Raw genomic sequence first — 54,727 nt, 5'->3', positions numbered from 1 at the left:
AGTCGCCCGAGTTCCGCGCGCGCATGGCCGAGATCGGTGCCGAGCCGATCGGCGACAGCAGCGCCGAGATGGCCCGCCGCATCGCGGGCGAGACCGAGAAGTTCGGCAAGCTGGTGAAAGAGGCGAAGGTGGTGATCGAGTGACTCAGGCCCGGCCCAGCGAGAGCAAGCGGCCGGCGAGTTGCCCGAATTCCTGCTGAGAGACCTCGCCATCGGCGCGGCCCAGGCTGTCGGCCAGGCGCAGCAGGATCTGGCTGTTCGGGTCGGCAGGGTCCTTGCCCGCGCCGGCGATGCCCTTCAGCAGTTCCTCGCGCGAGAGCGCGGCGTCGCCGCCGCTGTCCAGGCCTTGCGCAAGCGAGCGGGCTTCCTCCGCGCTCGCGCCGAGTTCCGCCAGCAGGGCTTCGAGCCGTCCCTGTCCCACCGGCACGAACGCTTGAGCGGGGCCACCCGAAGCGGGTGAACCGGCACCGGGGCCCAGGGGGCGGTCGAGCCGGTGCGCCGTCATGGCCAGGCCCTTCTCGGCGAAGCGCGCGAGCGTCTTCGCGCCTTCGCTGAGCGTGACGGTGGCGCTGGGAGCCGGGCCCGGCGCCGAGGCCGGCGCTGCGGTGGCGGCGGGCCGGCTCGCGGCGTCCTGTCCCAGGCCCCACAGCAGGGCTTGTCCCGTGCGATCGATGTTCATGCGTGCCGCTCCCCTCAGGTGTTGGTGTGCGCGGATGCTAAGAAAAGCGGACGCAAGGCATGGCCGGAACTGGCGGGCGATCGCCGCCCATTTCCGCGCCGTGCCCCGGTCTGGAGGATCAGGCAAACATTTCGCAGCCCTGTGCTAACACCCCCGGGGGGTAGGTCGGAAACACTCTCGGGCATGCCGGGGCTACCCGCTTCGGCGTGCCCGATTCCGTTTTCCATCCCACTCCTACCCCACCGGGAGACCCCATGACCACCCTTCAAGTCAATGGCCGCAACCACACCGTCGATGTGGACCCCGGCACCCCCGTGCTCTGGGCCCTGCGCGACAACCTGGGCCTGACCGGCACCAAGTTCGGCTGCGGCGCGGCGCTGTGCGGCGCCTGCACCGTGCACGTCGACGGCCAGGCCATCCGCTCCTGCATCACGCCTGTGGGCAGCGTCGAAGGCCGCGCCATCACCACCATCGAGGCCGTCACGCAAGGCGAGGACCGCGTGGGCCGCGCCGTGCACGAGGCCTGGGTCAGGCACGACGTGGCGCAGTGCGGCTACTGCCAGAGCGGGCAGATCATGAGCGCCACGGCCTTCCTCAAGTCGCTGCCCAAGGGCCAGAAGCCCAGCGCCGCCGACATCGACGCCGCCATGGCCGGCAACGTGTGCCGCTGCGGCACCTACGAGCGCATCCGCGCCGCCGTGGCCGACGCCGCGCGCGCCATCGCCTGAAGGAGCCACGCACATGCTGCCTTCCACCGTCACCCATGAAATGCCGCGCGCGCTGCAACTGATGCTGGCGCGCGACCAGACCGCCCACGACGGCGTGGCCGAATTGCCGCGCCGCGGCTTCCTCAAGCTCGCCGTGGCCAGTGGCTTCGCGCTGGGCTTCGCACCACTGGCCGCGCAAGCACAAGGCGCGGGCGCTGCCGACGCCGCGCTCAAGCCCACGCAACTGCCCGCTGCCTTCGTCGCCATCGCCACCGACGGCACGGTCACCGTGACCGTGAACCGTCTGGAGTTCGGCCAGGGCGTGCAGACCGCGCTGCCGATGGTCCTGGCCGAGGAGCTGGACGCCGACTGGTCCAAGGTGCGCAGCCAGCTGGGCACCAACGACCCGGCCTACGCCGACCCGCTGTGGGGCATGCACCTCACGGGCGGCTCCACCGCCATCAAGAACAGCTTCACGCAGTACCGCGAGCTGGGCGCGCGCACGCGCGCCATGCTGGTGGGCGCCGCCGCCGCGCGCTGGAAAGCCGACCCGGCCGCGCTGCGCACCGAGGCCGGCCACGTCATCGGCGCCGGTGGCCGCCGCGCGAGCTACGGCGAACTGGCCGAGGCCGCCATGCAGCAGCCCGTGCCCGAGAAGGTGGTGTTGAAGGACCCGAAGCGCTTCAAGCTCATCGGCCAGCCGACCACGCGCCTGGACGCGCGCGACAAGAGCAGCGGCCGGCAGAACTTCGGCATCGACGTGCGCCGCCCGGGCCAGCTCACCGCCGTGGTCGCGCGCCCGCCGGTGTTCGGTGCGACGCTGCGCTCGGTGGACGACAGCGCCGCGCGCGCCGTGAAAGGCGTGAAGGCCGTGCTGCGCGTGCCGCTGGACCGTGGTGCCGAGGGCGTGGCCGTGGTGGCCGATGGCTACTGGCCTGCCAAGATGGGCCGTGATGCGCTCAAGCTCGACTGGGCCTCCGATGCGGTCGAGAAAGTGGACAGCGAGCGCCAGCTCGCGCAGTACCGCGAACTCGCGGGGCAGCCGGGCGCGAAGCACTTCGACGCGGACATGGGGCCGCTGGCCTCGGCGCCGAAGCGCATCGAAGCGGAGTTCGTGTTTCCCTACCTCGCGCACGCGCCGATGGAGCCGCTCAACTGCACGGTGGAGCTGTCCGACGCGGGCGCCACGCTGTGGGTCGGCTCGCAGATGCCCGGCCTGGACGGCGTGGCCGCGGCGAAGGTGCTGGGCCTCAAGCCCGAGCAGGTGCGCGTGAACGTGCAGTCGGCGGGCGGCGGCTTCGGCCGGCGCGCCATTCCCAGCAGCGAGTACGTGGTGGAGGCCTGCACCATCGCCAAGGCGGCGCAGGCCGCGGGCGTGCGCGCGCCGGTGCGCACCGTGTGGAGCCGCGAGGACGACGTGAAGGGCGGCTACTACCGCCCCATGCACCTGCACCGCGCGCGCATCGGTTTCGACGAGCGCGGCCGCGTGCTGGCCTGGGACCACGTCATCGTGGGCCAGTCCATCATGGCCGGCACCTTCTTCGAACAGAACATGATGAAGAACGGCGTGGACCAGACCGCCGTGGAAGGCATGCGCGCGCCGTACCCCGTGCCCATGCGCCTGACGGTGCACCACCCCAAGGTGAATGTGCCGGTGCTGTGGTGGCGCAGCGTGGGTTCCACGCACACGGCCTTCGCCATGGAGACGCTGATCGACCAGATCGCCCGCGAGACCAAGCAGGACCCGGTGGCCTACCGCCTGGCGATGTTCGGCAAGGACCACCCGCGCCACCGCGACGCGCTCAAGCTCGCGGTGGAGAAGAGCGGCTATGGCAAACGCCAGCTGCCCGAAGGCCGCGCCTGGGGCGTGGCGGTGCACGAGAGCTTCGAGTCGGTGGTGGCCTACGTGGTCGAGGCCTCGGTGAAGGACGGCGAGCCCGTGTTGCACCAGGTGACGGCGGGCGTGCACTGCAACCTCGTGGTCAACCCGCGCACGGTGGAGGCGCAGGTGCAGGGCGCGGCGCTCATGGGCCTGGGCATGTGCCTGCCCGGCGCGGCCATCACGCTCAAGGACGGTGTGGTGGAGCAGAGCAACTTCGGCGACTACCGCGTCGCGCGCATCACCGAGATGCCCAAGGTGGTGGTGCACACCGTGCCCAGCGCGGACCCGCCCACGGGCATGGGCGAGCCGGGTTTGCCGCCGCTGGCACCGGCCTTCGCGAACGCCTTGGCGCGCATCACGGGCAAACCGCTGCGCGAATTGCCCTTCAAGCTGGCCTGACCTCAGGCCTGTGCATCGGCCAGGGCCACATAGCCCAGGCCGGTGCCGCGCGCGCTTTCCACGTCGCGCAGCGGCGACAGCCCGAACTGGCGGCTGTACTCGCGGCTGAACTGCGAGGCGCTCTGGTAGCCCACGCGGTAGCCGGCGCTGCCCACGTCCAGGCAGTCCACCAGCATCAGGCGGCGCGCCTCCTGCAGGCGCAGGCGCTTCTGGTACTGCAGCGGCGTCATCGCCGTGACCTGGCTGAAGTGGTGGTGCAGTGACGAGGGGCTCATGCCCACGTGCTGGGCCAGGGCGTCGATGCGCAGCGGTTGCGCGTAGTGCTGGCGCAGCCAGGCGATGGCGCGGGCGATCTTGTTGCCGGGGCTGTTGGCCGAGGCGATGCGCAGCAGCGTGGGCCCGTGCGGGCCGGTGAGCAGACGGTAGAGGATTTCCTGCTCGATCAGCGGCGCCATGGCCGCGATGTCCTGCGGGCGTTCCAGCAGGCGCACCAGGCGCAGCATGGCGTCCAGCAGCTCCAGCGGCGCCTTGTGCACGGCCACGCCGCGCAGGGTGTCGCAGCGCAAGGCCTCGGGCGGCAGGCTCACGCGCGAGAGCACCTCCTGCAGGCGCGCGCTGTCGATGGCCATGCCCAGGCTCAGCTTGGGCCGCTCGGGCGTGGCCTCGACGATGCACGACACCACGGGCAGATCCAGCGTCACCAGCAGGCAATCGCCCACGCCGTAGTGGAAGACCTCGTCGCCGAGCGTGAGGCGCTTGGCGCCCTGGGTGACCAGCGCGAAACAGGGCCACTGCGCCAGGTGCATGGGCAGCGAGGGCGAGCTCTGGCGGCCGAAGAACAGGTGGTCCACCGCGGTCGGCGTAAGGCCGTCGCTTTCGGTGGATCGGGCAATGACGGCGTTGATCTCGCCGAGGTAATCGTCGGGCTTGAGCACGGGGTATCGAGGTCGTGGGGAGGCGCCGGAATGATCCCGCATGTGGCCCGGTCCTCCGCGGCAGTGGGGTTTTGGGCGGGCCCACTTTGCAGGATCGGGCAAGCTTGGCGGAGGATCGTGACAACCGCCCGTCCGGTGCCCGCTCGCCGTCGTCACAATGGCGGCCCCCCATCCGTCTTGCGGGTCATGAACGATCACACCCTGGACAGCTTCGTGCGCCTGCGGCCCCGGCTGCGGGGCATCGCCTACCGCATGCTCGGCTCGGCCGCCGACGCCGACGAGGTGGTGCAGGACGCCTGGCTGCGCTGGCACGAGACCGAGCACGCGGCGGTGGCCAATCCCGAGGCCTGGCTGGTCTCGATCACCACGCGCCTGGCCATCGACCGCCTGCGCGCGGCCAAGGCGCGGCGCGAGGACTACGTGGGCACCTGGCTGCCCGAGCCCATCCTCACCGAAGCCGACGCACCGCACACGCCCGAGCAGATGCTGGAGCGCGCCGACCAGCTCTCGGTGGCCTTCCTCGCGGTGCTGGAACGCCTGGGGCCCGAGGCGCGCGCGGCCTTCCTGCTGCGCGAGATCTTCGACGCCGACTACGCCGAGGTGGCCATGGCCCTGGGCAAGAGCGAGGCCGCCTGCCGCCAACTGGTGCACCGCGCGCGCACCCTGTTGAAAGACGGGCGCGCGGCGCGCCAGGCCGTGGCGCCCGCCGACCAGCAGCGCCTGCTGCGCGCCTTCGCCGAGGCGGCGTCGCGCGGCGACATCGCCGGCCTGAAGGCCGCGCTGGCCGAGGACGCCCAGCTCATCAGCGATGGCGGCGGCAAGGTGCCCAGCTTCGGCGTGCCCCTGCTCGGCGGCATGCGCATCGCGCAGCTCTACATGGCCACCAGCCTGCGCTTCGCGGGCCGCGTGCACTACGAGCTGGTCTCGCTCAACGGCGAGTGGGGCCTGCTGCGCTTCATCGACGGCGGGCTCGAATCGGCGCAGGCCCTGGCGGTGGAGGATGGCCGCATCACCGGCATCCACGTGCAGCGCAACCCCGACAAGCTGCTGGGCATTGCGCAGGCGCGCGGGCACGCGCTGGTGGATCCCGCGGTGACGCGGTACGAAAGGGGCGACGCCGCGCCGCCTTGAGGCTGGCGTGCGCGCAGGCGCTCACTCCAGCCGGATGCCCTGCGCCGAGATGATGCGCCGCATGCTCTCGGCCTCCTGCTCGACGCGGGCCTTCATGCCGGCCGGCGTGGAGCCCACGGCCATCCAGCCCTGGTCGAACAGCTTCTGCCGCACCTCGGCGCTCTGCACGATGCGCGGCAGCGTCTCGGCCAGGCGGTCTTTCGCCGCCTGTGACAGGTTCGCCGGGCCGACGAGCGCGGTCCAGACCTCGAGCACGAAGTCGCGCACACCGGCGTCGGCCAGCGAGGGCACGTCGGGAACGAGCGCGCTGTGGCCGGTGGTGACGCCGACGGCGCGCAGCTTGCCCGCGCGCACCTGCGGCATGGCCACGCCGGGCGGCACCAGCGAGAGCTGGATGTCGCCCTGGATCAGGCTGGTGATCACCTCGGGGTTGCCCTTGAAGGGGATGTGCACCGGCGCCAGGCCGTCCACCCGCGTCTTCAGCAGCTCCATGCCCAGGTGGCCGACCGAGCCCACGCCCACCGAGCCGTAGGACCAGCGGTCGCCGCCGGCCTTGGCGGCGGCGAAGAAGGCCGCGCCCGCCGGCTTGTCCGCCGGCGCCACCAGCACCAGGGGCGCGGTCGCCAGCAGCGACAGGTGGCTGAAGTCCTTCGCGGGGTCGAAGGACAGCTTGGGGTTGAGCATCTTCGCGGAGGTGAGGTTGCCGTTGATCACGGCGCCCAGCGTGTGGTCGTCGCGCGCCTTGGCCACCTGGTCGGCCGCGATGTTGCCGGACGCGCCCGCGCGGTTTTCCACCACCACCGGCTGGCCGAGCGCCTTGGCCAGCGGCTCGGCGACGATGCGCACCGCGATGTCGGGCGTGGAGCCGCCGGGGAAGCCGACGAGGATGCGCACCGGGCGCGTGGGCCAGGCGTCGGCGCCCGACTGCGCGTGGACCACGGGCGTCGCGGCGGTGATGGCGGCGAGGGCTGCGGCGATGAGGAAGCGTCGTTGCATGTCTTGTCTCCTGTCGGGAAAGGGAAGGGGGTCAGGCCGCGGCGGTCGCGTCCTGGCCGAGGAAGGCGCCATCGGCCATCAGCCGGGCCTGCAGGCCGGCGACGGGCAGGGCGCGGGGCGCGCAGCCGGCCTCGATGGCCAGCGCGGCCGCCGTGCCGGCGGCCTGGCCCATGACGAAGCAGGCGCCCGAGACGCGCGCGGCGGACTGCCCGCCGTGCGTCATCGACGCGCAGCGCCCGGCCACCAGCAGGTTGTCCACGCCGCGCGGCAGCAGCATGCGGTAGGGCAGGTGGTTGAAGCCGCGGCAGTTCGGGATGTCCTGCCACTTGAAGCGGATGTTGCCGGCCACGTGCTCTTCCACCATCCAGCCGTTCACGCCGATGCTGTCGTCGAAGCTCGCGCAACCCAGCACGTCGTCCTCGGTGAGCTGGTACTCGCCCACGATGCGGCGCGTCTCGCGCACGCCGACCTGGGGGGCGATCTCGAGCAGGTAGGCGTTCTCGAAGCCGGGGGCGCTCTCACGCAGAAACTGGAAGAAGTCGACGATCTGGCGGCGGCCCTGCACCTCGGCCGCGCTGAGCTGCCGCGCGTCCGTGGCGTCCACGGGGCTGCCGTCCGGGTTGGACAACTGGGTCACGTTGGCGCGCCACTCGCCGGGGTTCTTCTGCGGGCGGATGATGGGCGTCTTGCGCGGAAAGCGGCGGCCCTTGGCCTCGGCCGCTGCCATCAAGCGGTCGAAGACGCCGTAGTCGCTGCCCACGCGCGCGGCGTCCACGCCGCTGACGCGAAACATGGTGGAGGGGTACATCATGTCGTGCCCCCCTGTGCCCTTCTCGAAGGGCGCGCCCGCGTGCGCGGCCAGGTCACCGTCGCCGGTGCAATCGATGAAGGTCTTGGCCAGCACCGCGCAGCGGCCCGATCGCGTCTCGATGAGGGCGGCGCGGATGGACGAGGGACCGTCCATGACGAGGCCGACGACCCGGGTGTGGAACAGCAGTTGAGCGCCGCTGCCCAGCACCAGATCGTCCGCGGCCACCTTGAACGCGGCGTTGTCGTAAGCCTGCGCGGCGATCTTGCCGCCGAACAGCGCGTGCGGTTCCTTGAGCCCGCCGAGGCGCTCCATGCGGTCGAGCAGGTCGTCCGCCACGCCATGCACCACGCGCTGGATGCTGCCGTGCACGTTGGCGTGCAGGCCGCAGAAGTTGGTGACCCCCGCGGCGGTGCCCATGCCGCCGAGGAAACCATAGGACTCGATCAGCAGGGTCTGGCGCCCGGCGCGCGCGGCCGAGGTGGCGGCGGCGATGCCGGCGGGGCCGCCACCCACCACGACCACCTCGAACTCGCCCCAGATGGGGGTCTGCCGGCTCGGTTCGGTGAGGCTGGGTGCCGTCGGGGATGGGGTCTTGCTCATTCGGGGTCGTCCTCAAGGTGCCAAGGGCGGCATCCTAGGCGGCGACCACTATGCAATCAATGCAATGAACCGAATACGCCCCAGCGGAAAACACCATAGTGGGGTGCGCGGGCTATTCGAGGTACAGCTCCGCCACCAGGCCGCGCAGCCAGCGGTTGCCCGGGTCGTGGTGAAAGCGCTCGTGCCAGTGCTGCTTGATGGCGATGGTTGGCGTGTCGAACGGCGGCGCGAGCAACTTGACGGCCGCGATGCGCGCGAGGGTCTGTGCGACGCGCTGCGGCAAGGTGGCGACCAGCTCCGTCTGCGCCAGCAGATTGCCCAGGCCCGGCAGCGTCTGCAGGGACAGCGCCACCCGCCGCTCGATGCGCAGGCGGCGCAACTGGCGCTCCAGCAACTCGTTGCCCGTGCCGGGGGTGGTCACCACCACGTGCCGCTCGCGCTGGAACATCGCCGGCGTGAGCCGCTGGCGGATGCGCGGGTGCTCACGCGCCACCACGCAGGCGAACCCCTGCTCCATCAGCTTCTGCTGGTAGAAGCCCGACTCCAGCTCGGGCATGTGCCCCACCGCCAGGTCCGATTCGCCGGCCGCGAGCCGGGCGGCCATGTCGGGCGCGATGCGCAGCACCTCGATGAGCACGCCCGGCGCGAGCGACTCGGCGCGGTGCACCAAGCCGGGCAGGAAGTCCAGGTGGCTGACGTCGGTCATGCTGATGCGGAAGTGCCGCGTGGAGCTGGCGGGGTCGAACACGACGGCCTGCTCCGTGGCCGCGCGCAGCAGGGCCAGCGCCTGCTGAAGCGGTCGGTGCAACTGCTGGGCGCGTGGCGTGGGCTCCATGCCGCGCGCGGTGCGAACGAACAGCGGGTCCTGGAACTGTCGGCGCAGGCGCGCCAGCGCCAGGCTCACCGAGGTCTGCGCCATGCCGAGCTGTTCGGCCGCGCGGGACACGCTGCCGCTCGAGTAGACGCCGTCGAAAACGGCCAGCAGCTTCATGTCCAGGTTCGTGCCCGGGTGGGTGGGCGTGGTCGTGGCGGGCGCGCGTCGCATCAGTGGGCCTCCGGTGCGATGCCGCGCGCGTCCGCCAGCAGGATCTCGGCCAGCCGCTGCGCCGCCGGGCCCGCCCCTTCGCGGTCGCCGAACACCAGGTACAGGTCGCCGAAGCGCTCGCCGCCGCGCCGCATGGGCAGGGGTGCGAGCGTGCCGGCCTCCAGATCGCGGCGGATCAGTTCCTCGGGCAGCCAGGCGAAACCGTGGCCGCCGCGCGCCGCCTCGATCGAGGTGGACATGTGGCTCACCGTCCAGCGGCGCGGCGTCTGCACGGCGGGCTCGTGCGCGCGCTGCGGGCTGGTCTCGCGCACCACCAGGTGGCGGTGCTGGCGCAGGTCGCGCAGGGTGATGGCGCGGCCCAGTTGGTGCAGCGGGTGTTCGGGGTGCGCCACCAGCAGGAAGCGCACGCGCATCAGGTGCTCACCTTCGTAGCCCGTGGGCACGGTGCCGTAGATGGCGATGTCGATCGCGCCCTCTTCGAGCAGCGAACTGCGGTGCCCCAGCACCGCTTCCACCACCTCCACGCGCGTGTGCTCCGCGCTCTGGCCGAAACGTTCCAGGCAGGCGAAGAGGCGGCGGTTGGGGTAGATGACTTCCACTGCCAACCGGAGCTCGGCCTCCCAGCCCAGGGATAGGCAGGTGGAGGCCACCTCCATCGACGCGGCCTCGGCCACCAGGTAGCGCGCGCGCTGGTAGAGCTGCTCGCCCGTGGGCGTGAGGCGCGCCTTGCGGCCGTCGAGTTCGAACACCTGCACGCCCAGTTGCGCCTGAATCTGCTGCACCGCGTAGGTGACGGAGGACTGGCTGCGGCTGAGCTGCTCGGCCGCGCGCGCGTAGCCGCCGGCTTCCACCACGGCCACCAGGGCATTCCATTGGTCGAGGGTGACGCGGGGGTGGGCCATGGGCTTTGAATGATCGAATGGATAGATGGGTTTGAACGGAATTTTGCGCTTTTTCATTCAATGAGTCGATGTTTCAATGATGCATCGCCACAAGGAACCCCGCCATGAAAACCCTGCTCCTCATCCGCTCCAGCCTGTTGCTCGGCAACAGCCAATCCAACCGCCTGGCCGACCGCTACGTCGCCGCCTGGCAAGCCGCCCATCCCGAGGGCCGCGTGGTCGTGCGCGACCTGGCGCAGAACCCCGTGCCACACCTGGACCTGGCGCGCGTCGGCGCCTTCTCCACGCCGGCCGAGCAACGCACGCCCGAGCAGCAGGCCCTGGTGGCCGAGTCGGACGCGCTGATCGATGAGCTGCAGAGCGCCGACGTCGTTGCGCTCGGCCTGCCGCTCTACAACTTCGGCATCCCTTCCACGCTGAAGGCCTACTTCGATCACATCGCCCGTGCGGGTGTGACCTTCCGCTACACCGCCTCCGGCCCCGAGGGCCTGGTCAAGGGCAAACAGGTCGTGGTGTTCGCCGCGCGCGGCGGCCTCTACCAGGGCCAGCCGCACGACACGCAGACGCCTTACGTGCGCAACTTCCTCGGTTTCCTGGGCATGACGGACGTGCGCTTCGTCTTCGCCGAAGGCTTGAACATGGGTGACGAGCCGCGCGCCCAAGGCCTGCGCAGCGCCGAGTCGGCCATCGACTCGCTGCTGGAGCCGGTGACGGCCTGAACGCGCCCATCGCGCGATCCGCTCAAGCGGCGCCGGAGACCGACCGGTCCAGGTGCTGCGTGAGCGCCTGCAAGAGCGGCGCGGCGGCGGGCGTGAGCACCGCGCCGCGCCGCGCGATCGAGAAGAATTCCATCGCCACCACCGGCTGGCCCATGCGGTGCACGTCCACCGCGTAGCGACGGCAGGTGCTGGCCACGAAGGCCGGCAGCACCGCCACGCCCACCCCGGCCTCGGCCATGGCGATCAGCGTGTGCAGGTTCGCGAAGACCGGGCGGTGCTCGCGCGGTGGCGCGGGCGCCAGCCGCTCGTCCACGAGCTGCTGGATGGCGTTGTCCGGGGGCAGAGCGAGCAGGGGCAGCGCGCGCAGCGCGGACCAGCTCACGGTGCCGCGCGCATTGAGCGACGCTGCCAGCGCACCACGCGCGCCCACGGCCACCAGCGGCAGACGCAGCAGCAGCTCGCGCGTGGTGGCGGGTGATTCGCGCAGCAGCACGCCCACCCCCACGTCCACCTCGCCGCGCTCCACCATCGCCTGGATCTGGCGGCGGTCCACGTCCTTCACCACCACGCGGATGTCGGGGTGGGTGCGCGCCAGCTCGCGGCACACCTGCGGCAGCACGTCGGCCGCCACCAGCGGCGTGGCGGCCACGCTCACGGTGCGCGCGGCCTCGGCCGAGAGTTGGCCCAGCTGGCCCGCCACCTCGGTGAAGTCGCGCAGCGTGCGCTCCGCCAGCGGCAGCAGGCGCGCGCCGCCCTCCGTCAGCGAGACGGACCGCGTGGTGCGCTCGAACAGCCGGCAGTCGAGCTGGGCCTCCATGTCGCGCAGCATCAGGCTCAGGCCGGCCTGGGTGATGTGGATCTGATCCGCCGCGCGCGTGAGGTTGCGCCAGCGTGCGATGGCAACGAAGGCTTCCAGCTGGCGCAGGCTCAGATTCATAAGCCATGCATATTAGTTGATGAGATAGTCAAACTTCACTTGTCGAATGCCTTTCGCTCCAATGGCGCCCTGTTCAAGGAAAGGCGCGCATGGCGAAGGCAACAAAGGTGGCGGTGGTCGGTGCAGGCATCGGCGGTCTGACGGCGGCGCTGGCGCTGCTGCGCGCGGGCGTCGACGTCGAGGTGTTCGAGCAGGCCACGCGATTCGGCGAGGTGGGCGCGGGCATCCAGATGAGCGCCAACGGCACGCGCTGCCTGTTCGAGCTCGGCCTGGAGGCGCCCTTGCGCGCGGTGGCCAGCGTGCCGGCGGGCAAGCAGATCCGCCTGTGGAGCACGGGCCAGCGCTGGACCCTGTTCGACCTCGGCGAACGCTCGGTCGAGCGCTACGGGTTTCCCTACCTGATGCTGCACCGCGCCGACCTGCATGGCGTGCTGGCGCAGGCCGTGCGCGCGCTCAAGCCCGAGGCCATCCGCTTGGGGACGGCGGTGCGGGGGCACCACGAACGCGACGAGCGCGTGTGGCTGGGGTTCGAGGGCGCGGAGCCGCTGGCGTTCGATGCGCTGATCGGCGCCGACGGCATCCACTCGGCCTGCCGCGCGCGCATGTTCGGTGCCGGCACGCCCTGGTTCACGGGCTGCATGGCCTGGCGCGGCCTGGTGTCGGCCAAGGACCTGCCCGAGCACCTGTCGGCGCCCGTGGGCACCAACTGGGTCGGGCCGGGCGCGCACGTCATCACCTACCCCGTGCGCCGCGGTGAACTCATCAACTTCGTCGGCGTGGTCGAGCGCAGCGACTGGACGCACGAATCCTGGAACAGCCGGGGGCGGGTCGAGGACTGCCTGAAGGACTTCGCGGGCTGGCACGAGGACGTGCAGCGCATCATCCGCGCCATCGACCAGCCCTACCAGTGGGCGCTGCTGGGCCGCGAGCCCATGCCGGTGTGGAGCAAGGGCCGCGCCACGCTGCTGGGCGACGCCTGCCACCCCACGCTGCCTTTCCTCGCGCAGGGAGCGATGATGGCCATCGAGGACGGCGTGGTGCTGGCGCACTGCCTCGCCGCCTCGGTACACGACCCGGCGAGTGCCTTCCGGCGTTACGAATCGCTGCGCCAGGAGCGCACCGCGCGCATCGTGCGTGGCTCGGCCGACAACGCGAGGCGCTTCCACAACCCCGAACTCGCCCACGCCGAAGGCGCCGCCGCCTACGTGGATCGCGAGTGGACGCCGGAGCAGGTGAACCGGCGCTACGACTGGCTGTTCTCCTACGACGCCGCTCGCGCGTGTGCTCCTGCCGGTTCGATCTGTCAATAGGGGAATCGACATGTTGCAACGTCAACGTTGCAGTAGGAACATAAATCCAGAAAAGCAATGACCCGGCAGGGGATGTGCGGCGCCCGCTGCACCCACGACAGCCCGTTCAGACAACAGGAGACAGACATGATCCAGCGACGCAGCCTTCTCAAGACCGGTGCCGCCGTGGCGGTGGCCGGCCCCATGCTCAACAGCTTCGCCCAGCAGGCCGTGAGCCTGCGCTTCCACACCTTCATGGCGCCCACGTCCAACGTCTGGACGATCATGCTGAAGCCGTGGATGGAGAAGGTGGAGAAGGAATCGGGCGGCCGAATCAAGTTCGAGGGCTATCCGGCCATGCAACTCGGCGGCACGCCGCCCCAGCTCTACGACCAGGCGCGCGACGGCGTGGCCGACATCGTCTGGACCTTGCCGGGCTACACGCCGGGCCGCTTCGTGCGGGGCGAGGTGTTCGAGCTGCCCTTCATGATGACCGAGGCCGGCGCCACCTCGCGCGCCTACTGGGAGTACATCCAGACCCAGGCGCCCGACGAGTTCAAGGACACCAAGGTGCTGGCGCTGCACGTGCACGGCCGCGGCTCCTTCCACTCCACGCAGCAGATCAAGACCGTCGCCGACCTCAAGGGCATGAAGCTGCGCGCGCCCACGCGGCTGATCACGCGCCAGCTCGCCATTTACGGGGCGGTGCCGGTGGGCATGCCGCTGCCGGGCATTCCCGACGCGCTCTCCAAGGGAACGATCCAGGGGGTGGCCACGGCCTGGGACGTGGTGCCCTCGGTGAAGGTGCATGAGCTCACCAAGTTCTCCACCGAGTTCGCCGACGACGTGCCGGCCTTCTACACCGGCACCTTCGTCATGGCCATGAACCGCGCCAAGTACGAGTCGCTGCCGCCGGACCTGAAGAAGGTGATCGACAACAACTCGGGCATCGACACCTCGGCCCAGTTCGGAACCGTCACGCAGTCGAGCGACGCGATTGGCCGCAAGGCCGTGATGGACCGCGGCAACCCCATCTACACGATTCCCAAAGCCGAGGCCGAGGAGTTCATCAAGCTCGCGGGCCCGGTGAAGGACGAGTGGGTGGCCGACATGAACCGGCGTGGCTACGACGGCCAGAAGCTGCTGGCCACGGCCAGGTCGCTGATCGCGAAGTACTCCAAGACCTGACGGACAGACGAGAGAAAGGAACCCCCATGTTCATCCTGAACACCTGGTACATCGCCGCCTGGGGCAGCGAAGTCACCGACAAACCCTTCGCCCGGCGCATCTGCAACCAGCCCGTGGTGCTGTTCCGTGACCAGCAGACGAAGAAGATCGCCGCGCTGGAGGACAAGTGCTGCCACCGCGCCGCGCCGCTTTCCATGGGCGTGGTGGTGCAGGCCGGCCTGCAGTGCGGCTACCACGGCGTGGTGCACGACTGCGCGGGCCGCTGCGTGCACATCCCGGGGCAGGACAAGATTCCCGCGCGCGCCAAGGTGCGCGCCTACCCGGTGGTGGAGAAGAACGAGTTCATCTGGATCTGGATGGGCGACCCCGAACTCGCCGACGAGTCGCTGATCGTCGACTACCCGTTCAACGACGACCACGCGCACTGGCCCCACCACCAGGGCTTCTATCACATCAAGGCGGGCTACATGCTCATGGTGGACAACCTGATGGACCTGACCCACCTGGGCTATGTGCACGGCTCCACCATCGGCGGCAACCCGCTCACGCACGTCGAGGCGCTGATGGACGTGACCAAGACGGACGACAGCATCAAGTACGTTCGATGGATGCTCGACTCGGTGCCGCCACCCACCTACCTGGCGGCCGTGCCGTTCAAAGGCCGCGTGGACCGCTGGCAGGAGTTCGAGTTCTCGCCGCCGAGCAACGTGCTGCAGTGGAGCGGCGCGGTGGACGCCGGCACCGGTGCGCGCGAGAACGGCAACCGCAGCGGCGGCTTCTCGCTGCGCATCTTCCACGGCCTCACGCCCGAGACCGAGAACACCTGCTTCTACTTCTACGCTCCGGCCAATGGCTACCGGCCCGAGGACGAGGCCGCCACGGCCGCGCTGATGGACCACATCTCCGAGGCCTTCCTGGAAGACAAGCTGATCTGCGAAGGCCAGCAGGCGCGGCTCGACGAGCTGGGTGACGGCGGTCTGGTGGACATCGTCTCCGATGCGACGCGCGTGCAGCTGCGGCGCATCGTGCGGCGCATGGCCGAGGCCGAGGCGCGCCAGAACGAGGCACGCGCGCTGGAGAAGGCCCAGGGCTCGGCGCTTGCCCAGGTCTGAGGGCGTGAGCGGCAACGGCATGCAGGCCCTGCAGTTGCGCGTGGCGCGCAAATCGATGGAAGCCGGGGGCGTGGCCGCCTTCGAGTTGCGCTCACCCGATGGCGCGGAGCTGCCCGCCTTCACGGCCGGCGCGCACGTGGACGTCTTCCTGCGCGATGGCCTGGTGCGCCAGTACTCGCTGTGCAACGCGCCGCACGAGCGCGACCGCTACGTGCTGGGCGTGCAACGCAAGGCCGACTCGCGCGGCGGCTCCATCGCCATGCACGACGAAGTGCACGAAGGCAGCGTCGTCGGCATCGGCCTGCCGCGCAACCTGTTCCCCATGGTGCCGGCGCGGCGTTCGCTGCTGTTCGGCGCGGGCATCGGCATCACGCCGCTGCTGTCCATGGCCGAGGCGCTGCACGCGCGCGGCGAAGCCTTCGAACTGCACTACAGCGCGCGCTCGCCCGAGCAGGCGGCGTTTCGCGCGCAGCTCGCCGCCGCGGCGTACGCCGACCGCGTGCGCTTCCACTTCAGCGCGGGGCCCGGCGCGAATCGGCTGGAGCTGCCTCCGCTGCTGGCCACGCCCGATCCCGAGGCGCGCCTGTACGTCTGCGGCCCCACGGGCTACATCGACGACATCACGGCCTTCGCGTCCGCGCATGGCTGGCGCGGCGACCAGGTGTGCGTGGAGCGGTTCGCTGCCGCACCGGTGGCCAGCGTCGACGGCGAACAGGCCTTCGACGTGGTGCTGGCCCGCAGCGGCCGGCGCTTCACCATCACCCCGGGCCAGGCCATTCACGAGGTGCTGCTTGACGCTGGCGTGGACGTTCCGCTGTCTTGCGAGCAGGGCGTGTGCGGCACCTGTCTCACGCCCGTGCTGGCCGGGGTGCCGGACCACCGAGACAGCTTCCTGGACGCGAGCGAACACGCCCGCAACGACTGCATGACCCTGTGCTGCTCGCGCGCGAAGTCGCCCGAGCTGGTGCTGGACCTCTGACCCCCATCCGATGACCGAAACCGACCTCGACATCCCCACCGCCGACGGCGCGATGAACACCCGCGTGGTGTCGCCCGGCGGCAGCGGCCCCCACCCCGTGGTGCTGTTCTACATGGACGCCTTCGGCGTGCGCGAGGAGTTGCACGAGATGGCGCGCCGCCTCGCGGCCAAAGGCTACCTGGTGCTGCTGCCCAACCTCTACTACCGCGAGACGCGGCGCTTCGTCATGAAGGCGGGTGAGGAGGGCATGAACGAGATGCGCGCCATGATGGGACGCCTGCGCATCGATCTCGTCAACCGGGACACACGGGCGATGCTCGACTTCCTGGACACGCACCCCACCGCCGATGCGCGCCGCGTGGGTGCGCTGGGCTATTGCATGAGCGGGCCTTTCGTGTTCGCCGCCGCCACCGAATTCCCGGAGCGGATCGCCGCCATCGCCTCCATCCATGGGGCCAACATGGTGACGGAGCGCACCGATTCGCCGCACCGCGCCGCCGCGCGTTTGCGCTGCGAGGCCTACGTGGCCTGCGCCGAGGTGGACAAGTGGGCGTCCACCGCGGACATGGCCGTGCTGGAGCGTGAGCTGCAGGCCAGCGGCGCGCCGTTCCAGCTGGAGTGGTACCCGGGCGCGCAGCACGGCTTCGTGTTTCCGTCGCGCAGCGGCGCCTACGAGCACGCGAGTGCCGAACGCCATTGGCAACGCCTGTTCGATCTCTTCGGGCGCCGCCTCTGAGAAGGGCGGGCGACAGGCGCCCGCCGCTTCGTTCAGCCCACGCGCTGAACCGCCGGCCGCGCGGCCACGGCCTTGAGCCAGCGATCGATCGCCGGTGTGTCGCCGAGCTGGCCGCCCGACAACTGCTTCACACGCTGCAACCAGCCCGCCGCCGAACAGAAGGTGGGAATGTCCGCGATCGAGTAGTCGCCACAGATGTACTCGTTCTTCTGCAGGCGCCGCTCCAGCACCTTGAACAGGCGCACCGCCTCGGTGGCGAAACGCTCCACCGTGCCGGGCACCTTCTCGGGCAGGTCCGCGTAGTGGTGCAGTTGCGGCAGCGTGCCGCCCACCGAGCCCGTGCCCCACACCAGCCAGGCCAGCACGTCGGCCCGCTTCGCGCCGGAGGCGGGCAGCAGCTTGCCGCTTTTCTCGGCCAGGTAGACAAGGATGGCGGCGGTCTCGAACACCGGCACGTCGCCTTGCGGCGTGTGGTCCACGATGGCGGGGATCTTGTTGTTCGGCGAGATCGCGAGGAAGGCCGGGTCGAACTGCTCGCCCTTGGCGATGTCGATCTTGCGCGTGTCGTAGGCCTCGCCGGATTCCTCCAGCATGATCTGCGCCTTGCGGCTGTTGGGGCCGGGGTAGGTGTAGAAGGTGATCACGCCCGCTCCTCAGCCCGCCACGGTCTTGGAATCGATGAGCTCGATCTTGTAGCCGTCCGGGTCCTGCACGAAGGCCAGGTGCAGGGTGTCGTTCTTCATCGGCCCGGCTTCACGAATGATGTTCGCGCCCTTGGCCTTGAGGTCCGCGCAGGTGGCGTAGATGTCGTCCACCGCGATGGCGATGTGGCCGTAGCCGCCTCCCAATTCATAGGGCTTGTCCTGGTCCCAGTTGTGGGTGAGCTCGATCACGGCATGGTCGATCTCGGCGCCATAGCCCACGAAGGCCAGCGAGAAACGGCCCTCGGGGTAGTCCTTGCGGCGCAGCAGCTTCATGCCCATGAGGCGTGTGTAGAAGTCCAGCGAAGCGTCCATGTCCTTCACGCGGATCATGGTGTGCATCACGCGGTGGTTGGGCTGGTGGCCCTGAGTGGTTCCGGTCTGGCTCATGCGTGTCTCCTGTCTGGGTGGAACGGCCTTGAAGGCGCCTTCCACGTGGTGGGGTTGAACCTCTATTGTGTTGCAATGCCAACGTTGAGGTGGCAACATTATGCGAAGAAATTCGCCAACCGCCAACACCTTGATCAGGAGACATGAATGGCCGAAGCCGTCCCGTTCCAGCACCGCACCGACGAACACACGCTCAGCCGCATCGCACACCAGGTGGCCGAGTACCGCTGGCCGCGCACGCCCGAAGGCGCCGGCTGGGCGCTGGGCGCCGACCCCGAGACGATGCGCTACCTGGTGCAACGCTGGCGCGACGGCTTCAACTGGCGCCTGGAAGAGGCGAAGCTCAACGAGCGCCCGCACTTCCAGGCGCGCGTGGGCGATCTGCGCCTGCACTTCGTTCACCAGCGTGCCGCCCAGAGCAACGAGCGCCTGCCCGTGTTGCTGATGCACGGCTGGCCGGGCTGTTACCTCGAGTACCTCGAGGTGGCCGATCGCCTTGTGGCGGCCGGTCACGACGTGGTGATTGCCTCCTTGCCCGGGGCGGGGCATTCCGACACGCCCGCGAAGCTGATGGGCCCGCGCGCCATGGCCGGCCTGATGCACGCGCTGATGACCGAGGTGCTGGCGTATCCGCGCTACCTCGCGCACGGCGCCGACTGGGGCTCCATCCTCGCGGGCTGGCTCGGCTTCGATCACCCGCAGGCCTGCGCCGGCGTGCACATGACCATGGTGAGCCCACGCTTCGTGGCGGGCGCTGCCAGCGCCCCCGAGGAGCAGCAGTGGCTGGGCGCCTTCCGCGAGCGCTTCGAGGACGACGGCGCCTACTTCCGCCTGCAGACCTCGCGCCCCCTGACCGCCGGCTACCTGCTCAACGACAACCCCGTGGGCCTGCTGGCCTGGATGCTGGAGAAGTTCGCCGCCTGGGGTGACCCGGCCGAGGCCGACAAGTCGGCGGTCTTCCAGGCACCCGCGCGCGCCGACCAGTTGCTGCGCAACGTGATGCTCTACCTCGTCACCGGCACGGCGGCCACGGCCACGTGGATCTACCGTGGCCTGGCGACCGAAGGCCCGCCGGGCTACCCCGGTGGCCAGCGCGTGGAGGTGCCGGTGGCGCTGGCGGCCACGCGCGACCCGATGTTCGTTCTGCCGCCGCGCAGCCTGGTGGAGAAGGCCTACCGCGTCACGCGCTGGACCGAGCTGCCGCGCGGGGGGCACTTCCCTGGCTACGAGGCGCCCGATCTGCTGAGCGAGGACATCCGCGCGTTCGCGGACAGCCTGGGAGTGCACAGCGAGGCGGGGCGCAGCTTGTACAGTACGCCCCTGTCGCATCCAAGCTAGGGACCATTGAATGGCAACGTCGGGGAAAAAGGCCGCCGCGGAACAGGGCCGGAAGAAGCGCGAGGTGCTCAACCTCGCGCACTACGTCACCTACTTCTATACGGTCCTGGCGAACAAGCTGTCCAGCGGCGCGTCGCGGCTGTACCTCAAGCGCTTCGGCATCGGCATCATCGAATGGCGCGTGATGGCCATGGTGGCGATCGAACCCGACATCACGCCGGCGCGCATCACGCAGGTCATCGGCCTGGACAAGGCCTCGGTGAGCCGCGAGTCGCGCCGGCTGGAGGAGAAGGGCTACCTGGCCGTGGCCGAGGACCCGAGCAACCAGCGCCGCAAGCTGCTGAGCCTCACGCCCCTGGGCTATGAGATGCACGACCGCATCATCCAGGTGGCGCTGGAGCGCGAGCGCCGCCTGCTGTCGGACCTGAGCGCCGACGAAGTGGAAACCCTGGTGGACCTGCTGCAGCGGACCACCGCGAAGATTCCTTACGTCAACGAGTTCGACCCGGGATCCACGGCGGCGGCCACCACCAAGGCCCGCAGCCGCAGCAAGAACACCCTGTTGCGCTGAACAGGCGCCGCGCTTACAGCGTGCGCGCCAGGGCCTGCGCCGCATGCGCCAGGCGCGGCAGGAACTGCGGCAGCCGCGCCAGCGGCACGCGCGCCGACGGCGCCTGCAGCGCGAGCGCGCAACGCAACTCGCGATCACCCGGCGTGCGCACCGGCACCGCGATGCACACCAGTCCATCGACGAACTCCTCCGCGTCGAAGGCATGGCCCTGGCGGCGAATGGTGGCGAGCTCGGTCTCCAGCGCCTCGCGCCGCGTGAGCGTGGTCGCGGTGTGCCGGCTCAGCGTCAGCCCGTCGAGCAATGCCTGGCGCCGCGCCGCGCCCAGGTGCGCCAGGAACAGCTTGCCGCTGGCCGAGCAGTGCAGCGGCACGCGCGTGCCCGGGCGCAGCTCCAGCCGCAAGGGAAACGCCGACTCCACGCGGTCCAGGTAGACCACCTCGGCGCCCGACAGGGCGGTGAGGTTGCAGCTCTCGCCGAGTTCGCTCACCAGCTGGCGCAGCACCGCGTGGCGCACGCCGTGTTGCGTGCTCGCGCCCAGCGCGCCTTCGCCCAGGCGCAACAGGCGCGGCGCCAATGCGTAGCGACGGCCATCGGGCTCGCGTTGCAGCCAATCGCCTTGCTCCAGTTGCTGCAGCATGCGGTGCACCGTGGGCTTGGGCCAGCCGGTGCTGGCCACCACCTCGGGCAGGGCCAGGGGCCGGCCTTCGCGCACCAGGTGCTCGATCAGGTCCATCAGGCGCAGGCCCGGGCTGCTGGGAGAGGTGGGATCGTCCATGTCTCGAATTCCGAGACAAATCAATAAAAGATTTCGAGACGAAGTGTAGGCGCCACCTACAGTCGCCGGCAACACACCAGAGGAGACCCGGGTCTTGCGATTCCACAACGCCGTGCTCACCGGCGCCTGCGGCGGCTTCGGCCAGGCGCTGGCGCGCCGGCTCATCGCGGGCGGCGCGCGCGTGGCCCTGGTGGGCCTGAACCGCGCGGTGCTCGACGAGCTCGCCGCGCTCGCGCCTGGCCGCTGCGTCGCCTACACGCCCGACGTGAGCGAGGCCGAGGCGATGGCCGCCATCGGCCGCGACTGGCTCGCGCGCTTCGGCGCACCGGACCTCGTCGTCGCCAACGCGGGCGTGGCCGGCGGCTTCGACACCGCCGAGCCCGACGACCTGCGCGTCATGCGCCGCATGCTGGAGATCAACCTGCTCGGCGTGGCCACCACCTTCTCGCCCTTCCTGCCGGCCATGAAGGCCGCCGGCCGCCCCGCCGCGCTGGTGGGCGTGGCCAGCATCGCGGGCTGGCGCGGCCTGCCGGGCAACGGCGCGTACTGCGCCAGCAAGGCCGGCCTCATCACCTACCTGCAGAGCCTGCGCGCCGAACTGCGGCACTCGTCCATCACCGTGCACACGGTGAGCCCGGGCTACCTGCGCACCGCACTCACCGCCGGCAACCGCTTCACCATGCCGGGCCTGCTGGAGCCCGACGAGGCCGCGCGCCGCTTGCTCGCGGGTGTGGACAAGGGCACCGAGCGCATCGTGCTGCCGCGGCGCATCGGCTGGTTGTCGCGCGCGCTGGACCTGCTGCCCGAGAAACTGCACGACCGCATCCTGCTGGGCCAGCCGCGCAAGCCGCGCGCGGGTGAACCCGGCTTCACCGACATCCCCGGTTTGAAATGAGCACATCCACCGAACAACAGATCGCCCTCATCGGTGCCGGGCCGTCCGGCCTGGCCGGCGCGCGCTGCCTGCAGAAGAACGGCATCGCCTTCCAGGGCTTCGAAGCGCACGGCGACGTCGGTGGCCTGTGGAACATCAACAACCCGCGCTCCACGGTGTACGAATCGGCGCACCTCATCTCCAGCAAGCGCATGACGGAGTTCCTCGAATTCCCCATGGGCGAGGCGATGGCCGACTACCCCAGCCACCGCGAACTGCTCGACTACTTTCGCGCCTTCGCCGACCACTTCGGCCTGCGCCAGCACTACCGCTTCCACACGCGGGTGCTCAAGGCCGAGCCGGTGTCGGAGGCGCCCGACACGCTCTGGCGCCTCACCACGCAGACCGGCGAGGCCGCGCCCGAGACCGCGGTCTACAAGGGCGTGGTCATCGCCAACGGCACGCTGGCCGAGCCCAACCTGCCACGCTTCGAAGGGCAGTTCGACGGCGAGATCTGGCACACCTCGTCATACAAGTCGGCCACGCAGCTCACGGGCAAGCGCGTGCTCATCGTCGGCGCGGGCAACTCGGGCTGCGACATCGCGGTCGACGCCGTGCACCACGCCAGGAGCATCGACATCTCGGTGCGGCGCGGCTACTACTTCGTGCCCAAGTACGTGTTCGGCAAGCCCGCCGATTCGGTGGGCGGCAAGCTCAAACTGCCGCCTTGGCTCAAGCAGCGCATCGACAGCACCATCCTCCAATGGTTCACGGGCGATCCGGTGCGCTTCGGCTTCCCCAAGCCCGACTACCGCATGTACGAGTCGCACCCCGTGGTGAACTCGCTCATCCTGTACCACATCGGTCATGGCGATGTGGGCGTGCGTCCCGACATCGCGCGCCTGGAAGGCCACACCGTGCACTTCAAGGACGGCAGCGCGCGCGACTACGACCTCATCCTCACGGCCACCGGCTACAAGCTGCACTTCCCCTTCATCAACCACGCCCTGCTCAACTGGCAAGGCATGGCGCCGAGCCTCTACCTCAACATCTTCGCGCCGCGCTTCGACCGCCTCGCCGTGCTGGGCATGGTGGAGGCCAGCGGCCTGGGCTGGCAGGGCCGCTACGAACAGGCCGAACTGGTGGCGCGCTACCTCAAGGCGCTGGACGCGGGCGCGCCGCAGGCCACGGCACTCAAGGCCGCCAAGGCCGGCCCGCCGCCGGACCTCTCGGGCGGCTACCGCTACCTCAAGCTTGAGCGCATGGCCTATTACGTGCACAAGGACACCTACCGCAAGGCCGTGCGTGAGGCCGCAAGGGCATTCGACTAAGCCGCGAGGAGACACCGCATGCTGCCCATCGACGAGATCCGCCTGAACTTCAACCCCGCCTCGCTCGCCGTGCTCAACGCGGTGCTGGCCTTCCTGATGTTCGGCATCTCGCTGGACACGCGCCTCGACGACTTCAAGCGCGTGGCCCGCATGCCGCTGGCGTTCGCCGTGGGGGTGGTGGCGCAGTTCCTCTTCCTGCCCGCCATCACCTACGCGCTCACGCTGCTGCTGGGCGTGGGGCCGAGCATCGCGCTGGGCATGATCCTGGTGGCCTGCTGCCCGCCGGGCAACGTGAGCAACATCCTCACCCACCGCGCCAACGGCAACGTGGCCCTGAGCGTGTCGATGACGGCCGTGTCCAACGCCATCGCCATCGTCGCCATGCCGCTCAACTTCGCCTTCTGGGGCGGCATCCACCCCACGGCCGCGGCGCTGCTCAAGACCATTGCGCTCGACCCGGTGCAGATGGTGGGCCACATCCTGCTCATCATCGGCATACCGTTCGCATTGGGGCTGTGGGTGGCGCACCGCTTCCCCGCGCTCACCGCGCGCTTCAAGACGCCGGTGCGCATCCTCAGCTTCCTCGCGCTCATCGGCTTCATCGTCGGCGCCATCGCGGGCAACTGGCGCTACTTCCTCGACTACGTGGGCCTGGTCATCGTGGCCGTGGCCATCCACGATGCGCTGGCCTTCGGCATCGGCTGGCTCAGCGCGCGCGCCGTGGGCCTGCCCGACTACGACCGGCGCGCCCTGTCCATCGAGGTCGGCATCCGCAACGCGGGCCTGGGCCTGGTGCTGATCTTCAGCTTCTTCGGCGGCCTGGGCGGCATGGCCGTGGTGGCCGGGGTCTGGGGCTTCTGGGACATCATCGCCGGCATGCTGCTGGCGGGCTGGTGGGGCAGGCGGCCGTTGCAGGGCGGCGTGCCGGGGCAGGCCAAGGCATGAGGGCCGAATGAGAGCCAGGCGCATCCTCGTCACCGGCGCCGATGGCTTCCTCGGCCGTGGGCTCGTCGCCGCGCTCGCGCAGCGGCCCGACACCTTCCTGGTCGCCACGGACGTGCGCGCCGTCGAAGCCGCGCGGCAACACGCCGGGGTCGTCTACCGCGTGCTGGATGTGCGCGATCACGGCATGGGCGCCGTGCTGGCCGAGCACGGCATCGACACCGTGGTGCACCTGGCCTCCATCGTCACCCCCGGCAAGGGCTCCACGCGCGAGCTGGAGTACGCGGTGGACGTGGGCGGCACGCGCAACGTGCTCACCGCCTGCCTGGCGCACGGTGTGCGGCACCTCGTCGTCTCCTCCAGCGGCGCGGCCTACGGCTACCACGCCGACAACCCGGCCTGGATGACCGAGGAGCAGCCGCTGCGCGGCCACGAGGCCTTCGCCTACGCGCACCACAAGCGCCTGGTGGAAGAGATGCTGGCCGAGGCGCGTCGCCACCACCCGCAGCTCGCGCAAACCGTGCTGCGCATCGGCACCATCCTCGGCGAGCGCGTGGACAACCAGATCACCGCGCTCTTCGAGAAGCCGCGCCCCATCGCCATCGCCGGCAGCGACAGCCCCTTCGTCTTCATCTGGGACGAAGACGTGATCGGTGCGCTGCTTCACGCGCTCGATGGCCATGGCCCGCCCGGTTGCTACAACCTCGCGGGCGACGGCGCGCTCACCATCCACGAGATCGCCGCGCGCCTGGGCAAGCGGCCGCGCGTGTTGCCCGCCGGCCTGCTGCGCGCCGCGCTGGCCGTGGGGCGCGCGCTCGGCGTCTCCCGCTACGGGCCCGAGCAGATCGACTTCCTGCGCTACCGGCCGGTGCTGCTCAACACCGCGCTGAAGGAGCGCCTCGGCTACGTGCCGAAGAAGACCAGCGCCGAGGCCTTCGAGGCCTTCGTGGCCGCGCGGCGCGCGCAAGGGCGCCCGCTGTGAGCGAGTCCACCCCGTTCTCGCGCGGCGACGCGCTGCGCGCGTTGGCCGTGGTCGTGATCTGGGGCCTGAACTTCGTGGTGATGAAGCTGGGCCTGCAAAGCATCAGCCCCATGCTGCTGGGCGCGCTGCGCTTCGCGGCGGCTTCACTGCCCTTTCTGCTGTTCGTGCGGCCGCCGCCACTGCCCTGGCGCTTCATCGCGGGCTACGGGCTCGTGCAGGGCCTGGGCCAGTTCGGCTTCCTGTTCCTCGGACTGCAACTGGGCATGACGGCCGGCATGGCCTCGGTGGTGATGCAGACCCAGGCCTTCTTCACGCTGCTGCTGGCGGTACCGCTGTTGGGCGAACGCGTGCGCGCGAACCAGTGGCTGGGCCTGGGCGTGGCGTTGGCGGGGCTGCTGATGATTGCGTCCGCGCACGGTGAAGGGCCGGGCCAGATGACGCTGGCGGGCTTCGTGCTCACGCTATCGGCCGCGGCCATGTGGGCGCTGTCGAACATCGTGGCGCGCCGCGCCAGCCAGATCGAGCGCTACGAGCCTTTCCCCTTCGTGGTGTGGAGCAGCGTGTTCCCCATCCTGCCGTTCGCACTGATCGCGCTGGCCACCGACGGCCCCGCGAGCGTGCAGCGGCAACTCACCGGCATGGGCCCGGGCGCCTGGTTCGCGGTGCTGTACCTGGCCCTGGGCGCCACGCTGCTGGCCTACAGCCTGTGGACGCGCCTGCTGCAACGCCACGCCGCCACGCGCGTCACGCCGTTCTCGCTGCTGGTGCCGGTGGTGGGGCTGTGGGCGGCGTGGGTGGCGTATGGCGAGGCGCCGCTGGGGCTGCAGTGGGTGGGAACCGGGGCGGTGTTGGTGGGGCTGGTGGTCAACCAGGTGAGGGCGCCCAAATGGTGGGGGCGATGAAGGGTCCTTGGGGCGTGCCGGTGGCTGACCTCATCGACCGTTCAATCCTCCAAGGCCAGCAGAGCCTCGACCGTCGATAGCAAGCCGGGCAGCGCGTTCTGCACGATGTTCCAGACGGTGCCGACGTTCAACAGCGCGTAACCGTGGATGAGTTGATTTCGAAAGGCCACGATCTTTGGCAGGTCCGGGATGCGGCTGGCCATTGAAGGATCCAGTTTGGCCAATTGGTTGAGTGCCTCGCCAATGACTTCGAACTTGCGCTCGACCGCGGCCTGGGCCATGGCATGGCTGGCATACGCATTGGCGTCCATGCCTTGCGTGAAGCCTTGAATGGCCCGAGCCGCTTCCCTCACATCCCACAGGAACGCGCGCGGGTCACGCTGCATAGACCGCTTCCCGGTGCTCGTTGAACCCCGCCAGGACATAGGGATTGCGCACCGCGCCGGGTTCAATCAGGTCCACCTCGCGGCCCAGCAACTGCTCCAGCTCGGCCTTGGCGCCAAAGTACGTGTGCAGTCCCGGCTGCGCATCTGCCGCGTATTCCACCAGAAAGTCCGCGTCACTCGTGTCGGGATCGAAGTCATCGCCCCGGGCGGCCGAGCCCACCACCTCCAGCCGGCGAATGCGGTAACGCCGGCAGATGGCGGCGATGGCGGCGCGGTGCTTGGCGATGGCGGCGTGCATGCGCGCCAGTGTAGCGGCGGGGCCACCACCGCGAAGGCGCTGCCCAGTCTCAATCGCGCTGTCGACCCGCAAGGCCCGCCGGACCCAAGGGTTTGCACTGATGGCTCTAGTCCTATAGAGGACTAGGGTTCAGTACATGAACACCAGCCTGCACCTCGTCACCGCCGCCGAGCCCGGCCTCAGCCGCTACGCCTCGCTGGCGCAGGCCCTGCGCGCGCGCGTGGTGGCTGGCGAATGGTCGCCCGGTTCGGCCCTGCCGGCCGAAAGCCAGCTCGCCAGGGAACACGGCGTGGCCCTGGGCACCATGCGGCGCGCGCTGGAACTGCTGGTGGAGCAAGGCTTCATCGAACGCATCCACGGCCGCGGCACCTTCGTTCGCCAGGGGCTGGCCGGTGCCTCCATGCTGCGCTTCTTCCGCTTCGACAGCGGCACCGGCGAGGTCCCGGCCTCCCGCATCCTGCAGCGCAGCCGCGTCAACGCGCCCGCGGCGGTCTCGCGCGCGCTGGGCATCGGTGCCGGTGAACCGGTGCTGCGCCTGCACCGCCTGCGCCTCATGGGCGAACAACCCTGCCTGTTCGAAGAACTCTGGCTGCCGCTGGACCTGTTCGAGCCGCTGGCCGACGACGACCTCGCCACCTGGGACGACCTGCTCTACCCCATGTTCGCCCGCAAGGTGCAGGTGCACATCCACCGCGCGCTCGACGACATCGGCTTCGGCCAGCTCAGCGCCGCGCAGGCCCGACACCTGGGTCTGCCCGCCGGGCACCCCTGCGCGCAGGTGCAGCGCTCGGCCTACGACCTGTCGGGTCGCTGCGTCGAACGGCGCACCACGCGCGGCGACGCCCACGCCTTCCACTACACCGTCAACATCACCTGAAGGAAACACCATGGCCCACCCGAACACGCCGTCCCATGGCTGGATGCCCTCGCGCCGCCACCTGATCGCCTCGGCAGGCGCTGTGCTGGCTGCGCCATGGGTCGGCGCCCGGGCGCAAGGCAAGATCGCCGGCGGCAAGCCGATTGCGCTGGTTGTGTCCTACCCGCCCGGCGGCGGCGCCGACCTCATGGCCCGCATCCTGGCCCCCAAGCTGGAAGCCGCACTGGGCCAGACGGTGGTGGTGGAGAACAAGGCCGGTGCCAGCGGCCAGCTGGCCGCCGGCCACGTGGCGCGCGCCGCCGCCGACGGCAGCGTGCTGTTGCTGGACGCCTCGTCCTTCGCGGTCAACCCGTCGCTTTTTCCCAAGCTGCCCTACGACACCGCCACGGCGTTCACGCCCCTGGCCGTGCTCGCCACCTTTCCCAACGTGCTGGTGTGCACGCCCGGCTTCGAAGCGAAGAGCGTGAAAGACGTGATCCGCCTGGCGAAAGCCGGGCCGCTGAACTACGCGTCCTCGGGCACGGGCTCGGCCCAGCACCTGGCCGGGGCCCTGTTCGAGCAACGGGCGGGTGTGAGCCTGACCCACGTGGCCTACCGCGGCGGCGGTCCGGCCATGAATGACGTGATCGGCGGCCAGGTGCCGCTGTTCTTCGCCAACGTGGCGTCCTCGCTGGGCCACATCCAGTCGGGGCGCTTGCGCCCGCTGGCCGTCACGAGTGCCTTGCGCGCCCGTTCCCTGCCCGAGGTGCCCACCATGGCCGAAGCCGGCGTGGCGGGCTACGAGGTGCTGGAGTGGAACCCCGTGCTGGCGCCGGCCGGCCTGCCGGCCGATACCAAGGCCACGCTGGTGGCCGGCATTCGCCGGGCGCTGGAAGACGCCGAGGTGCTGGGCCGCATCCGCCAGCTCGGCGGCGACGTGTTCGCCGACGCCAGCCAGCAGAGCGCCGGCAAGTTCATCGCGGCCCAGCAGGCGCTGTGGGCCAAGGTGATCAAGGAACGCAAGATCACCGCCGGATGAGCGCGCGCCCCGGCACCGTTCCCAGCGGCTGGGATTGCCATGTGCACGTGTTCGACCCTGAGCACCCGGCGCAGGCCGGTCACTACCGGCCGGTGCTGCGCGACCTGGCCGGGATCGAACAGACAGCGGTGCCGCTGGGTGTGGGCCACCTCGTGCTGGTGCAGCCCAGCGTCTACGGCACCGACAACCGCCTGATCCTGCGTGCGCTGGCCCGCGAGCCGGGCCGGCACCGCGGCGTGGCCGTGGTGGACGCCGCGGTGAGCGACGCCGAGCTCGACGCCATGCACGAACTGGGCGTGCGCGGCGTGCGCTTCAACCTGGTCTCGCCCGTGGGCAACGGCCCCGAAGCCTTCCGTGCGCTCGCGCCGCGGCTGAAGGCGCGCGGCTGGCACGTGCAGTGGTACGCCCGCCACGACCAGCTCGCCACCATCGCCGAGCTGCACGAGGGCAGTGGCCTCACCGCCGTGCTCGACCACCTCGCCGGCCTGCACGCCGGCATCGACGACGCCGCCCCCGCATGGAGCGCCTTGCAGCGCCTGGCCGGGCAGGGCGCCTGGGTCAAGCTCTCGGGCTGGTACCGGCTGCAGGCCAGCGCACCCTACGGCGCGCTGCACGCCCCCATCCGGCGCGTGGCGCAGACCCTGGGCGAGCGCCTGGTCTGGGGGTCCGACTGGCCGCACACCGCTTTCGCCCCTGATGACCTGCCGCCTTACGCCAGTGTCTGGCACCCCGTGGTGCAGGCGCTGGGCGAGGACCGCGCCGCCGCCGTGCGCGCGGCCGGCGCCTTGCTCTACGCCTGAGCAAGGACGAGACTCGCGCCATGCGCATCCTGCTCGCCGAAGACGAGACCGATCTGGGCACCTGGCTGGTCAAGGCCCTGGGCCAGAACGACTGGCAGGTCGACTGGGTGAACGATGGCCGCCTGGTGCGGCGCAGCTTGAAGGCCACCCGGTACGACGCGCTCATCCTCGACCTGGGCCTGCCGGGCCTGGGCGGGCACGACGTCCTGTCCGACCTGCGCGAGGCCGATGAGCGCCTGCCGGTGCTCATCCTCACCGCGCGCGACTCGCTCATGGAGCGGGTGAGCTGCCTGCACGGCGGCGCCGACGATTTCCTGGCCAAGCCCTTCGACGTGGCCGAGCTCGAAGCGCGCCTGATCGCGCTCATCCGCCGCGCGCGCGGGCAGGAGCATCCGCGCTTTGCCTGCGGACCGCTGAGCTACGACAGCGCGTCGCGGCAGTTCCGCCTGCAGCACGAGGTGCTGAGCCTCACGCCGCGCGAACACGCGGTGCTGCGCGCGCTCATCCAGCACCCGGGCGAGCCGCTGTCCAAGCGCGAGCTGCTGGAGCGCGTGTTCTCCGACGAGCAGGACGTGCACCCCGAAGCCATCGAGGTGCTGATCCACCGCTTGCGCAAGCGGCTGGAGGCCTCGCCCGTGCGCATCGCCACCTTGCGCGGGCTGGGCTACCAGCTCGAACACACGCCGTGACCGCGCTCGGCTGGGCCCGCGCCAGCATCCGCCGCTCCCTGCTGGTGCTGCTCCTGCCCGGCCTGGGCGCGGTCATCGCGGGCGAGCTCTGGCTGGGTTGGCGCACCGCCAGCGAGGCGGCCGATGCCGCCTACGACCGCTCGCTGCTGGGCGCAGTCAAGTCCATCGATTCGAGCATCTCCACCGCCAGCGGCGGCATCGGTGTGGAGCTGCCCTACCGCATGCTCGAGTTCTTCGAGCTCACCGCGCAGGGCCAGGTGTTCTATCGCGTGGCCACCGAAGACGGCCTGGTCGAGATCGGCAGCGCCGACCTGCCCGCCCCGCCACAGCCGCTCGAGACCGGTCAACCACAGTTCCACGAAGGCGAGTACCTGGGCCAGGCGGTGCGCGTCGGCAGCTACGCGCGCGAGCTGAACCCGCCGCTGGCCGGACACGCCGGGCCCCAGCGCGTGTTCATCCAGGTGGCCGAAACGCTGGAAGCCCGCAACGATTTCCGGCGTGCGCTGATCCTGCAGTCCCTGGCGCGCGACGTGCTGCTGATGCTGGCCGCCACCGGCCTGCTGGCCCTGGCCATCGCCTGGGCCATGCGCCCGCTGGACCGGCTGCGCCAGGAAGTGGACGCGCGCGACCCCCAGGACCTGACCCCGGTGGACGACACCGGCGCACCGGCCGAGGTGCGGCCGCTGGTGCAGGCCATCAACCACCACATCGAACGCCACCGCGAACAGACCGAGGCGCGCCGCCGCTTCGTTGACGACGCGTCGCACCAGTTGCGCACGCCGCTGACCACGCTGGCCACGCAGGTGGCCTATGCGCAGCGCGAGGTCGACCCGGCCGCGCAGCGCCAGGTGCTGGAGACCATCCGCGAGCAACTGGACGAAACCATCCGCCAGACCAACCAGATGCTGTCGCTGGCGCGCGCCGACAGCGCGCCGCCACAGCGCCAGCCCTTCGACGCCGTGGCGCTGGCCGAAGCCCTGGTGCGCCACTGGTGGGGCCCGGCGCGTGAACAGGGCGTCGATCTGGGCCTGGACGCGCCCGAGCACCCGCTGCCGCTCAGCGGCGAGCCCGAGCTGCTGCGCGAGGCCGTGGCCAACCTGCTGCACAACGCCATCCGCCACGGGGGTGCGGGCTGCCACGTCACGCTCGTCCTGCGCGGCGAACCCGATGGCGCTGTGCAGCTGGCCGTGGTGGACGATGGCCCGGGCCTGCCGCCCGACGAACTGGCGCGCGCCGGCGAGCGTTTCTTCCGCGGCCGTGGCGGCGCCCTGCCGGGCTCCGGCCTCGGCCTGGCCATCGTGCGCACCGTGGCCCAGCGGCACGGCGGCCAGATGCGGGTGAGCGCAGGGCCCGAGGGCCGTGGGCTGGCCGTCGCGCTGCGGTTTCCCGCGCCGCCGGCGCGCGCACCGTTCCCGGGTTAACCCTCGGGTTTTGGGCGAAAGACTGAAAGCGCCTTGAAAGTGCCCGGTTTCTACAGTGCCTCATCGCAGCGGCTCTGTTGCGAGCGTTCCACCCACCGAGGAGACACTTCATGACACTGGCCCACCAGCTCGTCGCCGCCACCATCGCGGCCTCTGCCCTGACCGCCTTCGCCAACCCGCTCGACAAGACCGAGTGCATCGCCCCCGCCAAACCCGGCGGCGGCTTCGACCTCACCTGCAAGCTGGTGCAGAGCGCGCTGCAGGACGGCAAGTTCATCGCCGACCCGATGCGCGTGACCTACATGCCCGGTGGCATTGGCGCGGTGGCCTACAACACCGTCATCGCGCAAAAGCCCGACGCGGCCAACACCATCATCGCCTTCTCCGGCGGCTCGCTGCTCAACCTGGCGCAGGGCAAGTTCGGCCGCTACACCGAGAACGACGTGCGCTGGCTCGCCGCCATCGGCACCGACTACGGCGCCGTGGTGGTGGCCGAGAACTCGCCCTACAAGACCCTCAAGGACGTGATGGCCGCCATGAAGGCCGACCCGACCAAGGTGGTGCTGGGCGCTGGCGGCACCGTGGGCAGCCAGGACTGGATGAAGGCCGCGCTGACCGCGCGCGCCGGTGGCGTGAACCCCAAGACCATGCGCTACGTGGCCTTTGAAGGCGGTGGCGAGGCACTGACCGCGCTGCAGGGTGGCCACATCCACGTCTTCACCGGCGACGCGGCCGAGGCCCAGCAGCAGATCAAGGCCGGCGCCAAGGTGCGCATCCTGGCGGTGATGAACGACAAGCGCCTGGCCGGCGACATGGCCAACATCCCCACCGCCACCGAGCAGGGCTACGACGTGAACTGGCCCATCGTGCGCGGCTTCTACGTCGGCCCCAAGGTCAGCGACGCCGACTACCAGGTGTGGGTCGAGACCTTCAACAAGCTGATGGCCACGCCGGCCTACGACAAGCTGCGCAACGAACGCGGCCTCTTCCCCCTGGCGCTGACGGGCGCGCCGCTGGACGCCTACGTCAAGAAGCAGGTGGCGGGCTACCGCACCTTGGCCGAAGAGTTCGGCCTGAACGTCGTGCCCGCCAAGTGATCCCGGCAGGGCCGCCCTGTGCGGTGGCCCGCTCTCCGTTTTCCCACTGGAGTCGCCCATGAGTGACCGCGTCCTCGGCGCGGTGTGTGTTGTCGCGTCCGCCGCCATGGCCTGGGCCGCGCAAGACTACGCCGCCGCCATCTCCTACGAACCCGTCGGCCCGCGCGCGTTTCCGCTGCTGCTGGCGGGCGGCCTGGGCCTGTCGGGCCTGTGGCTGGTGCTGCGTCCCGGTGCCGGGGCCGCCGCCTTCCGCGGTGTGCCCTGGAAGCCCACCGCCTGGTGCGCGGCCTCCGTGCTGGTCTATGCGCTGCTGTTCCAGTGGCTGGGTTTCCCGCTCGCCACGGCCTTGATGGCCGTGCCCGTGGGCGTGGCCTTTGGCGGCAGCTGGAAGCAGGCGCTGACCGGGGGCGCCGCGCTCGGCCTGGCGCTCTACCTGCTGTTCGACAAGCTGCTGGACGTGGTGCTGCCCGCCGGCCCGCTGGCCAGCTTGCTCGCCGGGGCCTGACATGGACATCCTTCAGCACCTCGTGGCGGGCTTCGGCGTCGCGCTGAGCCCGACCAACCTGCTCATCGCCGCGCTCGGCTGCTTCATCGGCACCGTCGTCGGCCTGCTGCCCGGCCTGGGTCCCATCAACGGCGTGGCCATCCTCATGCCGCTGGCCTTCGCCATGAAGCTGCCGCCCGAGACCTCGCTCATCCTGCTGGCCGCGGTCTACATTGGCTGCGAGTACGGCGGGCGCATCTCGTCCATCCTGCTCAACGTGCCGGGGGATGCGGGCGCCATCATGACCGCACTCGACGGCTACCCCATGGCGCGCCAGGGCCTGGGCGGCGTGGCCTTGTCCATCTCGGCCTGGAGCTCGTTCGTGGGCTCGTTCATCGCCACCCTCGGCATCGTGCTGTTCGCGCCGCTGCTGGCGAGCTGGGCGCTGTCCTTCGGGCCCGCCGAGTACTTCGCGCTCATGTGCTTCGCCTTCGCCTGCATCGCCGGACTCATGGGCGACGCGCCGGTCAAGGCCGGTCTGGCCGCCCTCATCGGCCTGTCCATGTCCTGCGTGGGCCTGGATTCCAACTCCGGTGTCTACCGCTTCACCGGAGGCGACATCCACCTGTCCGACGGCATCCAGTTCGTGGTGGTGGTCATCGGCGTGTTCTCCATCAGCGAGCTGCTGCTGATGGTGCAGCAGCACCACGGCAGCGCCGGCCAGGTGACGCAGACCGGCCGCATGCTGTTCAACCTGAAGGAACTGGCCCACACCTGGTGGGGCACCGTGCGCTCCAGCGTGGTGGGTTTTGTGGTCGGTGTGCTGCCGGGGGCTGGCGCCACCATCGCCAGCGCCATGACCTACACCATGGAAAAGCGGCTGACCGACACCGACGGCAGCTTCGGCAAGGGCGACATTCGCGGCGTCGCCGCGCCCGAAGCGGCCAACAACTCGGCCGCCACCGGCTCCTTCGTGCCCATGCTGACGCTGGGCGTGCCGGGCTCGGGCACCACGGCGGTGATGGTCGGTGCGCTCTCGCTCTACAACATCACGCCCGGCCCGGCCCTGTTCAGCCAGCAGCCCGACCTGGTGTGGGGCCTGATCGCCTCGCTGTTCCTGGCCAACCTCATCCTGCTGGTGCTCAACATCCCGCTGGTGGGCGTGTTCACCAAGGTGCTGAGCGTGCCCAACTGGCTGCTGGTGCCAGGCATCGTGGCCGTCAGCAGCGTGGGCGTGTACGCCGTGCACGCCACCACGTTCGACCTGGTGCTCATGACCGTTCTGGGCCTGGCCGCCTACCTGCTGCGCCAGCAGGGCGTGCCCATGGCCCCGCTGATCCTGGGCTTCGTGCTCGGCGACATGATGGAGCAGAACCTGCGCCGCGCGCTCTCCATCAGCAACGGCGAGCCGGGCATCCTGGTGGAGAGCCCGATCGCCATCGGACTGTGGACCGCTGCCGCGTTGATGCTGGTGGTGCCTTTGGGGCTGCGTCTGTCCAGGCGCCGCAGGCATCCCGACCTGCGTTCGGCGGCCCGGTCCTGAGACGGATGCCCCGGATGGATCTCACCAAACGGGGCGGCGTGCAGCCAGCCATCCTTCAAGCGAGTGCGCTTTCCAGGCTGGCCAGGATCTTCCCCCACCCCTCGCGTGCGCGATCGGCGTAGTCTTTCCACTCGGGCTTCATTTCGGCTGTCAGCTGCAGTGTGCAGCCGCCATCGACCGCTGGGGTGATCTCGATGGTCACGATGTCGAAGGTCGGTGATGCCGCCGGTATGCCGAATGTGAACACCAGCCTGCGCGGGCGCTCGATGACCAGGTACTCGCCGGTGTGCTCGACATCGCCGTCGGGCCGCCTGTCTGTCAGCACAAATCGACCACCCACGCGGGGATCGATGTCGCATCGGACCATTTCGCCGGTGTCCGTTGAAAACAGGAACTGACGCGCCAGGCGCACGTCGAGCCAGGCGTCGAACACGCGCTCGGCCGGCTGCCGAAACCGGTGATGGACTTTGACTTCGATCGGTTCTTCGTTCTTCATGGTCGTCGGACTCCTGAGGGTGGCTTTCGCGGACTCGCATCCTCTTCGTCGAGCAGCGCCTGAAGCCGCTGCACCCGGCCCGCCCAGAACCGCTGGCGCGACTGCAACCAGTCCGAGGCCTCGGTCAATGGTCGGGGATCCAGGCTCAGGTAATGGTCGCGCCCCGAACGCCTGCGCGTCACGAGGCCCGCACGCTCCAGGATGCGGATGTGCTTGGAGACGGAGTTCAGCGAGATGTCGAACGGCGCGGCCACCTCGGTCACCCGCGCTTCGCCCGCGGACAGCCGCGCCAGGATCGCTCGGCGGGTTTCGTCGGCCAGTGCCACGAACACGTCATCCAGCTGGCCGCTCGGTGGCGTTTTGCTCATTCACCCATTTTGGTGAATGATTGGGCCTGCGTCAAGCCCATCACACCCCGCTGGCCTCCCGCAGCCGGAAGAACCCCACCGCCTCCGCCAGCCGCGCCGCCTGCGTGCGCAGGCTCTCGGCCGCCGCCGCGCTTTCTTCCACCAGCGCGGCGTTCTGCTGCGTGGTCTGGTCGAGTTGAACGATCGCGGTGTTCACCTGGCCGATGCCCTCGCTTTGTTCACCGGTGGCGGCGCCGATCTCGGCGATGAGGTCGGTGACGCGGCGCACCTGGCCCACGATGTCGTCCATCGCGGCGCGCGCGTCGCCCACGAGGCGCGCGCCGGATTCCACCTTGCTCACGCTGGCGCCGATGAGCGCCTTGATCTCCTTCGCGGCTTCGGCGCTGCGCTGCGCGAGGTTGCGCACTTCGCCGGCCACCACGGCGAAGCCGCGGCCCTGCTCACCCGCGCGCGCGGCTTCCACCGCCGCATTGAGCGCGAGGATGTTGGTCTGGAAGGCGATGCCGTCGATGACGCCGATGATGTCGCCGATCTTCTGGCTGCTGCCCTGGATGTCCTGCATGGTGGTCACCACCTGGCCCACCACCTCGCCGCCTTTCACGGCGGCCGAGCTGGCCGAGGAGGCCAGTTGTGTGGCCTGCCGGGCGGTGTCCGCGCTGTTGCGCACGGTGGCGTTCATCTGCTCCATGGACGCGGCGGTCTGCTGCAGGCTGCTGGCCTGCTGCTCGGTGCGGGTGGAGAGGTCGGCGTTGCCCGTGGCGATCTGGGCGCTGCCGCTGGCGATGCTGTCGCTGCCCTGGCGCACGTCGCCCACGATGCGCACCAGGCTTTTGTTCATGGCCTTCAGCGCGGCCTGCAGTTCGCCCAGCTCGTCGTGGCGGGTCACGGCGATGCTCGACCGCAAGTCGCCGGACGCCACGGTCTGCGCCACGCCCACGGCCTCGCGGATGGGGCCGACGATGGAGCGCGTGATCAGCAGCGCCAGCAGCAGGGCCGCGACCACGGACGCCACGCTGGTGCCCACCAGCAGGGCACGGTTGTTGGCATAGGAGGTTTCCGAGGCCTTGACCTCGAGCGCGGCCTGTTCCGCGGCGTAGGAGAGGTAGGTGTGGCCCGCGTTCACCAGGGCGGCGAGCAGCGGGCGGCAGTCCGTCTCCATGCGCCGCACGGCGTTCTCTCGGTCACCCTTGACGGCGAGGTCGAGGATGCCCAGCGCCACCGGGCCGTACTTCGCTTCCACGGCCACCAGTTCGTCGAACAGGCGCCGCTCCTGTGGCGCGGTGTGTTCGTCGGCGTCCAGGGCCTCGCGCAGGGCCTTGAAGCCTTCCACCACCTGGCCGTGGGCCTTCACGGTGGCGTCCTTTTCATGCGCCTGGGCCGCGGGGTCGCCCACGAGCACCAGGTTGCGAACACCGATGGCGCGCGCGTTCGCGGCGTCGAGGATGTCGTTGGCCAGGCTCACGCGCTGCGAGGTCTCGCCCGCATACTGGGTGAAGGTGGCGTGCTCGTTCCCGAGGGCGCGCACCGACAGCGCGGCGACGGCGAGGACGAGCACCGCGAGCAGCAGGAATCCGGCGGTGAGCCGGGCCTTGACGGACAGACGATCGATACCCATGACGCTGGCTCCCTGTGTTGCGAATTTATGGATGGCAGTGCGCAGGCGGCCGTGGCCGCTCCTCTCTATCGACGCACCATTGCAGGGATTTCATGCTGCGCGACAGCCGGTCATGGCCTTGTCACGTTGGTATGCCTGACCACGGTTTGTGGCCCGGAAATGTGGCCTTTCGAAGGACGGCACGGTGGAACGCCGTGCCGGTCGTCGCGGCCTCAAGTCGGGTGGGAGACGGTGACCTGGATCGCGGCCTGCATGCGCTCCAGCGCGCGCCCCGCGCTGGGTGCGTAGTTCACCATCGCCAGGAAGCCGTGCACCAGGCCGTCGACGCGCACCACGTCCGTGGGCACGCCGGCCTGGCGCAGGCGTTCGCCATAGGCTTCGCCTTCGTCGCGCAAGGGGTCCAGGCCGGCGGTGACGATCAGGGCCGCGGGCGAGGCCGAGAGGTCGGGCGTGTGCAGTGGCGATGCCAATGGGTCCCGGCGCTTCGCGGCGTCGGGCTGGTACTGGTCCCAGAACCACATCATGTCGCGCCGCGTGAGCAGGTAGCCCTCGGCGAATTCGTGGAAGCTCTTCGTGTCGAAGTCGCAATCGGCCACCGGGTAGGCCAGCACCTGCAGGGCCACGCGTCGGGCGGGCTTCGTTTCGTTGTGCAGGCGCGAGGCCACGCTGGCCAGGTTGCCGCCCGCGCTGTCGCCCATGGCGATCAGCGCGCGCACCGGCGCAGCGATGCGCGCGTCGGCCTGCGTCGCGGCCCAGGCGATCGCGGCGCGCGCGTCGTCCAGCGGCAGAGGGAACGGATGCTCGGGCGCCAGCCGGTAGTCCACCGACAGCACCGCGCAGCCCGTGCGCTGCGCGAGCGCGGCGGTGAAGGGGTGGTACGAGGCCACGGTGCCGATCACCCAGCCGCCGCCGTGGAAGTACACGATGAGGCCTTTGGGATCGGGCGAGGGCACGTACAGCCGCACCGGCAGCGCGTGGCCGTTCGACGAGGGAATGCTGAAGTCCTCGACCCGCGCCACCTCGGGGGCGGGGCCGAACAGCAGGTCCATCAGCGTGGCGCCGCTGCGCGCCTGTTGCGGCGTGCTTTGCCAGAAGGGCGTACGCCCGGCGTCCTTGACCTTCTGCAGGAGGGCGGCGATTTCGGCGTCCATGTCGGTGGTTCCGTTCCCCGCGCTCAGGCCTTGGGCTTGTAGCGTTGGATCAGCGCGCGCGCCTCGGCCAGAAGCTTGTTGCCGTCGAAGCCTTTGCCGGTGACTTCCTTCACCCAGTCGGCGGTCACGGGCTCGGTGAGCTTGATGAACTCCTCGGTCTCGGCCTTGCCCACCACGTGCACGGTGTTGCCGCGGTCGATGACGGATCGTCGAACGATCGGGTCGGCCTGCGCGATCACGCGGCCGTACATGGCCGAGGTGTCGGCGCCCGAGTTGTTGTCGATGACCTTCTTCAGATCCGCCGGCAGGCCTTCGTAGCGGGCGCGGTTCATGGTGAGGAACTGCACGCTGTTGTTGAAACCGGGCATGCCCTGCGGGAACTCGGTGTGGAACTTCGTCAGCTCGTCGAGCTTGGCGGCGGGCACCGTGTCCCAGGGAATGATGGCGCCATCGATCACGCCCTTGGAGAGTGCATCGGGGATGGCGGGCAGCGGCATGCCCACCGGCACCGCGCCCACGTTCGCCAGGAACTGCGTGGCGCGGCGCGACGGGCCACGCACCTTCATGCCCTTGAGATCGGCGGCCCTGGTGATGACCTTGTTCTTCATGTGCAGGATGTTCAGGCCATGGGTGTGCGCGGCCAGCAGCTTGACTTCGCGGAACTCGTCGGCAGCGTTGGCGCTGACGTACTCCCACACCGCGCGGGACGAGCCCTCGCCGTCGTACGTGAAGAAGGGCAGTTCGAACACCTCGCTGCGCGGGAATCGGCCCGGCGTGTAGCCGGACAGGGACCAGATCACGTCCACCACGCCGTCGCGCGACTGGTCATAGAGCTGCGCCGGCGCGCCGCCCAGCTGCATGGAGGCATAGCCCTCGAACTGGATGCGCCCGCCCGATTCCTTCTCGATCTTCTGCATCCAGGGCGTGATGACCTTGCTGTACACGTTGGACGTGGCCGGCACGAAAGTGTGCAGGCGCAGCTTGACAGGGTTCTGCGCCGAGGCGGGCAGCACGATGGCGGGCGCTGCCAGGGCAGCAGCGGACTTGAGCAGGGTTCTGCGATCCATGGTTTGTCTCCTGAAAAGAAAGGTGGGGCCCGGGCTGCGTCGGCTCAGGCGATGTCGAATCCCTGGTAATCGTTCGCCGCGACCTCTTCGATGAGCCGGCGGTACAGCGGCACCCCCGACACGAAGGCCATGAACACGCGCGGCTTGCCTTCGATGTTGGCGCCCATGTACCAGCTGTTCGCGCGCGGGTAGAGCGTCTTGTTGGCCTCGTCGGCGCAGCGCTTCACCCAGGCGTCCTCGGCGTCCTGGCGCGCGGCGATGCGCCTGGCGTCGCGCGCCTTCGCCGTCTGGATGAGCCGCATGATCCAGTCCACGTGCGTTTCGATCGAATGCACCATGTTGCTCAGCACCGAGGGGCTGCCCGGGCCGGCGATCACGAACAGGTTGGGGAAGCCGGCGATGCCGATGCCCAGGTAGGAGGTGGGCCCATGCTCCCACTTGTCGCGCAGCGCCACGCCGCCTTCGCCGCGCAGGTCGATCGACTTGAGCGCACCGGTCATGGCGTCGAAGCCGGTGGCGAAGACGATGGCGTCGCAATCGAACCGGCGGCTCTTCGTGCGGATGCCGCTGGGCGTGGCCTCCACGATCGGGTCGGCCGACACGTCCACGATGTCCACGTGCGGCAGGTTGAAGGTCTCGTAGTACTTCGAGTCCACGCACAGGCGCTTGGTGCCGAAGGGCAGGTCGTCCTTCGGGCACAGCACCTCGGCCTTGCGCGGGTCCTTCACCGCCTCGCGGATCTTGCGGCGCGCGAACTCGGCCACCAGGCGGTTGGTCGAGAGGTTGGACATCTGGTCGGCGAAGGTGCGCAGCATGCGAAAGCCGCCGCCCGCGCCGCGCCAGCGGTACTCCAGTTCGGCGATGCGTTCCTCGTCCGTCATCTCGGCCGCCGTCTTCGTGTTGGCGTTGAGGAACTGGCCGGTGATCGCCTCGCGGCCCATGGCGCGGCGCTCGGGGTAACGCGCCTTGGCGGCCTTCAGCGCCTCGGGGGTGAAGGGCACGTTGTGCGCCGGCACGCTGAAGTTGGCGGTCCGCTGCAACACGGTGAGTTCCTTCGCCTGCGCCGCGATTTCCGGGGTCATCTGTACGCCGCTGGAACCGGTGCCGATGAGCACCACGCGCTGGCCCGTGAAGTCCACACCCTCGGTGGGCCAGCGTGCGCTGTGGTACCAGCGGCCCTGGAAGTCGTCCAGGCCTTTCAGGTCGGGCTTCTGCGGGATCGACAGGCCGCCCGTGGCCATCACGAGGTAGCGGGCTTCGAAGGTCCTGCCGTCGGCGGTGGCCACGGCCCAGAGCGCGCGGGCTTCGTCGTAGTGCGCTGTGGTGACGCGGGCGTTCAGCAGGATGTCGTCGCGCAGGCCGAAGCGATCGACCACATGGTTCATGTAGCGCAGGATCTCGGCCTGCGGGGCGTAGCGCTCGCTCCACTCCCATTCCTCTTCGAGCTCGCGGCTGAAAGAGTAGGAATAGTCCAGGCTCTCCACGTCGCAGCGCGCGCCGGGGTAGCGATTCCAGAACCAGGTGCCGCCCACACCGTCGCCCATCTCCAGGGCCTTCACGCTCATGCCCGCCTCGCGGGCCTTGTACAGCTGGTAGATGCCTGCGAAGCCGGCGCCCACCACCACCATGTCCAGTTTCATCGTCGTCATGTCCGTGCCTGTTTTGGTTGTTCAATCAACCTAAATCCAGTATCGCGTCCATTAGGTTGACTTGTCAACTTGCGAGCCGCAGAATCCGATCAATGACAGACGAGGATCTTCTCGACCGGCGCGTGCTGGTGACAGGGGGCGCGGGCGGTATCGGCCAGGCCTGCGCGCGGCATTTCCTGGACCGTGGCGCCCGGGTGACGTTGGTGGACGTCGACGGTGAACGGCTTGAGGCCGCGCGCGAGCGCCTGGGCGGCGAGCGCGTGACCGTGGTGCGCAGCGCGCTGGGCGACGCGCGGGCCTGCGCGCAGGCGGTGGCCGCCGCGGGCGGGCCCCTGCACGCGCTGGTGCACATGGCGGGCGTGTTCGAGCACGACCCGCTCGACCCCGAGGACCGCTCCGTCTGGGAGCGCGCGATCGCCAGCAACCTGAGCAACGCCTACGAGATGGTGCTGGCCTTTCGCGCCGCGCGCGACGAGCGCAGCCTGTCGCGCGTGGTGTTGTGCAGTTCGCGCGCCTTCCAGCGCGGCACGCCCAACCGCGCGGCCTACGCGGCGGCCAAGGGCGGCATCGTGGGCCTGGTGCGCGCCTTTTCTCGCGACCTGGCGCCAAGTAGCTGCGTGAACGCGGTCTCGCCCGGGCTCATCCGTACGCCGATGACCGACGCGCTGGTGGCGGCCATGGGCGCGCAGCGGCTGGCCGAGATTCCCCTGGGCCGCTACGGCGAGCCCGACGATGTCGCCGGTGTGGTCGGCTTCCTGTGCAGCGACGCGGCAAACTACGTCACCGGCCAGGTGATCACCGTCGATGGCGGCGTGATCAACGGATAAGTTCCTTCCAGCCCCGTCACCGAACCATGCAACTCGATCTCGACCGATACGTGCCCGGCCTGCTGCTCTGGCTGTCCAACAAGGTGTCCAGCAGCGCCTCGGCGCTGTACCACGAGCGCTTCGGCGTCAGCGTGACGGAGTGGCGTGTGCTGGCCTACTTCAAGATCCACCCCTGGTCCACCGCCTCCAAGGCCTGCGAACTCATGGGCCTGGACAAGGCGGCCGTGAGCCGCTCCATCGCCAATCTGGTGGGCAAGAACATCCTCGAGGCCCGGCCCCAGGGCCTGCGCAAGATCGAGTACCGCGTGACCACCGAGGGCAACCAGCTTCACAACGCCATGTACCGCTTCGCCATGGCGCGCGAGCAGGCGCTGCTCAAGGGCATCGACGACGCCGAGCGGGCGGTGCTGATCGACCTGCTCAAGCGCATGCTGGACAACCTGGGCGAGGTGCAGCAGGTGGGGCGCGTCGGGCGACAGGCCCCTCAGGTGGCGGGCGCACCGGGCCAGCGGAACAGCGGTGCGATGAACGCCGCCGTGCGCCGTGTGGCAGGGGCCAGGGCCAGCGCGAGCAGGACCCAGTCGCGCGGCATCTGATGCGCGCCGCTCAGGCCGAGGCCGCACAGCAGCAAGGCCAGCAGGCCGGCGCCCGCCAGCGCCAGGCCGGCGGCCGTGGCCTGGTGTTCCAGGCGCACCAGGAGGCGCACTGACCGGGCGGTGATCCGGCCTGTCATGGGCCCGGTCATGACGGCCTCCGCCTGGCCTCGAGGATGAGGTTGAACGGTGTCTCGGCGGCGCGCCGGAAATGCGCGAAGCCCGCCTGACGGAACACTTCGGTCAGGCGCTTCTGGCCGGCCTGCGCCCCCAGCACGAGTTGCCCGCCTTCCGAGATGGCGTGCGCGCAGCAGATGGTGGTGGAGGCCGAGTAGTAGAGGCGGGCCACGGTGTCGCGGTTGTCCTCGGGACGGTCCTTCGCATAGGGCTCCACCAGCATCACCGTGCCGTCGTCGGCCAGCACCTCGCCCGCGTGGCGCGCGGCCGCAACCGGGTCACCCAGGTCGTGCAGGCAATCGAAGAAGCAGACCAGGCCGAAGCTGCGCGCGGGCACCTGGGTGGCACTCGCCACGGCGAAGCTCACGCGATCGGCCACGCCCGCCGCCTCGGCGTTGCGGCGTGCCTGCACCACGGAGTCGGGGTGCACGTCGTAGCCGAAGAAGCGCGAGCGGGGGAAGGCCTGGGCCATCAGCACCGTGGAGTGGCCGTGGCCACAGCCGATGTCGGCAACCTCGATGCCCGCTTCGAGTCGGTCGACCACACCGTCGAGCGCCGGCAGCCATTGCGGCACCAGACTGGCGCGGTAGCCGTTGCGGTAGAAGGCGGCCACGCCGCAGGCCAGCCGGCCGTCGTGCTCGCCCCAGCCCACGCCGCGCCCGGTGCGAAAGGCCTCCAGGGTCTTGCCTTCGTCCGTCCACATGGAGGCGGGTACGTTCCAGGCCGGCGGAATGAACACGGGGCTGGTCTCGTCGGCCAGCACCATCGCCTGCTCGGGCGAGAGTTCGTAGGTGTCGCTCAGCGCGTGGTGATCCACGTAGCCGGCGGCGGCTTGCGAGTTGAGCCATTCGCTGACGTAGCGGGTGGCGCAGCCGGCGCGCTGGGCGAGCTCCTTGGCGCTGAGCGGCCCGGCACCGGCCATGGCCTTGTACAGGCCCAGGCGGTGGCCCAGGCTGACCATGACGCCGCCGTAGCCGGCGGCCAGGTCTTGCATGGCGCGGTTGACGAAGGATTCGAGGCGCGTGTTGTCGAGGACGGGGGCATCCATGGTGGAAATCCTTTCAAGCCCTGTCGGGCCGTGGGGGTGGTTGGGTGGTGAAGGCATGGTCGCCGCCGGGGGCGAGCTGCGGCAGTGGCGATCGCGCCCGAAAACGGTTCTTTCCTGCCATCGGCGGGTTCACAATCGCGCCGCATGGACACCCCGGCCCCCTCCGCGCGCGCCGCGCTGCACGTGAGCCTGGTGGCGCTGCCCGAGGCCGCGGCCGCCACGCTGTTCGGCATTCACGACGTGATGAACGCCTTCTCGCTCATGGGAGGGCCAGGCACCACGCTGGGCGCCTGGGCACCGTTCGAGATCGAGATCGTGGGCGAGCGCCCGGGCACGCTGGACCTCGTCAGCGGCGTGCCGGTCACCATCCGGCGCGCTGTCGACCAGATCGACAGGACCGACATCGTCATCGTTCCGTCGGTGGTGGTGCGCGGCGAGGCCTGGGTGAAGGACCGCTACCCGGGTCTGGTGCGCTGGGCGCAGGCCATGCACGAGGGCGGCGCGCTGCTGTGCTCGGCCTGCTCGGGCATCTTCCTGCTGGCCGAGACCGGCCTCTTCGATGGCCGCGACGCCACGGTGCACTTCGGCTACGCGCGCAGCTTCGCGGCCACGCACCCGAAGGTGCCGATCCACCCGGAACGGGTGCTCGTCATTTCCGGACAGCGCCAGGAACTGGTCACCAGCGGTGCGTCGACCACCTGGCACGACATGGTGCTGTACCTCATCGCACGGCACGCGGGCGCCACCGCCGCGCAGGAAGTGGCGCGCCTGTTCGCGCTGCAATGGCACCAGGACGGGCTGACGCCCTTCATGGTGTTCGAAGGACGCAAGGACCACGGCGACGCCGAGATCGAGCAGGCACAGCAATGGCTGGCGCAGCATTTCTCGGTGGCCAGTCCGGTGGACGAGATGATCAAGCGCTCGCGCCTGGCCGAGCGCACCTTCAAGCGCCGCTTCGCCGCCGCCACCGGTCTGGCCCCGATCGACTACGTCCAGCGCCTGCGCGTGGAAGACGCCAAGCGCCGCCTGGAGCGAACCGACGCCCCCGTGGACGAGATCAGCTGGCGCGTGGGCTACGAGGACGCCGCCTTCTTCCGCCGCCTGTTCCGACGCACCACCGGCATGAGCCCGGGCGCCTACCGCAAGCGCTTCCAGGTGCCGGCGTTCGCGCGGCCTTGAAGCGGCCGCGGCCCTGTGCCCGCCCCTGACACGCCAACCAAGCGGCTCAAACCCCGCCGCAAGCCGCCCGGTACCGCGGCTCGTTGTCCAGCACGTGCTCGCGCAGCAGCGCGCTTGCCGCCGCCACGTCGCCATCGCCCACCGCGTCCACCAGCACCTGGTGGCTCTTCACCGCGTTGTCGATCGGTGAGCGGTGGCGCAGCGCGGTGAGCTGTGAGCGCAGCACCTCATAGCCCGAACGCACGTAGGGGCTGGGGCAGTGCTCGAAGAACTGCCAGTGGAAGGCCATGTCGATGCGCGCCAGCGCCGGCAGGTCGCGCGCGGCTTCGGCGGCCTTCATCTCCTTCACGCACTGCTTCATGCCCTTGAGCAGCCCCGCGCGGTTGGCCGCCATGGCTTCGCGCAGGGCCTCGGTCTCCACCAGCGCGCGGAAGCGGCAGAGCTGGTCCACCTCCTCGGGCGTGAGGCGAAAGACGAAGGTGCCGCGCTGCGGGTGGATCTGAACGAGCCCCTGCGATTGCAAGCGCACCAGGGCCTCGCGCACCGGCGTCTTGCTCACGCCCATCAGCGCCGCGAGCTGCGCCTCCGACACCTGTTCGCCCAGCTTCAGGTCGCCGGTGACGATGGCCGCGCGGATGCGCTCGCCCACCACGTCGGTGAGCAGGCGGGGGCGCTCGAGCTCGAGTTGTCGGGTCATGGGGTTTCGGATCGTGAAGCCGCAGTGTAAGGGGTTTCCCTCAATCCTATATCTGAGATATCAGATACTATCCCGGGCAAAACCCTGATGCCCAGCACCGGAGACAGCCCCTTCATGGCGTTCAGCGAATCACCGGCCCGCCGCTCGCTGGCGGGCCGCCTGGAGCACGGCTTCGTGCGGCTCAACCAGGCCCTCATCGTTCTGCTCATGGCCTCCATGGCGGTCCTCGTGTTCGCCAACGTGGTCATGCGCTACGTGTTCAACCAGTCCATCTTCTGGGTGGAGGAATTCACCCAGATCCAGATGATCTGGGTCGCCTACCTGGGCGCCGGCCTGGCCCTGCGCGAGGGCCGCCACGTGGCCGTGGACATGCTGCAGGACCTGCTGCCCGCGCCGCTGCGCCACGCCATCCGCTGGTGCATCGCCATTGCCACGGCGCTGTTCCTGCTGGCCCTGGTGGTGCTGGGCGTGCAGATCGCCGAGTTCACCTGGAGCCAGGAAACCCCGGCCATGGGCCTGCCCGCCGGGCTGCCCTACCTCGGCATTCCGCTCGGCGCGGCGGCCATGCTGCTGCACCTGCTGCTGTTCTGGCGCCAGTTCATCGCGCGCGAGTTCGTGCAGACGGAAGAGCTGGACGACCACCATGAGGAGGCCCACGCATGAGCGCGGTTCTCTTCATCGTCTTCGTCGTCGGCCTCGCCGTCGGCGTGCCCATCGCCCTGGCCATGGGCGGCGCGGGCCTGCTGGCCCTGGCCATCGACGGCAACCTCTCGCTGCTGTCGGTGCCGCAGCGCTTCTTCGACGGCATCAACAGCTTCCCGCTGATGGCCGTGCCTTTCTTCATCCTCGCGGCCGACCTCATGACGGCCAGCGGCATCACCACCGCGTTGCTGCGTTTCGCGGGCGCCATGGTGGGCCATGTGCGCGGCGGCATGGGCCACGTCAACGTGGTCACCTCGGTCATGTTCGCGGGCATCAGCGGCTCGGCCCTGGCCGACGCGGCCGGCCCCGGCGCCATCGAGACCCGAATGATGGCGCGCAGCGGCTACGACAAGGCCTACTCGGCCGCGCTGTCGGCCGCCACCTCGGTCATCGGGCCCATCATCCCGCCCTCCATCGTGATGGTGATCTACGCGCTCACCGACAGCCGCGTCACGGTGGCCGGCCTGTTCCTGGCCGGCGTGGTGCCGGGCCTGCTCATGGGCCTGGCGCTGATGGCCATGAACCACTACCTGTCGCTCAAGCGCGGCTACGGCACCGTGGGCACGGCGCCGTCGTGGGGCGTGCGCCTGCTCGCGCTGTGGAAGGCCACGCCCGTGCTGCTGATGCCGGCCATCATCATCGCGGGCATCCTCACCGGCCTGTTCACGCCCACCGAGGCCTCGGCCGTGGCGGTGTTCTACGCGCTGTTCATCGGCCTGTTCGTCACGCGCACGCTCAACGCGCGCCTCATCTGCCGGGTGCTGCTGCAGAGCGGCCTGGTCACCTCGGCGGCGCTCATCATCGTGTCCATGGCCTCGCTGTTCGCCTGGCTGCTCACGCTGCTGCAGATCCCGCAGACCATCGGCGCGGCCATCGGCGGCATGACGACCGACCCCGTGACCATCATGCTGATCGTGATGGTCTTCGTGCTGGTCTGTGGCCTGTTCATCGACACGCTGCCGGCCGTGATCATCCTGGTGCCGGTGCTGGCGCCGCTGTCGGACCAGTTCGGCATCCACCCCCTGCACTTCGCCATGGCCATCGTGCTCAACCTCACCATCGGCCTGGCCACGCCACCGGTGGGCGGGGTGCTGTTCGTGATGAGTTCGGTGGCGCGCCTGCGCCTGGAAGAACTCACGCGCGCCATCCTGCCGCTGCTGGGCGCCCTGCTGGTGGTGCTGCTGGCCGTCGTGTTCATTCCCTCGCTCAGCACCTTCGTGCCCGGCCTGTTCGGCTACGCGCGCTGAGTGGTTCTGCCCCTTCCCCAACCACAAGGAGACACCCGCCATGAAGTTCAAGACCCTCGCCGCCGTGATGGGCCTGGCCCTCGCGCTGCCCTTTGCCGCGCAGGCGCAGAAGACGCTGAAGTACGCGCACTTCCAGCCCGCCAAGGACGACCAGCCCAAGCACGTGGCCGCGCTCGCCTTCAAGGAGCACGTGGAGAAGGCCACCAACGGCTCCATCAAGGTCGAGATCTTCCCCGCCGGCCAGTTCGGCAAGGACCAGCCCACCATGGAGGCCCTGCGCCTGGGCACGCTGGAGATGGCCGTGGCCCACGACGGCGCCATCGGCACCGTGCACAAGCCCATCGGCGTGCTCGGCATTCCTTTCCTGTATGACAACCACGAGCACGCCTGGCGCGTGTACGACTCCGAGTGGCTCAAGGGCTTCTCGGACGACATGATCAAGAAGACCGGCATCCGCGCCCTGGGCTTCGCCGACAACGGTGTGCGCCACTTCACCAACAGTCTGCGCCCCATCCAGACGCCGGCCGACATGAAGGGCATGAAGATCCGCATCCAGCCCTCGCCGGTGTTCAAGGCGCTGGTCGAATCGCTGGGCGCATCCGCTTCGGCCATTCCCTGGGGCGAACTGCCCACCGCGCTGCAGCAGAAGGTGGTGGACGGCCAGGAGAACGGCGTCACCAACATCCTGGCCGCCAGCCTGTACCAGCACCAGAAGTACGCCACGCTCGACGGTCACGTGTGGTCCGTGCACGGCTACCTCGTGAGCGACCGCTTCTACACCCGGCTCACCGACGTGGAGAAGAAGGCCGTGAACGAGGGCGTGCAGAAGGCCATGGCCATCCACCGCAAGATGACGGCCGAGCAGGACAAGAACGCGAAGAAGATCCTCGAGGGCGTGGGCATGCAGGTGTACGAGCCCACCGCCGCGCAGATCGCCGAGTTCCGCAAGCTGGCCCAGCCGCCGGTTCGCCAGTGGGCCGAAAGCGAGATCGGCAAGAACTACGTGGACGCGCTGTTCAAGGCCGTGGAGGCGACCCGCAAGTGAGCGACCCGACACAGGGAGGCGGGCTCACGCGGCTCGTCGTCGCGCTCGACGACGGCTACGCGAGCTACGACCAGGAAGAGGCGGTGCTGGCCGCCGCGGGCGCGCGCTTCGCGTTGCGCCCCTGCAAACGCGACCCGAAACGCGCGCTGGAGGCCGCGCGCGAAGCCGACGTGGTGCTGGTGCGCGAATCGCCCCTGCCGCGCGAGGTGATCGAAGGCCTGTCGCGCTGCAAGGCCATCGTCCGCTACGGCATCGGTGTGGACAACATCGACCAGGTGGCGGCCAGCGAGCGCCGCATCATGGTGGCCAACGTGCCCGACTACGGCACCGACGAGGTGAGCTCGCAGGCCGTGGCGCTGGCGCTGGCCGTCTCGCGCCGCCTGTGGCTGCACGACCGCGAGGTGCGCGAGGGCCGCTGGTCCACCGGCGTGTTGCAGCCCATGTTCCGCCTGCGCGGGCGCACCCTGGGCCTGGTGGGCTTCGGGCGCATCGCGCGCATGACGCTGGAGAAGTTCGCCGGCTTCGGCTTCGGCCGCGTGCTGGTGAACGACCCGCGCGCCGAGCTGCCCGAGGGCGTGGAGCGCGCCGACATCGACACCCTGTGCGCCGAGTCCGACGTGATCTCGCTGCACGCCCCCTTCAACGAGCAGACGCGCCACCTCATCAACGCCGAGCGCATCGCGCGCATGAAAGCCACGGCCATTCTGGTGAACACGGCGCGCGGCGGCCTGGTGCACACCGACGCGCTCTACGAGGCCCTGGCCGCGCGCCGCATTCTTGGCGCGGGCCTGGACGTCTTCGAGCAGGAGCCGCCCGGCATCCACAAGCTCTTCAGCCTGGACAACGTGGTCGTGAGCAACCACATGGGCTGGTACAGCGAGGAAGCCATGCGCGACCTGCAGCGCAAGACGGCCGAAGAAGCCGCGCGCGTGCTGCGCGGCGAGGCCCCATTGAACTGGCTCAACCGGTGGTGAGGCCACTCGACACACCACCCAGCACCCCCTCCCGATTTCAAGAAAGCAGGACATGAAAGAACTGATCGACGGATTCAATCAAGTGGCCGTGGCCTCCGTGGCCGACGCGGTGGACAAGGTCTGCGGCAAGCGCGGCTACATGGCCGCCTGCATCAAGCCGCGCATCAACGACAAGCGCATCTGCGGCCCGGCCGCCACCGTGCTGGAAGCGGCCACCGACGAGTTCGTGCCGCCGCAGCTTGCGCTGGACCTGATCGACGAGGCCCCGGCGGGCAGCGTCATCGTCATCAGCATCGAAGGCGGCGAGCCCGACGTGGCGGTGTGGGGCGGCCTGATGACGGCCGGCGCCGTGGCCAACGGCCACGCGGGCGCCGTGCTGGACGGTGGTGTGCGCGACCTCACCGAGATCCGCCGCGACTACGGCTTCCCGGTCTACGCGCGCGACGTGAGCCCCGGCACCACGCTGGGCCGCTACCGCACCGTTGCCTCCCAGGTGCCGGTGCGCGTGGGCGACATCATGGTCCACCCCGGCGACATCGTGGTGGGCGACGTGGACGGCGTGGTGGTGGTGCCGCGCGCCCAGGCCGACGAGGTGCTGAAGATGGCGAAGGAGATCGACGAGCGCGAACTGGAGCAGGCCAAGCTCATCATCGCGGAGAAGTCGCTGCGCAAGGGCTTGGCCAAGTACGGCCGCATCTGAGATGGTGGAAGGAGCAGTGGTGGCGGAAGACGCACTCGACATCCTCGCCCTCGGCGAGGCCATGGTCGAGTTCAACCAGACCGGCGAGGGCAACGGCCGCCTGTACCTGCAGGGCTTCGGCGGTGACACGTCCAACTTCGCGGTGGCCGCCGCGCGCCAGGGCGCGCGCGTGGGCTACCTGGGCGCGCTGGGCGACGATCCCTACGGCGCGATGCTGCGCCGCCTGTGGGACGAGGAGGGCGTGGACCACGCGAGCGTGCTCGCCGACGCCGCGGCATTCACCGCCATCTACTTCGTCACGCACGACGAGCGCGGCCACCACTTCAGCTTCTTCCGCACCGGCTCGGCCGCCAGCCGCTACACGGCGGCGCAGCTGCCGCGCGAGCGCATCGCGGCGGCCAGGGTGCTGCACCTCTCGGGCATCTCGCTCGCCATCTCGCCCACGGCCTGCGACACCGCCTACGCGGCCATGGCCATCGCGCGCGAGGCCGGCACGCTGGTGTCCTTCGACACCAACCTGCGCCTGAAGCTGTGGCCCGTGGACCGCGCGCGCGCCGTGATGAGCGACGTCATCGCCCGCTGCGACATCTGCCTGCCCAGTTACGACGACGTGGTGGCCATCTTCGGCCTCACCGACCCCGACGCGCTGGTGGACCACTGCCTGCGCCTGGGAGCGAAGCAGGTGGCGCTCAAGCTGGGCGAGAAGGGCGCGCTGGTGGCGGACGCGAACGGGCGCCACCGCATCGACCCCTTCCCCTGCCAGCCGGTGGACGCCACCGGCGCGGGCGACGCCTTCGGCGGCGCCTTCGTCACGCGCCGCCTGGCCGGCGACAGCCTGCTGGACGCGGGGCGTTACGCCGCGGCGGTGGCCGCGCTGTCCACGCAGGGCTATGGCGCGGTGGCGCCGATCCCGCGCGCGGACGAGGTGCGTGCGCGGCTGGCCTCGGGCTGATCAGCCGCCGTAGCAGCTTTCCAGCGCCGCCCAGCGCGAGACGCCGACGATGCGCCTGTGGTCCTCGAAGCCCACGCCCGACACCGCCGCGCCGCGGCGCGCCCGCGCAGCGCGCCCGCGCGGGGCGCTGAAACCGCCGCACGGCGGGAACCGCGTGCACTTTCACACAGGCCCGCGGGGCCGGGTTCTTAACTTTTGTTCACATCTGCCGAGATCGGGTGGGCCCAAAAACCAACTCAACCGGAGGAGTGAGATGAAAGCAAGAAGGGTGACATGGCTGGCCGTCCTGGCCACGCTGTGGCTGGCGGGTTGCGCCGGCATGCAAAGCCACCACGAGACCGCTTCCCAGATGCAGGCGGCCGGACAACAGGGGGATTTCAAGACGGCGCTGACGCGCCTGGACGAGCGCCACGCCTCGCCCGAGGCCCGCCAGGCGCTGCTCTACAACCTGGAGAAGGGCGAGCTGCTGCGCCTGGACGGCCAGATCGAACAAAGCACCGAGGCCTTCATGGCCGCCGACGCCAAGGTCCGGGAGTGGGAAGAGGCCGCCAAGACCAACCCCGACAAGCTCATGGGCCAGGTGGGCGCGGCGCTGGTCAGCGAGCGCCTCAAGGTCTACGAGGGCCAGGACTACGAGAAGGTCTGGCTCACCACCCGCATCGCCCTCAACCGCCTGGGCCAGGGCCGCATCGACGAGGCGCGCGTGGACATCAAGCGCACGCACGAGCGCGAGGCCGTGATCGCCGAGTTCCGCAGCAAGGAAACCCAGAGCACGGTCGAAGAGGCCAAGGGCCGTGGCGTGCAGGCCCAGGGCCGCGAGATCAACGGCTACCCGGTCGAGCTGCTGGACGACCCCGAGGTGCTGGCGCTGCAGAACGGCTACCAGAACGCGCTCAGCCACTACCTCGCCGGCTTCGTCTACGAATCGCTCAACGAACCGGGCCTGGCCGCGCCGGGTTACCGCAAGGCCATCGAGCTGCGCCCAGGCGCTCCCGCGCTCGAGGAGGGGCTGCGCGGCCTGGACGAGCGCACCGGTTTCACCTGGAAGCGCAAGCAGCGCATGACCGACGTGCTGTTCGTGGTCGAGGCCGGCGTGGCTCCCGCGCGCGTGCCCAGGGCCTTCACCCTGCCGGTGCCGGTGGGCACCAGCATTCGCACGGTGAGCATTTCCTATCCGGTGATCGACCCCTCGCGCGACGCCCTGCTGGAAACCCTGCAGGTGGGCGAACGCGCGCTGCCCCTGAGCAAGGTGGTGGACCTCAACGTGATGGCGCGCCGCGCGCTGCGCGATGAGATGCCCGGCATGGTGATGCGCGGCTTCTCGCGCGCCATCGCCAAGGGCGTGATGCAGGACCAGCTGCAGAAGCAGGGCGGCCTGCTGGGCGGGCTGATCGGCATCGTGGCCTCGGCCGCCACCGAGCAGGCCGACGACCGCATGTGGCGCATGCTGCCTGGGCGCGTGTACATCGCCCGCGCGCACCTGCCGCCCGGCGAGCACGAGATCGTGTTGCACGGCGTGAGCTTCGGCAAGGCTCGTGTGGACGGCCAGTACGCGGTGGTGCCGCTGCGCCTGTACGACGGCCGCCCGCTGGCGGGCGCCGTGGGTCGCTTCGGCGATCTGCCGCTGACGGAAGCGGTGGCCTTGCCCGCCGTGGAGCCCGCCAAGCCGGCCGCCAAACCCGCAGCCAAACACGCGGCCCGCAAGGCCCGCGCCAACCCCCCGGCCAAGCCCGCGGTGGCCAAAGCGGCGGCCGCCCTGTGAACGCTTTGAAGGAACACCCGACCATGAACCGCATCCTCAGCGTCTGCGCCACCGTGTGGCTGAGCGGCGCCTGCCTGCTGGCGGCGCCGGCCTTCGCCGACGCCGTGCCGCCTTCCATCTCGCCCGCCGTGGCCGCCAAGCTGGCCTGGCGCGGCGAAGCGCCCGACATGGCCGTGCCGGAGATCCGCGTGGCGCGCCGTGGCGGCTTCCTCTCGGTGCAGTCGGACCTGCGCAACGGCGGCGAGAAGGACCAGACCCTGTACTACCGCTACCGCTGGCTCGACCAGGCCGGCAACCAGGTCGGCGACGGCGACGCCTGGAAGCAGCTGAACCTGTTCGCCAAGGCCCAGCAGACGCTCAAGGGCACAGCCCCGCACCTGAGCGTCGCCGACTTCCGCCTCGAGCTGAGCTTCGAGGCTCCCTGAGCCCCTTCACGTCCAAGGCAAGACCCCATCATGAAAACCCGAATCCTTCTCGCCCTGGTGCTGGTCGGCGTGCTCGCTGGCTGCGCCACCAAGCGCAGCCAGCCCGTGGTGCGCTTCGACCGCCAGGTCAACTACGGCGACGCCAAGGCCGTCGAACTCGTGACCAACGAGTTCGGCTCCAGTGACCTGCAGCTGATCGCCGAGGCCATGGTTGGCAGCCTGCTCGAGACCGAGGTGCTGCAGGGCCGCCCCACGGTGACCATCGCCACCGTGCGCAACAAGACCAGCGAGTACGTCGACACCACCAACGTGATGAACTCGATCCGCACCGCGCTGACCAAGTCGGGCAAGGTGCGCTTCGTGGCCAACATCAACGAGATGCAGAACCAGGTCGACGAGCTCAACCGCCAGAACCAGAGCGGCCTCTACAAGGGCAACAGCACTGCCAAGCTGGGCAAGATGACTGCGGCCAAGTACCGCTTCGAGGGCGAGCTGACCAGCATCGTGAAGCAGAACAACACCACCAAGGACGTGTTCTACAAGTTCACGCTGAACCTGTTCGACAACGAAGAGGGCACGCTCGAATGGGCGGACGAGAAGGAAATCCGCAAGACCAGCAAGCGCTGATCGGAGGCACGCGATGAACCCCTTCACCCCTTCCCGCCGCGCCTTCGCCGCCACGCTCGCGGCCTGCGCTTCCCTGTTCGCCGGCGCCGCCTGGGCGCAGGCTGCGCCGCGCATCGCCGTCACCGACCTCGGCTACACCGAGCGCGTGGCCGAGTACTTCGAGGCCGCCACGGCCCGCCAGCAGAGCGCCATGAAGGCAACGCCGAGCTCGCTCAGCGCGAGCGGCAGCGCCAGCATGACCTACGTGGCCGGCACGCATTCCTACCTGGAGCACCGCGAGCTGCGCGCCTTCAGCAACGACATCCGCGGCGCCCTGCTCAAGGGCACGTCCTTCCGCCTGGTGCAGGGCAAGGGCTTCGACGCGGGCGATCCCCAGCCCTCGGCGGCCGAGCGGGCGCTGCAGCAGGTGCAGACCGGCAAGATGGCCAAGCCGGCGCGCCGGCCCGACGTGAACGACATCGTCGCGCGCATCCGCAAGGGTGAGTTCGCGGGCGCCGACTTCGTGTTGTTCGGCCAGCTCTCCAGCGTCGAGTTCCGCGACCAGCTCTCGCCGCTGCAAGGCACCAGCAGCGCCACGCACCAGTACAGCCTGGACCTGCTGGCCGACTTCTCGCTGATCGACACGCGCACGCTCGAGATCAAGGCCGCGTTCTCGGCCCAGGGCGCGGGCAACGACACCAAGCTGCTGTCGGCGCGCGGCGACGTGATGCCGCCCAACCGCGCCAAGGTGATGCGCGAGACCTCGCAGAGCCTGGCGGCCGAGGTGTTCGCGCAGCTCGGCGAGCAGCTCTCGCTGGACCGCGCGCTCGCGCCGCGCCTGCGCGGTGCCGCGCCCACGGGTGGACCGAACGCGCCCGCCGGCGCGGCCCCGGCGCAGCCCGAGGTGATGATCCTGCGCTGAGCGCTGCCATGCCCGCGTGGCCCCGCTCCGGTCGGTGGCTGGCGGCGGCCGCGCTGCTGG

58 protein-coding genes (1 of these 58 cut by a window edge) are annotated in these 54,727 nt (G+C 70.0%); 38 read left to right on the top strand and 20 right to left on the bottom strand.

All coding sequences use genetic code 11. The annotated features are described in order from the left end of the window. On the top strand, positions 1-143 hold the final stretch of the coding sequence (locus GTO19_RS21245) for a tripartite tricarboxylate transporter substrate binding protein (protein ID WP_291024658.1). The gene continues 844 nt to the left of window position 1, outside the view; only the last 143 of its 987 coding nucleotides appear in the window; its start codon lies off the left edge, out of view; it ends in the stop codon at positions 141-143. 1 nt (position 144) lies between these two features. Here the strand turns inward: GTO19_RS21245 and GTO19_RS21240 are convergent, their stop codons facing one another. Beyond that, on the bottom strand, positions 145-678 hold the full coding sequence (locus tag GTO19_RS21240) for a hypothetical protein (RefSeq protein ID WP_291024656.1): 534 nt from the start codon (positions 676-678) through the stop codon (positions 145-147). Positions 679-932: 254 nt separating this feature from the next. Between GTO19_RS21240 and GTO19_RS21235 the strand changes: the two genes are divergently transcribed. Both GTO19_RS21235 and GTO19_RS21230 read left to right on the top strand, forming a co-directional pair. Then, positions 933-1,406, top strand: coding sequence for a (2Fe-2S)-binding protein (locus tag GTO19_RS21235; protein ID WP_291024653.1), 474 nt, complete (start codon positions 933-935; stop codon positions 1,404-1,406). Positions 1,407-1,419: 13 nt separating this feature from the next. After that, positions 1,420-3,666 (top strand): xanthine dehydrogenase family protein molybdopterin-binding subunit, encoded by a 2,247-nt coding sequence (locus GTO19_RS21230; protein WP_291024650.1) that lies wholly within the window; start codon positions 1,420-1,422, stop codon positions 3,664-3,666. A gap of 2 nt (positions 3,667-3,668) precedes the next feature. On the opposite strand, the gene GTO19_RS21225 is transcribed toward GTO19_RS21230, so the two are convergent. Next, positions 3,669-4,601: an AraC family transcriptional regulator gene (locus GTO19_RS21225; RefSeq protein WP_291024648.1), complete on the bottom strand. Its 933-nt coding sequence runs from the start codon at positions 4,599-4,601 to the stop codon at positions 3,669-3,671. A 186-nt stretch (positions 4,602-4,787) separates the two neighbouring features. Here GTO19_RS21225 and GTO19_RS21220 point away from each other — a divergent pair, with 186 nt between their 5' ends. Further along, positions 4,788-5,732: an RNA polymerase sigma-70 factor gene (locus GTO19_RS21220; RefSeq protein WP_291024646.1), complete on the top strand. Its 945-nt coding sequence runs from the start codon at positions 4,788-4,790 to the stop codon at positions 5,730-5,732. A 21-nt stretch (positions 5,733-5,753) separates the two neighbouring features. On the opposite strand, the gene GTO19_RS21215 is transcribed toward GTO19_RS21220, so the two are convergent. The 4 genes from GTO19_RS21215 to GTO19_RS21200 form a co-directional block, all read right to left on the bottom strand. Continuing rightward, positions 5,754-6,728 (bottom strand): tripartite tricarboxylate transporter substrate binding protein, encoded by a 975-nt coding sequence (locus tag GTO19_RS21215; protein WP_291024645.1) that lies wholly within the window; start codon positions 6,726-6,728, stop codon positions 5,754-5,756. Between the two features lie 31 nt (positions 6,729-6,759). Then, on the bottom strand, positions 6,760-8,139 hold the full coding sequence (locus GTO19_RS21210; RefSeq protein ID WP_291024644.1) for an FAD-dependent oxidoreductase: 1,380 nt from the start codon (positions 8,137-8,139) through the stop codon (positions 6,760-6,762). 112 nt (positions 8,140-8,251) lie between these two features. Then, entirely contained in the window at positions 8,252-9,184 is a 933-nt protein-coding gene (locus GTO19_RS21205; protein WP_291024642.1) for a LysR family transcriptional regulator, read from the bottom strand. After that, positions 9,184-10,086: a LysR family transcriptional regulator gene (locus GTO19_RS21200; protein ID WP_291024641.1), complete on the bottom strand. Its 903-nt coding sequence runs from the start codon at positions 10,084-10,086 to the stop codon at positions 9,184-9,186. Before GTO19_RS21200 ends, GTO19_RS21205 begins: the two co-directional genes overlap by 1 nt. A gap of 104 nt (positions 10,087-10,190) precedes the next feature. Here GTO19_RS21200 and GTO19_RS21195 point away from each other — a divergent pair, with 104 nt between their 5' ends. Beyond that, complete coding sequence (locus tag GTO19_RS21195; protein WP_291024638.1) at positions 10,191-10,805, top strand: NAD(P)H-dependent oxidoreductase; 615 nt, start codon at positions 10,191-10,193, stop codon at positions 10,803-10,805. 22 nt (positions 10,806-10,827) lie between these two features. Here GTO19_RS21195 and GTO19_RS21190 read toward each other — a convergent pair whose 3' ends face one another. After that, entirely contained in the window at positions 10,828-11,742 is a 915-nt protein-coding gene (locus GTO19_RS21190; protein WP_291024637.1) for a LysR family transcriptional regulator, read from the bottom strand. A gap of 89 nt (positions 11,743-11,831) precedes the next feature. On the opposite strand from GTO19_RS21190, the gene GTO19_RS21185 reads away from it, so the two are divergent. The 5 genes from GTO19_RS21185 (at position 11,832) to GTO19_RS21165 (ending at position 17,046) form a co-directional block, all read left to right on the top strand. Next, positions 11,832-13,052 (top strand): FAD-dependent monooxygenase, encoded by a 1,221-nt coding sequence (locus GTO19_RS21185; RefSeq protein ID WP_291024634.1) that lies wholly within the window; start codon positions 11,832-11,834, stop codon positions 13,050-13,052. Positions 13,053-13,178: 126 nt separating this feature from the next. After that, the gene (locus GTO19_RS21180) at positions 13,179-14,219 is read left to right on the top strand and encodes a TRAP transporter substrate-binding protein (RefSeq protein WP_291024632.1); all 1,041 of its coding nucleotides are present in this window, start codon (positions 13,179-13,181) and stop codon (positions 14,217-14,219) included. Positions 14,220-14,245: 26 nt separating this feature from the next. After that, positions 14,246-15,331 (top strand): aromatic ring-hydroxylating dioxygenase subunit alpha, encoded by a 1,086-nt coding sequence (locus GTO19_RS21175; RefSeq protein WP_291024629.1) that lies wholly within the window; start codon positions 14,246-14,248, stop codon positions 15,329-15,331. Beyond that, entirely contained in the window at positions 15,318-16,310 is a 993-nt protein-coding gene (locus GTO19_RS21170; RefSeq protein ID WP_365964946.1) for a PDR/VanB family oxidoreductase, read from the top strand. The genes GTO19_RS21175 and GTO19_RS21170 overlap by 14 nt, the downstream gene beginning before the upstream one ends. Before the next feature lie 10 nt (positions 16,311-16,320). After that, entirely contained in the window at positions 16,321-17,046 is a 726-nt protein-coding gene (locus GTO19_RS21165; protein ID WP_291024626.1) for a dienelactone hydrolase family protein, read from the top strand. A 32-nt stretch (positions 17,047-17,078) separates the two neighbouring features. Here the strand turns inward: GTO19_RS21165 and GTO19_RS21160 are convergent, their stop codons facing one another. Further along, positions 17,079-17,690 carry a glutathione S-transferase N-terminal domain-containing protein gene (locus GTO19_RS21160; RefSeq protein WP_291024624.1) on the bottom strand — a complete coding sequence of 204 codons (612 nt, stop codon included), beginning with the start codon at positions 17,688-17,690 and terminating at the stop codon, positions 17,079-17,081. A gap of 9 nt (positions 17,691-17,699) precedes the next feature. Then, a complete protein-coding gene (gene gloA / locus GTO19_RS21155; protein WP_291024621.1) occupies positions 17,700-18,137 on the bottom strand; it encodes a lactoylglutathione lyase in 438 nt (145 codons plus the stop codon). Positions 18,138-18,284: 147 nt separating this feature from the next. Between gloA and GTO19_RS21150 the strand changes: the two genes are divergently transcribed. Further along, positions 18,285-19,475 (top strand): epoxide hydrolase family protein, encoded by a 1,191-nt coding sequence (locus GTO19_RS21150; RefSeq protein ID WP_291024620.1) that lies wholly within the window; start codon positions 18,285-18,287, stop codon positions 19,473-19,475. Between the two features lie 10 nt (positions 19,476-19,485). Beyond that, positions 19,486-20,046 carry a MarR family winged helix-turn-helix transcriptional regulator gene (locus GTO19_RS21145; protein ID WP_291024618.1) on the top strand — a complete coding sequence of 187 codons (561 nt, stop codon included), beginning with the start codon at positions 19,486-19,488 and terminating at the stop codon, positions 20,044-20,046. A 13-nt stretch (positions 20,047-20,059) separates the two neighbouring features. Here the strand turns inward: GTO19_RS21145 and GTO19_RS21140 are convergent, their stop codons facing one another. Further along, positions 20,060-20,821 carry an IclR family transcriptional regulator gene (locus GTO19_RS21140; protein ID WP_291024616.1) on the bottom strand — a complete coding sequence of 254 codons (762 nt, stop codon included), beginning with the start codon at positions 20,819-20,821 and terminating at the stop codon, positions 20,060-20,062. Between the two features lie 94 nt (positions 20,822-20,915). On the opposite strand from GTO19_RS21140, the gene GTO19_RS21135 reads away from it, so the two are divergent. The 5 genes from GTO19_RS21135 to GTO19_RS21115 are packed head-to-tail and all read left to right on the top strand — an operon-like array spanning position 20,916 to position 25,852. Then, positions 20,916-21,716, top strand: coding sequence for an SDR family oxidoreductase (locus GTO19_RS21135; RefSeq protein WP_291024614.1), 801 nt, complete (start codon positions 20,916-20,918; stop codon positions 21,714-21,716). Then, positions 21,713-23,026 (top strand): NAD(P)-binding domain-containing protein, encoded by a 1,314-nt coding sequence (locus GTO19_RS21130; protein WP_291024612.1) that lies wholly within the window; start codon positions 21,713-21,715, stop codon positions 23,024-23,026. Before GTO19_RS21135 ends, GTO19_RS21130 begins: the two co-directional genes overlap by 4 nt. Before the next feature lie 18 nt (positions 23,027-23,044). After that, positions 23,045-23,971 (top strand): bile acid:sodium symporter family protein, encoded by a 927-nt coding sequence (locus GTO19_RS21125; protein WP_291024610.1) that lies wholly within the window; start codon positions 23,045-23,047, stop codon positions 23,969-23,971. A 7-nt stretch (positions 23,972-23,978) separates the two neighbouring features. Continuing rightward, the gene (locus tag GTO19_RS21120; protein WP_291024608.1) at positions 23,979-24,950 is read left to right on the top strand and encodes an SDR family oxidoreductase; all 972 of its coding nucleotides are present in this window, start codon (positions 23,979-23,981) and stop codon (positions 24,948-24,950) included. Continuing rightward, entirely contained in the window at positions 24,947-25,852 is a 906-nt protein-coding gene (locus GTO19_RS21115) for an EamA family transporter (RefSeq protein ID WP_291024606.1), read from the top strand. The genes GTO19_RS21120 and GTO19_RS21115 overlap by 4 nt, the downstream gene beginning before the upstream one ends. 41 nt (positions 25,853-25,893) lie before the next feature. Here the strand turns inward: GTO19_RS21115 and GTO19_RS21110 are convergent, their stop codons facing one another. Further along, positions 25,894-26,238, bottom strand: a complete 345-nt coding sequence (locus GTO19_RS21110; protein ID WP_291024604.1) for a HepT-like ribonuclease domain-containing protein — start codon at positions 26,236-26,238, stop codon at positions 25,894-25,896. Beyond that, positions 26,228-26,536, bottom strand: a complete 309-nt coding sequence (locus GTO19_RS21105) for a nucleotidyltransferase domain-containing protein (RefSeq protein WP_291024602.1) — start codon at positions 26,534-26,536, stop codon at positions 26,228-26,230. The genes GTO19_RS21110 and GTO19_RS21105 overlap by 11 nt, the downstream gene beginning before the upstream one ends. Before the next feature lie 136 nt (positions 26,537-26,672). Between GTO19_RS21105 and GTO19_RS21100 the strand changes: the two genes are divergently transcribed. The 8 genes from GTO19_RS21100 to GTO19_RS21065 all read left to right on the top strand — a co-directional run bounded on the left by GTO19_RS21100 (position 26,673) and on the right by GTO19_RS21065 (position 34,465). After that, on the top strand, positions 26,673-27,413 hold the full coding sequence (locus GTO19_RS21100; RefSeq protein WP_291024600.1) for a GntR family transcriptional regulator: 741 nt from the start codon (positions 26,673-26,675) through the stop codon (positions 27,411-27,413). 10 nt (positions 27,414-27,423) lie between these two features. Continuing rightward, positions 27,424-28,431 (top strand): tripartite tricarboxylate transporter substrate binding protein, encoded by a 1,008-nt coding sequence (locus tag GTO19_RS21095; protein WP_291024598.1) that lies wholly within the window; start codon positions 27,424-27,426, stop codon positions 28,429-28,431. Next, a complete protein-coding gene (locus tag GTO19_RS21090; RefSeq protein ID WP_291024595.1) occupies positions 28,428-29,231 on the top strand; it encodes an amidohydrolase in 804 nt (267 codons plus the stop codon). Before GTO19_RS21095 ends, GTO19_RS21090 begins: the two co-directional genes overlap by 4 nt. Before the next feature lie 20 nt (positions 29,232-29,251). Further along, positions 29,252-29,920, top strand: a complete 669-nt coding sequence (locus GTO19_RS21085; protein WP_291024593.1) for a response regulator — start codon at positions 29,252-29,254, stop codon at positions 29,918-29,920. Then, the gene (locus GTO19_RS21080; protein ID WP_291024591.1) at positions 29,917-31,341 is read left to right on the top strand and encodes a sensor histidine kinase; all 1,425 of its coding nucleotides are present in this window, start codon (positions 29,917-29,919) and stop codon (positions 31,339-31,341) included. The genes GTO19_RS21085 and GTO19_RS21080 overlap by 4 nt, the downstream gene beginning before the upstream one ends. Positions 31,342-31,451: 110 nt before the next feature. Then, positions 31,452-32,438 (top strand): tripartite tricarboxylate transporter substrate binding protein, encoded by a 987-nt coding sequence (locus tag GTO19_RS21075; RefSeq protein WP_291024589.1) that lies wholly within the window; start codon positions 31,452-31,454, stop codon positions 32,436-32,438. Positions 32,439-32,496: 58 nt separating this feature from the next. Further along, positions 32,497-32,943 (top strand): tripartite tricarboxylate transporter TctB family protein, encoded by a 447-nt coding sequence (locus tag GTO19_RS21070; RefSeq protein WP_291024586.1) that lies wholly within the window; start codon positions 32,497-32,499, stop codon positions 32,941-32,943. A 1-nt stretch (position 32,944) separates the two neighbouring features. Then, entirely contained in the window at positions 32,945-34,465 is a 1,521-nt protein-coding gene (locus tag GTO19_RS21065) for a tripartite tricarboxylate transporter permease (RefSeq protein WP_291024583.1), read from the top strand. Between the two features lie 55 nt (positions 34,466-34,520). Here GTO19_RS21065 and GTO19_RS21060 read toward each other — a convergent pair whose 3' ends face one another. The 6 genes from GTO19_RS21060 to GTO19_RS21035 form a co-directional block, all read right to left on the bottom strand. After that, complete coding sequence (locus tag GTO19_RS21060; protein WP_291024581.1) at positions 34,521-34,961, bottom strand: SRPBCC domain-containing protein; 441 nt, start codon at positions 34,959-34,961, stop codon at positions 34,521-34,523. Next, the gene (locus tag GTO19_RS21055; RefSeq protein ID WP_291024578.1) at positions 34,958-35,329 is read right to left on the bottom strand and encodes a helix-turn-helix transcriptional regulator; all 372 of its coding nucleotides are present in this window, start codon (positions 35,327-35,329) and stop codon (positions 34,958-34,960) included. The genes GTO19_RS21060 and GTO19_RS21055 overlap by 4 nt, the downstream gene beginning before the upstream one ends. A 40-nt stretch (positions 35,330-35,369) precedes the next feature. Further along, complete coding sequence (locus GTO19_RS21050; protein WP_291024575.1) at positions 35,370-36,944, bottom strand: methyl-accepting chemotaxis protein; 1,575 nt, start codon at positions 36,942-36,944, stop codon at positions 35,370-35,372. A gap of 212 nt (positions 36,945-37,156) precedes the next feature. Then, a complete protein-coding gene (locus GTO19_RS21045; RefSeq protein WP_291024573.1) occupies positions 37,157-38,095 on the bottom strand; it encodes an alpha/beta hydrolase in 939 nt (312 codons plus the stop codon). Positions 38,096-38,118: 23 nt separating this feature from the next. Continuing rightward, the gene (locus GTO19_RS21040; protein ID WP_291024571.1) at positions 38,119-39,162 is read right to left on the bottom strand and encodes a TRAP transporter substrate-binding protein; all 1,044 of its coding nucleotides are present in this window, start codon (positions 39,160-39,162) and stop codon (positions 38,119-38,121) included. A gap of 44 nt (positions 39,163-39,206) precedes the next feature. Next, a complete protein-coding gene (locus GTO19_RS21035; RefSeq protein WP_291026943.1) occupies positions 39,207-40,811 on the bottom strand; it encodes an NAD(P)/FAD-dependent oxidoreductase in 1,605 nt (534 codons plus the stop codon). Positions 40,812-40,903: 92 nt separating this feature from the next. Between GTO19_RS21035 and GTO19_RS21030 the strand changes: the two genes are divergently transcribed. Beyond that, positions 40,904-41,638, top strand: a complete 735-nt coding sequence (locus tag GTO19_RS21030) for an SDR family NAD(P)-dependent oxidoreductase (RefSeq protein ID WP_291024566.1) — start codon at positions 40,904-40,906, stop codon at positions 41,636-41,638. Positions 41,639-41,664: 26 nt separating this feature from the next. Then, entirely contained in the window at positions 41,665-42,234 is a 570-nt protein-coding gene (locus tag GTO19_RS21025) for a MarR family winged helix-turn-helix transcriptional regulator (RefSeq protein WP_291024564.1), read from the top strand. Positions 42,235-42,379: 145 nt separating this feature from the next. Here GTO19_RS21025 and GTO19_RS21020 read toward each other — a convergent pair whose 3' ends face one another. Continuing rightward, entirely contained in the window at positions 42,380-43,456 is a 1,077-nt protein-coding gene (locus tag GTO19_RS21020; protein WP_291024560.1) for a class I SAM-dependent methyltransferase, read from the bottom strand. A 144-nt stretch (positions 43,457-43,600) separates the two neighbouring features. Between GTO19_RS21020 and GTO19_RS21015 the strand changes: the two genes are divergently transcribed. Further along, positions 43,601-44,635 (top strand): GlxA family transcriptional regulator, encoded by a 1,035-nt coding sequence (locus GTO19_RS21015; protein ID WP_291024557.1) that lies wholly within the window; start codon positions 43,601-43,603, stop codon positions 44,633-44,635. A gap of 46 nt (positions 44,636-44,681) precedes the next feature. On the opposite strand, the gene GTO19_RS21010 is transcribed toward GTO19_RS21015, so the two are convergent. After that, positions 44,682-45,332 (bottom strand): GntR family transcriptional regulator, encoded by a 651-nt coding sequence (locus GTO19_RS21010; protein ID WP_291024555.1) that lies wholly within the window; start codon positions 45,330-45,332, stop codon positions 44,682-44,684. 87 nt (positions 45,333-45,419) lie between these two features. Between GTO19_RS21010 and GTO19_RS21005 the strand changes: the two genes are divergently transcribed. The 10 genes from GTO19_RS21005 to GTO19_RS20960 all read left to right on the top strand — a co-directional run bounded on the left by GTO19_RS21005 (position 45,420) and on the right by GTO19_RS20960 (position 54,667). Further along, positions 45,420-45,995 carry a TRAP transporter small permease gene (locus tag GTO19_RS21005; RefSeq protein ID WP_291024552.1) on the top strand — a complete coding sequence of 192 codons (576 nt, stop codon included), beginning with the start codon at positions 45,420-45,422 and terminating at the stop codon, positions 45,993-45,995. Beyond that, positions 45,992-47,281 (top strand): TRAP transporter large permease, encoded by a 1,290-nt coding sequence (locus GTO19_RS21000; protein ID WP_291024549.1) that lies wholly within the window; start codon positions 45,992-45,994, stop codon positions 47,279-47,281. Before GTO19_RS21005 ends, GTO19_RS21000 begins: the two co-directional genes overlap by 4 nt. 40 nt (positions 47,282-47,321) lie before the next feature. Then, positions 47,322-48,326 (top strand): DctP family TRAP transporter solute-binding subunit, encoded by a 1,005-nt coding sequence (locus GTO19_RS20995; RefSeq protein ID WP_291024546.1) that lies wholly within the window; start codon positions 47,322-47,324, stop codon positions 48,324-48,326. Then, positions 48,323-49,300 (top strand): C-terminal binding protein, encoded by a 978-nt coding sequence (locus tag GTO19_RS20990; RefSeq protein ID WP_291024544.1) that lies wholly within the window; start codon positions 48,323-48,325, stop codon positions 49,298-49,300. Before GTO19_RS20995 ends, GTO19_RS20990 begins: the two co-directional genes overlap by 4 nt. 52 nt (positions 49,301-49,352) lie before the next feature. Beyond that, positions 49,353-50,000, top strand: coding sequence for an RraA family protein (locus GTO19_RS20985; RefSeq protein ID WP_291024542.1), 648 nt, complete (start codon positions 49,353-49,355; stop codon positions 49,998-50,000). A 19-nt stretch (positions 50,001-50,019) separates the two neighbouring features. Then, positions 50,020-50,952: a sugar kinase gene (locus tag GTO19_RS20980; protein WP_291024540.1), complete on the top strand. Its 933-nt coding sequence runs from the start codon at positions 50,020-50,022 to the stop codon at positions 50,950-50,952. Positions 50,953-51,205: 253 nt separating this feature from the next. Then, positions 51,206-52,714, top strand: a complete 1,509-nt coding sequence (locus GTO19_RS20975) for a hypothetical protein (protein ID WP_291024538.1) — start codon at positions 51,206-51,208, stop codon at positions 52,712-52,714. Positions 52,715-52,737: 23 nt separating this feature from the next. Next, entirely contained in the window at positions 52,738-53,139 is a 402-nt protein-coding gene (locus GTO19_RS20970) for a YcfL family protein (protein ID WP_291024536.1), read from the top strand. Positions 53,140-53,169: 30 nt separating this feature from the next. Then, the gene (gene lpoB, locus GTO19_RS20965) at positions 53,170-53,766 is read left to right on the top strand and encodes a penicillin-binding protein activator LpoB (protein WP_291024534.1); all 597 of its coding nucleotides are present in this window, start codon (positions 53,170-53,172) and stop codon (positions 53,764-53,766) included. Positions 53,767-53,779: 13 nt separating this feature from the next. Then, the gene (locus tag GTO19_RS20960) at positions 53,780-54,667 is read left to right on the top strand and encodes a hypothetical protein (protein WP_291024532.1); all 888 of its coding nucleotides are present in this window, start codon (positions 53,780-53,782) and stop codon (positions 54,665-54,667) included. The last annotated feature ends 60 nt before the right edge of the window (positions 54,668-54,727 follow it).

The sequence above is a fragment of the Hydrogenophaga sp. genome, from assembly GCF_011772445.1.
Taxonomy (GTDB): domain Bacteria; phylum Pseudomonadota; class Gammaproteobacteria; order Burkholderiales; family Burkholderiaceae_C; genus Hydrogenophaga.
The sequence above is the reverse complement of the archived record's forward strand: the minus strand, read 5'-3'. Positions and strand labels throughout refer to the sequence as shown.

Coding starts and splice junctions, on each gene's coding strand:
- GTO19_RS21240 (WP_291024656.1), bottom strand. CDS start 678: ATGAACATCGATCGCACGGGACAAGCCCTGCTGTGGGGCCTGGGACAG.
- GTO19_RS21235 (WP_291024653.1), top strand. CDS start 933: ATGACCACCCTTCAAGTCAATGGCCGCAACCACACCGTCGATGTGGAC.
- GTO19_RS21230 (WP_291024650.1), top strand. CDS start 1,420: ATGCTGCCTTCCACCGTCACCCATGAAATGCCGCGCGCGCTGCAACTG.
- GTO19_RS21220 (WP_291024646.1), top strand. CDS start 4,788: ATGAACGATCACACCCTGGACAGCTTCGTGCGCCTGCGGCCCCGGCTG.
- GTO19_RS21215 (WP_291024645.1), bottom strand. CDS start 6,728: ATGCAACGACGCTTCCTCATCGCCGCAGCCCTCGCCGCCATCACCGCC.
- GTO19_RS21210 (WP_291024644.1), bottom strand. CDS start 8,139: ATGAGCAAGACCCCATCCCCGACGGCACCCAGCCTCACCGAACCGAGC.
- GTO19_RS21205 (WP_291024642.1), bottom strand. CDS start 9,184: ATGCGACGCGCGCCCGCCACGACCACGCCCACCCACCCGGGCACGAAC.
- GTO19_RS21200 (WP_291024641.1), bottom strand. CDS start 10,086: ATGGCCCACCCCCGCGTCACCCTCGACCAATGGAATGCCCTGGTGGCC.
- GTO19_RS21195 (WP_291024638.1), top strand. CDS start 10,191: ATGAAAACCCTGCTCCTCATCCGCTCCAGCCTGTTGCTCGGCAACAGC.
- GTO19_RS21190 (WP_291024637.1), bottom strand. CDS start 11,742: ATGAATCTGAGCCTGCGCCAGCTGGAAGCCTTCGTTGCCATCGCACGC.
- GTO19_RS21185 (WP_291024634.1), top strand. CDS start 11,832: ATGGCGAAGGCAACAAAGGTGGCGGTGGTCGGTGCAGGCATCGGCGGT.
- GTO19_RS21180 (WP_291024632.1), top strand. CDS start 13,179: ATGATCCAGCGACGCAGCCTTCTCAAGACCGGTGCCGCCGTGGCGGTG.
- GTO19_RS21175 (WP_291024629.1), top strand. CDS start 14,246: ATGTTCATCCTGAACACCTGGTACATCGCCGCCTGGGGCAGCGAAGTC.
- GTO19_RS21165 (WP_291024626.1), top strand. CDS start 16,321: ATGACCGAAACCGACCTCGACATCCCCACCGCCGACGGCGCGATGAAC.
- gloA (WP_291024621.1), bottom strand. CDS start 18,137: ATGAGCCAGACCGGAACCACTCAGGGCCACCAGCCCAACCACCGCGTG.
- GTO19_RS21150 (WP_291024620.1), top strand. CDS start 18,285: ATGGCCGAAGCCGTCCCGTTCCAGCACCGCACCGACGAACACACGCTC.
- GTO19_RS21145 (WP_291024618.1), top strand. CDS start 19,486: ATGGCAACGTCGGGGAAAAAGGCCGCCGCGGAACAGGGCCGGAAGAAG.
- GTO19_RS21140 (WP_291024616.1), bottom strand. CDS start 20,821: ATGGACGATCCCACCTCTCCCAGCAGCCCGGGCCTGCGCCTGATGGAC.
- GTO19_RS21130 (WP_291024612.1), top strand. CDS start 21,713: ATGAGCACATCCACCGAACAACAGATCGCCCTCATCGGTGCCGGGCCG.
- GTO19_RS21125 (WP_291024610.1), top strand. CDS start 23,045: ATGCTGCCCATCGACGAGATCCGCCTGAACTTCAACCCCGCCTCGCTC.
- GTO19_RS21120 (WP_291024608.1), top strand. CDS start 23,979: ATGAGAGCCAGGCGCATCCTCGTCACCGGCGCCGATGGCTTCCTCGGC.
- GTO19_RS21110 (WP_291024604.1), bottom strand. CDS start 26,238: ATGCAGCGTGACCCGCGCGCGTTCCTGTGGGATGTGAGGGAAGCGGCT.
- GTO19_RS21105 (WP_291024602.1), bottom strand. CDS start 26,536: ATGCACGCCGCCATCGCCAAGCACCGCGCCGCCATCGCCGCCATCTGC.
- GTO19_RS21100 (WP_291024600.1), top strand. CDS start 26,673: ATGAACACCAGCCTGCACCTCGTCACCGCCGCCGAGCCCGGCCTCAGC.
- GTO19_RS21095 (WP_291024598.1), top strand. CDS start 27,424: ATGGCCCACCCGAACACGCCGTCCCATGGCTGGATGCCCTCGCGCCGC.
- GTO19_RS21090 (WP_291024595.1), top strand. CDS start 28,428: ATGAGCGCGCGCCCCGGCACCGTTCCCAGCGGCTGGGATTGCCATGTG.
- GTO19_RS21085 (WP_291024593.1), top strand. CDS start 29,252: ATGCGCATCCTGCTCGCCGAAGACGAGACCGATCTGGGCACCTGGCTG.
- GTO19_RS21075 (WP_291024589.1), top strand. CDS start 31,452: ATGACACTGGCCCACCAGCTCGTCGCCGCCACCATCGCGGCCTCTGCC.
- GTO19_RS21070 (WP_291024586.1), top strand. CDS start 32,497: ATGAGTGACCGCGTCCTCGGCGCGGTGTGTGTTGTCGCGTCCGCCGCC.
- GTO19_RS21065 (WP_291024583.1), top strand. CDS start 32,945: ATGGACATCCTTCAGCACCTCGTGGCGGGCTTCGGCGTCGCGCTGAGC.
- GTO19_RS21060 (WP_291024581.1), bottom strand. CDS start 34,961: ATGAAGAACGAAGAACCGATCGAAGTCAAAGTCCATCACCGGTTTCGG.
- GTO19_RS21055 (WP_291024578.1), bottom strand. CDS start 35,329: ATGAGCAAAACGCCACCGAGCGGCCAGCTGGATGACGTGTTCGTGGCA.
- GTO19_RS21050 (WP_291024575.1), bottom strand. CDS start 36,944: ATGGGTATCGATCGTCTGTCCGTCAAGGCCCGGCTCACCGCCGGATTC.
- GTO19_RS21045 (WP_291024573.1), bottom strand. CDS start 38,095: ATGGACGCCGAAATCGCCGCCCTCCTGCAGAAGGTCAAGGACGCCGGG.
- GTO19_RS21040 (WP_291024571.1), bottom strand. CDS start 39,162: ATGGATCGCAGAACCCTGCTCAAGTCCGCTGCTGCCCTGGCAGCGCCC.
- GTO19_RS21035 (WP_291026943.1), bottom strand. CDS start 40,811: ATGACGACGATGAAACTGGACATGGTGGTGGTGGGCGCCGGCTTCGCA.
- GTO19_RS21030 (WP_291024566.1), top strand. CDS start 40,904: ATGACAGACGAGGATCTTCTCGACCGGCGCGTGCTGGTGACAGGGGGC.
- GTO19_RS21025 (WP_291024564.1), top strand. CDS start 41,665: ATGCAACTCGATCTCGACCGATACGTGCCCGGCCTGCTGCTCTGGCTG.
- GTO19_RS21020 (WP_291024560.1), bottom strand. CDS start 43,456: ATGGATGCCCCCGTCCTCGACAACACGCGCCTCGAATCCTTCGTCAAC.
- GTO19_RS21015 (WP_291024557.1), top strand. CDS start 43,601: ATGGACACCCCGGCCCCCTCCGCGCGCGCCGCGCTGCACGTGAGCCTG.
- GTO19_RS21010 (WP_291024555.1), bottom strand. CDS start 45,332: ATGACCCGACAACTCGAGCTCGAGCGCCCCCGCCTGCTCACCGACGTG.
- GTO19_RS21005 (WP_291024552.1), top strand. CDS start 45,420: ATGCCCAGCACCGGAGACAGCCCCTTCATGGCGTTCAGCGAATCACCG.
- GTO19_RS21000 (WP_291024549.1), top strand. CDS start 45,992: ATGAGCGCGGTTCTCTTCATCGTCTTCGTCGTCGGCCTCGCCGTCGGC.
- GTO19_RS20995 (WP_291024546.1), top strand. CDS start 47,322: ATGAAGTTCAAGACCCTCGCCGCCGTGATGGGCCTGGCCCTCGCGCTG.
- GTO19_RS20985 (WP_291024542.1), top strand. CDS start 49,353: ATGAAAGAACTGATCGACGGATTCAATCAAGTGGCCGTGGCCTCCGTG.
- GTO19_RS20975 (WP_291024538.1), top strand. CDS start 51,206: ATGAAAGCAAGAAGGGTGACATGGCTGGCCGTCCTGGCCACGCTGTGG.
- GTO19_RS20970 (WP_291024536.1), top strand. CDS start 52,738: ATGAACCGCATCCTCAGCGTCTGCGCCACCGTGTGGCTGAGCGGCGCC.
- lpoB (WP_291024534.1), top strand. CDS start 53,170: ATGAAAACCCGAATCCTTCTCGCCCTGGTGCTGGTCGGCGTGCTCGCT.
- GTO19_RS20960 (WP_291024532.1), top strand. CDS start 53,780: ATGAACCCCTTCACCCCTTCCCGCCGCGCCTTCGCCGCCACGCTCGCG.